Origin of the sequence: Amycolatopsis sp. NPDC058986, assembly GCF_042741125.1 — a bacterium.
Classification (GTDB): domain Bacteria; phylum Actinomycetota; class Actinomycetes; order Mycobacteriales; family Pseudonocardiaceae; genus Amycolatopsis.
The window spans coordinates 1-57,671 of sequence record NZ_JBHYJW010000036.1 but is presented as its reverse complement, the minus strand read 5'-3'; the positions used below and the strand labels follow the sequence as shown (position 1 = coordinate 57,671).

The window sequence follows — 57,671 nt, the reverse complement described above, 5'->3', positions numbered from 1 at the left end:
GATGGCCCTCCCCGCTGACCCGGTCACCCACGGTGATCTCGCTGACGTCGCGGCCGACCTCGACGACCTCGCCGACGAACTCGTGGCCGACCACGAGCGGCGCGCTGATCGCCTGCTGCGCCCAGCCGTCCCAGCTGCGGATGTGCAGGTCGGTGCCGCAGATCCCGGTCCGCAGGACCTGGACGAGGACGTCGCCGGGGCCGACGGCCGGTTCGGGCACGTCGCGGAGCCACAGCCCGGGCTCCGCCTTGTCCTTCACCAGTGCTTTCACCGTTGAGCCTCCTGTACACGTGCGGGCCAGGACCCGCACGGGAGGTCGGGCGCTGACCGGGACAAGCTCCCTGCGGCCATCCGGGTGAGGAGCACTCGGAAGTGGTGACGCTGGGTAGAGAACAATCTGCCCGGCGGCCCGGCCCGAGTCCATCGACGGTTTCTTAACGGGGCCGTTAGCCGTGCTTCACGCGCGAACTCGCGTGATTGGAGGGAGAACTCGCGTGATTGGAGGGTCAGCGGGCGAGGACGGCGATGAGGGCGGCGGCGAGCAGGCAGACGTAGGTGATGGCGTGCACGCGGTCGGGGAGGCGGCCGAGGACGCGCCGGGCGACGGCGATGGTGGGCAGGGAACCGGCCAGCAGGGCCGCGCCCGCGACGAGATCGACGTAGCCGATCTGCCCGGCGGGAGCGGGGCCGGACGCGGTGGCGGCGAAGGCGTAGACGGCGGTGCCGATCACGGCCACCGGGAGACTCAGCGGGTTGGCCATCGCCGCCGCGTCGGCCATCGGCAAACCCTTGCGCCGCAACAAAGGTACGGTCATCACGCTGCCGCCGACGCCGAGGAAGCTCGCCACCGCGCCGATGCCGACACCGCCCGCGGTGCTGGTCGCCTTCCCGAGCGTCCGCGGCTGCCCAGTGGTACCCGGCTGGAGAAATCCCTTCCGGAGCACGCTGTCCACAATGGTCAGTGCGAGGTAGATGACGAAGAGCACGCGCAGCACGGAGTCGCCCGCCACGGTCGCGGCGAGGGCGCCGAGCACCGCGCCGACGCCGATGAAAGCGACCAGCGGCCACACGTATTCCTTGCGCAGCCGCCCGGAACGGAGCTGGGTGGCGGTCGCCATCGCGGAGTTGACGACCATGACCGCGGTCGAGGTGGCGACGGCGACGTGCATCGCGTCGCCGCCCGAATGGGCCGCCGCGACGCCGTACACGACGGGAACGGTGACGAATCCGCCGCCGAATCCGAAGAGGACGGTGGTGAAGCCGCTCAGGCAGCCGAAGGCGAGCAACAGCAGGATCGAGGTGAGCACTTCCGCGACCGTACGAGCGTCCGGTGTCGGCGTGCAATCGAAAGATCGCCAACTTCTTTCTTGAATCAGACACAGCGCGAAATGGACACAGTACCGTCAGCGCCATGCACAACGTCCTGATCGACGAGGTGGACGACATCGACCGCGCCGTGCTGGCGATCAGGACGGACTACGCGCCGGACCACGTCGTGGCCTGGCATCGGCACCGGCGGGCCCAGTTCCTCTACAGCGCCAACGGCCTCATGCGTGCCGAGACGGCCGAGAGCGGCTGGGTCGTCCCGGCCCACCGGGCGGTCCTGATCCCGCCGGGCACCGAGCATCAGGTCACGATGATGAGCGGCGGCACGCGGAGCCTCTACATCGAGCCGGCCGCGGTGCCCTGGTTCCCGCGGCGCTGTCAGGTCGTGGACGTCTCGCCGCTGCTGCGGGAACTGGTGCTCGCCGCGGTCGACATCGCCCCGCGCTACCCGCGGCGTGGCCGGGACGCGACGCTCGTCTCCCTGCTCCTGCACGAGTTGAGCGGGCTAGCCCCGCTGCCGCTCGACCTCCCGCTTCCGCGCGACGAGGGCCTGCGGACGCTATGCGAGTCCTTCGCGAAGGCTCCGGACGTCCACGATCCGCCCGCGCGCTGGGCGGCCCGGCTGCACGTCAGCGAGCGCACGCTGAACCGGCTCTTCCACGCCGAGACCGGGATGAGCTTCACGCGCTGGCGTCAGCGCGCCTGCGTCCTGCACGCGCTGCCGTTGCTGGCCGACGGCCTGCCGGTGGCGGACATCGCGACGGCGATGGGCTACGAGAGCCCGGCGGCGTTCACCACGATGTTCGTCCGGCTGCTCGGCGCCTCGCCCCGGGAGTACCGCGCCGCCGCGGACCCCGGCTGAGACGGGAAGCACCCCCGGCTTGAATGGTCATGCATGGATGTGTATATACTTCCACTCGTGTCCAAAGTGCTCACCTCCCTGCCTGTCGGCGAACGAGTCGGGATCGCCTTCTCCGGTGGTCTCGACACCTCGGTAGCGGTCGCGTGGATGCGCGACAAAGGTGCGGTGCCCTGCACCTACACCGCCGACATCGGCCAGTACGACGACCCTGACATCGCCTCGGTGCCCGGGCGCGCCCAGGCCTACGGCGCGGAGGTCGCCCGCCTGGTCGACTGCCGCGCGGCGCTCGTGGAGGAGGGCCTCGCGGCCCTGGCCTGCGGCGCGTTCCACATCCGCTCCGGCGGCCGCGGCTACTTCAACACCACGCCGCTCGGGCGCGCGGTCACCGGCACGCTGCTGGTGCGCGCGATGCTCGAGGACGACGTCCAGATCTGGGGCGACGGCTCGACCTTCAAGGGCAACGACATCGAGCGGTTCTACCGCTACGGCCTGCTCGCCAACCCGTCCCTGCGGATCTACAAGCCGTGGCTGGACGCGGCGTTCGTGAGCGAGCTGGGCGGCCGCAAGGAGATGTCCGAGTGGCTGCTCGCGCACGACCTGCCGTACCGGGACAGCACGGAGAAGGCGTACTCCACCGACGCCAACATCTGGGGCGCGACGCACGAGGCCAAGTCCCTCGAACACCTCGACACCGGCATCGAGATCGTCAATCCGATCATGGGTGTCCGGTTCTGGGATCCCGAGGTCGAGATCGCCACCGAGGACGTCACGATCGGCTTCGCCCAGGGCAGGCCGGTGTCGATCAACGGCGAGGAGTTCGACACCGCCGTCGACCTGGTGCTGGCGGCCAACGCCGTGGGCGGCAGGCACGGGCTCGGCATGTCCGACCAGATCGAGAACCGCATCATCGAGGCCAAGAGCCGCGGCATCTACGAGGCGCCGGGCATGGCGCTGCTGCACATCGCCTACGAGCGGCTGGTCAACGCGATCCACAACGAGGACACGCTCGCCGGCTACCACAACGAGGGGCGGCGGCTGGGCAGGCTCATGTACGAGGGCCGCTGGCTGGACCCGCAGGCGATGATGCTGCGCGAGTCGCTGCAGCGCTGGGTCGGCACCGCGATCACCGGCGAGGTGACGCTGCGGCTGCGGCGCGGCGAGGACTACTCCATTTTGGACACCACGGGCCCCGCCTTCAGCTACCACCCGGACAAGCTGTCGATGGAGCGCACCGAGGACTCCGCCTTCGGCCCGGTCGACCGGATCGGCCAGCTGACCATGCGCAACCTCGACATCGCCGACTCCCGCGCCAAGCTCGAGCAGTACGCCGGGCTCGGCATGGTCGGCAGCACCCACCCGACGCTCATCGGTGCCGCGCAGGCGGCCTCGACCGGGCTGATCGGCGCGATGCCCGCGGGTGGCGCCCAGGTGATCGCCTCCCGCGGCCAGGGTGGCGACAACGAATCGCTCGACCGCGCCGCGATGGAGTCCGGTACCGACTGACACTTGTTCTTCCCGCTCGTCCTCCCGGTCACTCCGGGCGGACGAGCGGGAAGGCGAGGGTGTCGCGGATCGTGGTTCCGGTCAGCAGCATGACCAGCCGGTCGACGCCCATGCCGAGGCCGCCCGACGGCGGCATCGCGTATTCGAGCGCGGTCAGGAAGTCCTCGTCGACCTCCATCGCCTCGGCGTCGCCGCCCGCCGCGAGCAGGGACTGGGCGACCAGCCGCCGCCGTTGCTCGACGGGGTCGACGAGTTCGGAGTACGCGGTGGCGATCTCGGTGCCCCGGATGACCAGGTCCCAGCGCTCGGCCAGCGCCGGATCCTCGCGATGGGGCCGGGTCAGCGGCGAGACGTCGGCGGGGAAGTCGGTGTAGAAGACCGGCCCGGTCGTCTGCTCCTCGACGAGTCGTTCGTACAGTTCGAGCACCACCGCGCCGCGTGTCCACTGTGGATTGTGGGTGATCCCGGCGGCGTCGCACAGCTGTCGTAGCCGGGTTTCCGGGGTGGCCGTGGTGATTTCTTCGCCGAGTGCGCCGGAAATGGCGGTGTGGACCGGAATGACCGGCCAATCGCCGCTGAGATCCAGTTCTTCCTCACCCAGCGCGGCTTCGCGGCCGTGGGCGGCGTGTGCGGCGGCCTTGATCAGTTCCTGACAGCGCTCGCGCATGACGTGGTAGTCGGCGTACGCCTCGTAGGCCTCCAGCATCGTGAACTCGGGATTGTGCTTGTAGGACACGCCTTCGTTCCGGAACGTGCGGCCGAGTTCGAAGACCCGCTCGACTCCGCCGACACACAGCCGCTTCAGGTACAGCTCGGGCGCGATGCGCAGGTAGAGCCCCATGTCGTAGGCGTTGATGTGGGTCCGGAACGGACGCGCGTTGGCGCCGCCGTGCACCGGTTGCAGCATCGGGGTTTCGACTTCGAGGTAGTCGCGGCCGAGCAGCGTCGTCCGCAGCGCCTGCACCGCGGCCCCGCGTGCCCGGAGCAGTTCGCGGGCCTCGGGACGGACGACCAGGTCCACGTAGCGACGGCGGACCCTGGCCTCGGGATCGGTCAGCCCGGCGCGTTTGTCGGGCAGCGGGTGCAGGCATTTCGACGCCAGCTCCCAGTGTTCGACGAGCACGGACAACTCGCCGCGCCGGGTCGTGACGACCTCGCCCTGGACCGCGACGTGGTCGCCGATGTCGACGTCGGCCCGCCAGTCGCGGAGCGTTTCCGCGGCGGTGCCGGGTTCGGCGAGCATCACCTGAAGGTCGCCGGACCAGTCCCGCAGCGTCGCGAAGCACAGCTTGCCGTGGTCGCGCAGCAACATGACGCGGCCCGTGACGGCGACGCGTTTCCCGGTGCGGGTGTCGGGGGCGAGATCGGGGAAACGCCGGACGACCTCGGCCAGCGTGGTGTCCCGTGGCACGCCGACGGGGTACGGGTCGACGCCGCGGGTGCGTAGTTCGGTGAGTTTGTCCAGCCGGATCCGGGTTTGTTCCGGCACCGGGGCGACATGGTCGTTCACGACCTTCGCGGCGGCTTCGGCGGCCTCGATCGCGGAGAGCAGCGCCGTGTCGCCCGCGCGGGCCGGGATGTTGGTGCCGCGGCCGAGGAAGCCTTCCGCGATGGCCGAGGCGAGGCCGACCCTGGCCAGGTCGCGGCGGTCGCCGAAGATGAGGAACCGGGGTTCCCAGTGCGGCCGGTACTTGACGTTCGACCGGTACAGCGATTCGAGCTGCCACCAGCGGGAGAAGAACAGCAGGAGCCGCCGCCAGACCCGCAGGATCGGCCCGGCGCCGATCCGGGCGCCCTCCTCGAACACCGCGCGGAACACCGCGAAGTTGAGCGAGATCCGCCGCACCCCGATGGCAGGTGCGCCCGCGGCGAGCGCGGCGACCATGAACTCCATCAGGCCGTTGTCCGCGTTCCGGTCGCGGCGCATGAGGTCGAGCGACAGCCCGGCCTTTCCCCACGGCGCGAACGAAAGCAGGGCCCGGACGTGCCCGTCGGCGTCGACCGCCTCGACCAGCACGCAGCGTCCGTCGACGGGATCGTTCATCCGCCCGAGCGCCATGGAGAACCCGCGTTCGGTGTCGGTGTCGCGCCAGCGTTCGGCCAGTTCCGTCGCGGCGGTGAGCTGCTCGGCCGGGATGTCGGCGTGCCGCCGGATCCGCGCGGTGTACCCGGCGCGTTCGATCCGTGTGACGGCCTGGCGCACCGGGCGCATGTCCGGGCCGGTCAGGGTGAAGTCGGCGACGTCGAGGATCGCCTCGTCACCGAGTTCGATCGCCTTCAGTCCGGCCCGCACGTAGGCCTCGGCGGCCTCTTCGCCCGCGCCCATCACCGCCGGGCTCCAGGTGAACTCGGCACACATCGCCAGCCAGCGGGAGATGGCGCCGTCCCAGGCCTCGGGGTCACCGATCGGGTCGCCGCTGGCGAGGCAGACACCGGCCACGACCCGGTAGGTGACGGCCGCCTCGCCGGACGGCGCGAACACCGCCGCCTTGTCCCGGCGGGTGGCGAAGTAGCCCAGCGAGTCGCGTTCGCCGTGCGCGGCGAGCAGGCCGCGGATGGCGACCTCGTCGCCGGCGGTGAGCATCGACGCGGTGCGCTGCGAACGCAGTGTCCACAGCAGGGCGGCGAACATCGACACCGCTCCGAACAGCGACACGATCACGGCCACCCAGCCCGGCGCGTTGCCGACGCGGGTGATGTCCAGCCGGATCGCGCCGCCGATGACCTTCTCGACCGCCCAGCTCCACCGGTCGCTCGCCGAACGCAGCGAGCCGGGGAACACCTGGACCAGCAGGCCGCCGAGCAGGACCGAGATCCCGAGCAGTCCCGCGAAGAGCAGGATCGCCTTGCGCAGCGCGGCTTTCCGGGTCCGGCCGTAGAACTCGCGCCGCGCCGCTATCAGCACCGTGACGGCGAGGACGGCGATCACGAAGGACTGCCACAGCGACCAGGTGTCCCAGCCCGACAGCGTCAGCGGTTCCCCGTCGTCGTCGACCAGTTCCCCGTCCGGCGCCAGGGTGAACAGCAGGATCGTCAGCGCGGTGAGTGTCGCCTGGACCAGCAGCAGGCAGATCATGATGGTGCGGGCCGCGCGCTTGCGGCGGGAGATCGCGCCGGCCAGCACCGCGAGGAACAGGCCGTAGGCGATGTTCGCCGGCGCGGGGAAGACCGCCTCGTCGATGAACTCCCGCAGCGGCTGGACCCCGCGGCCGACGGCGGCGTTCAGCGCGGCGAGGACGCAGAGTGCCGCCAGCACGCCCAGCGCGACGGCGAACACCTTGGGCACGGCGCTCAGCCGTGATCTGTGCCGCGACGTGGCGGCCCGCTCGGAGATGTCAATCATGATGCCGTCAGGCTGGCCGACCCGGGTGCACAGCGCAACCGCGCGTCGCCCGCGGTTTCCACAGTGGACGCCTGCGGGCTCGGGGGCGGGCAGGTGCGGAAGGACGCTTTCAGTGCGTTGGGTGCGCTGATGGCGTCCTTCAGCACGGCCAGTGCACCGAAGGCGTCCTTCAGCACGTGCGGGCACCGCGCCGGGCGGCGGACGGGCGGGGGCTACGGTGGGGAACCGGAACCGGGGAGGGCGCGCATGAGCGAAGCTTGCGAGCGAATCATGGACATCATGCGCCAAAAAGAATTCAACACAGTCTCGCGAAGCGAGGCCATCGCATGAGCGAAGGCACGGTGTCCCCGCTCGGGCTCACCGCCGAGCTGACGAGCACGGTCGACGGCGCGGCGGGTGGCCACGACGGGGAGTTCGGCGTCATCGGCCCGGCGACGGGCAGGGTGTTCGCCATGGCGCCGGAGACGACGCCCGAGGCACTCGATGCCGCCGTCGCCGCCGCCGATCGGACGTTCCGCACGGAATGGCGCACCGACGACGACGTCCGGCGTGGTGCGCTCGGAGCGCTCGCGGAGACGCTCGCGGACTCGGCCGACGACTTGGCCGCCCTTCTCTCCGCGGAGCAAGGAAAGTCACTCCCCGACGCACTCGACGAGGTCGCCGTCGCGGCCCGATACGCGCAGTACTACGCGGAAAACCCGGCCGAGCGTGAAGCACTGGGGCCGATCGCGGTCATCACGCCGTGGAGCTTCCCGCTGAGTATCGCGTTCGCGAGTATCGCCCCCGCGCTGCGATCCGGGGGCACCGTGGTGTGGAAGCCTTCGCCGCACGCCCCGCTTTCCGCGCTGATGGCCGGTGAACTGCTGCGTCTCGTGCTCCCGCCGGGCGTCCTCAACGTCGTTTCCGGCAGCGATCCTCTCGGCGCGAGGCTCGTCGCGCATCCGCTCGTGCGCGAGGTCGGTTTCACCGGCTCGGTCGCCACCGGGAAGAAGGTCGTGGCCGCCGCGGACACGAAGCGGCTCACTCTCGACCTCAGCGGCAACGACCCCGTGCTGGTACTCGACGACGCGGACCCTGGGCGTGTCGCGGGCGAGGTGTTCGCGGCGGCGTTCCGCAACCTCGGGCAGGTGTGCGTGGGGCCCAAGCGGGTGTACGTCCCGGCGTCGCTCCAGCAGGCGTTCGTCGAGGCGCTCACCGAACTCGCCCGCACCGCGGAGCACGCCGAACTCGCGCCGGTCGGCACCCGCCAGCAGTTCGACCGCATCGTCGACCTCGTCGCGGACGCCCGCGCGCACCGCGCTGTCGTCACGGCGTGTGGAAGTCAACTGGACCGTCCAGGCTACTTCGCCGCGCCGGCGATCCTCGCCGACGTCACCGATGGCGTCCGGGTCGTGGACGAGGACCAGTTCGGGCCGGTACTGCCGGTGATCACCTACACCGACGTGGACGACGCGATCAAGGCCGCCAACGCGTCCCCGTACCGGCTGGGCGCGTCCGTGTTCGGCGCGGACCCCGGCCGCGCGGCCGCGGTGGCCGGACGGCTCGAGGCCGGGGCGGTCTGGATCGGTTCGCACGGGACGCATCCGCCGGAGGATCCCGGGCGATCGGCCGGATAACCTGCGCCGATCGGCCGCGACCATTCTCAAACGTGCGATGAGACACTTTTGGAAATGTCTTGCGTGGCCGTTCCTGCCCGCCGGGACGAAATCGGGAATGCCTGCCCGCGCCAGGGCATTGCACCAATGGGGCCGGTAGTGTGCCCCCGTGAACCATCGCCCCGGCATCGGCAAGGTTCGGCACGGCACCGTATTCCGGTACGACGGAGACAAGGATGGTTGACACGGAAACCGAGCTGCGGGTGCAGGTCCTCGGCTCGGTCCGTGCCTGGCGTGCCGGCACCGAAATCGACCTCGGCTCGGCGCACCGGCGCGCGGTGTTCGCCGTACTCGCCTTTTCCGCCGGTGACACGGTTTCCCGGCACGAACTCGTCGACGCGCTGTGGGGCGACGAGCCCCCGACCAGCGCGAGCGGCAGTATCTACACCTACGTTTCGGGCCTCCGCAGGGCCGTCGATCCCGACCAGGCTCCCCGGTCCGGCGGCGGCGTACTCGCTTCGACGGGGTCGGGCTACTCGCTGCGGATCGACCGGGACAGCGTCGACGTGCACCGGTTCGACGCGTTGCGGGCGGACGCGGTGCGGCAGCGCAACGCGGGCGAGCCCCTCGCCGCGGTGGCCGATCTCGACGCGGCGCTGGCCCTGTACGCCGGCGACGTGCTGTCCGGGGTTCCCGGGCCGTTCGCGCGGGCACAGCGGGCGAGGCTGGCGGAGCTGCGGCTGACCGTCGTGGAAAGCCGGGCGGAGATCCTGCTCGAACTCGGGCGGCACGCGGAACTCGTCGACGAACTCGGCGCGCTTTGCCGCGAATATCCGCTTCGGGAGAAACCGCCCGCTTTGCTGATGCGCGCGCTGGCCGACGCCGGCCGGACCGCCGAGGCACTCGACGTGTTCGAGGCGACCAGCGCGAACCTGGTGGAGGCGTCGGGGATCGAGCCGGGTCCGGAGCTGCGCAGGCTGCACGAGCACCTGCTCGGCGCGCACAAGGCCCCGGAGCACACGTTCCCGGTGTGGCGGCCCGAACGGCCGGACTTCCACGTCGGCCGGGACCGTGAGCTGGAACTGCTGCGCACCGCGGTCGCCGAGGTTCTCGACGGGCGCGGTGGCACGGTGTGGATCGAGGGCGAGCCGGGGATCGGGAAGTCGGCGCTGCTCGCCGAGGCGCTGGGCGGCCCGCTGCCCGGCGCACCGCGGCTGCGCTGGGCGACCGCCCACGAACTGGACAGCCACATCCCGTTGCGGCTGATCAACGACTGTCTCAGCGAGGAAGGCGGCTCGGCGGGGCTCGACGCCGAGCAGGTGCCCGAGGTCGTGACCCGGCTGTGCGGCGAAGGCCCGCTCATCCTCGTCGGCGACGACTTCCAGTGGGCGGACGAAGAGACCGTCCGGGTCTGGGAGGACCTCGCCGCGCTCACCGGGCGAATGCCGTTGCTGCTCGTCACCGCGAGCAGGCCGGTCCCGCGTTCCGAGGCACGCGAAGGACTTCGGCAGCGGACGGCCCAGGGCAGGACGCTGCGTCCCGGTCCGCTCCCCGGTGCCGACGGCTACCGGCTCGCGGCGCGGCTCGCGGGCGCCCCGCTGTCGGCGCGGCAGCGGAAGGAAGTCGACGCCGCTGCCGGAAACCCTTGCTACATCAGGGAGATCGTCGCCGGCTTCGCCGAGCCGGGAGACCATCCGGGGCGACGGCTCGTCGGCTGGGTCAACGACTACCTCACCTTCCTGTCCGCGCCCGCCCGCGCGGTCCTGCAGCGGGCGGCGGTACTCGGGAGCGGCTTCACCGTCGGGGAACTCGCCGTGACGACCGGGCAGCCGTCCGCGCAGCTGGCCGAACGGATCGGGGAGGCGCGCGACGCGGGTGTACTCGACGGGGCGGGCGACGCGCTGTGGTTCCGGCACCCACTGGTGCGGACCGCGTTGTACGAGAAGACGCCGGGAGCCATGCGAGTCGCGCTGCACCAGCAGATCGCGGAGACGCTGATCGCCTCCGGCGCGTCCGCGGTGCGGGTCGCCGAGCAGCTCGCCGCGGCGTCGCCCGCGACGATCCCCTGGGGCGAGACCTGGCTGACGGACTACGCCGGCGTGGTCGCGGAAGAGCGGCCCGAACTCGCCGTCGAGCTTTTGCGACCACTGCTCGGTCTCGGCTCGCTGACACCCGACGTCCACGAAACGCTCACCGCGATGCTCGCCCGGCTGCTGTTCTGGCTGGGCCGGGATCCCGGCCCGGAGGCCGGTTCGGTGCTGGCCAGGACGGCCGATCCCGAGCTGGCCGCCGAGATGCGCTGGATACTCGGCTATGTCGCGTACCGCCGGAACCAGATCGACGAGGCGTTGCGGCAGGTGACCGGCGCGCTCGCCGACGACCGGGGCCAGGAGCGGTGGCTCGTCCGGCACGAGCGGCTGCTCGCGAGGTTGTCCGACGAACCGCAGCCGCGGACGCCCGCACACGTCGTCAGCTGGGCGCATTCGCCCCCGGAAGCCGTGACCCCCGGGATCGCCGGGTTCCGGCTCCTCGACGACGAATCCGCCGCCGAGTTCGGTGCGCCCGGCGTCCTCGACGTGCCCGCGACCTGGCGGATGGCCCCGTACCGGGCCCTGCCCGCCGAGGTCCACCGCGTGAACGCGGGGCAGCTGTACTGGGCGGGGGACTGGACCAGGGCGGAGATCGAGGCGGAAGTACTCCTTGTCGAGGATCCGGCGAGGCCGTCCTACGTGCTGCAGTACAGCGCGGGGGTGGTGTACGCCTTCGTCGCGATCCTCGCCGCGCACCGGGACGACTGGGACGTCGCGGCGGAGTACGAGCGTCTCGCGTCCGAGGCGTACGTCAGGGACGACGACAGTTTCCTGCAGGCGCTCCTGATGGCGAGGTCGATGCTGGCCGAGCGGTCCGGGCGAGCGCGGGAGGCCACCGACGTGTTTTCGCCGGTCGCCCGCCGGTTGTTCCCGTGGTCGCGGTGGCTGCCGCGGCTGGCGGGGCTCGCCCTGCGCAGTGGTGACCGCGCGCGGCTGGACCGGGTGCGGCTGCTCGTCGGCTCCCGGCCGGGCGAACAGCTCTCCGCCGAGCAGGAGATGCTGCGCGAGTACTGCTTCGGGATCGTCGACGAGGTCCCCGAGCGGGTGCGGGACGCCGCGGCCCGGTGCGACGTGCTCGGCGGGCTCGACCTGCTGGCCGCCCACGCCACCGCGGACGCCGCCTGGCTGCTGGCCAGGCACGGCCGGTCGGAGGAGGCGGCCGCGGCCCACGACGAGGCCGTCGAGCGCTACCACGTCATCGGCGCGGAGTGGGACATCCGGCGGCTCGGTGAGACGCTACGCTCACTGAGCGGCTGTCCCGAGGCTCCCGCCGCGGCGGCCGCGCACGGCAGTGCCAGCACGGAACCAGGCCATGGGTGACAGGAACGACGATGCCGACCAGCGGTGACGGGCTGCGCGTCGGGGTGCTCGGGCCGGTGAGCGTGGCGCGCGGGGAGACCGCGCTGGCGCTCGGCCCCGCCCGGCAGCGTGCCGTGCTGGCCGTGCTCGCGCTGCGGGCGGGCCGGCTGGTGACCCGTGACGAGCTGGTGTCGGCGGTGTGGGGCGAACAACCACCCGCGAGCGTCAACGGCAGCGTGCACACGTACGTCTCCGGTCTGCGGCGTGCTCTCGAACCCGATCGTGACCGATGGGGGGCGAGCGATCTGCTGACCAGCGGGCCGAGCGGCTACACACTGCGCGTCGAGCCCGAGAGCGTCGACGCGCTGGAGTTCGAGCGGCTGATCGGAAGCATCCAGGCCGGGGCGGACGCGGGAGAAGCGGTCGCCGCGCTCGACAAGGCGCTCGGCCTGTGGCACGGCGATCCGCTGTCCGGCATCCCCGGCCCGTACGCCGAGCAGGAACGGGCCAGGCTGGGGGAACTCCGGCTCGTCGCCTACGAACTGCGTGCCGAGGCGTTGCTGGAACTCGGCGAAAGCGCCGGTCTCGGCGCGGAACTCGGCGCGCTCGTCCACGAGTACCCGCTGCGCGAGCGGCTCCGGGAACTGCAGATGCTCGCGCTCCACCACAACGGCCAGCACGCCGAGGCGCTGGAGGCGTTCCGGGCCGCGCGTGCCCGGCTGATCGAGGAGCTCGGCGCCGAACCCGGCCCCGATCTCCAGCGGCTGCACGCCAGGATTCTCGCCCAGGACCCCGAACTCACCGCCACCCCGCCGCCAGCCGCCACCCCGGCGGGTCCCGAGCGGCTGCTCGTCCTGCCCGCCCAGGTCGCGCGGCGGCTGGAGTCCGATGTGGACACCGTGTTCGTCGGCCGGGAAACGGAACTGGGCCGGCTGCGTGGCCTTGTCGACGACGTCTGCGACGGCAGGGGCGGCGCGGCGTGGATCGAGGGGCAGTTCGGGATCGGCAAGTCCGAGCTGCTGACGCGCGTGCTCGCGGACGTCCCCGCCCGGGGCTGCCAGATCGGCTGGGTGCTGGCCGACGAGCTGTCCGGGCGGATTCCGTTGCAGGTCATGCTGAGCTGTCTCGGCATCGACACCCCGTCGCCCGCGCTGTTCCAGGAGCGGCGGGGCGCGTGGGGTGAGCCCGATCCGGCGTCGGTCACGGTGGGCAGGCTGCTGTCGCTGGTCGACGAGCTGTGCGCGCGAGGCCCGCTCGTGCTGGTGGTCGACGACATGCAGTGGGCCGACGAGGCGAGTGTCCTGCTGTGGCACCGGTTGACGGCCGCGACGCGGCAGCTGCCGTTGCTGCTCGTCGCGGCGGCGCGCCCGGTGCCGCGCAGTGCCCAGATCGTGCGGCTGCGCCAGGCGATCGAAGCCAGGGGCGGGACCATCGTCGAACTCGTCCCGCTCACCGGCGAGCAGAGCATCGAACTCGAGAAACGCCTGCTGGGCGCGGAACCGGGCCCGCAGTTGCGGGATCTCGTGGAGCGCACCACCGGGAATCCGCTCTACATCACCGAACTCACCGGCACGTTGGTGCGCGAGGACGTGCTGCACACGGTGGCCGGGGTGGCGGATCTGGCGGACAGCGACAGCTACACCGCGCCGCGCGGCCTCGTCGACACGATCCGCCGGAACCTGGACGTGCTTTCCGACGAGACCAGGGAAATGCTGCGCTGGGCCGCGGTGCTGGGGACGGAGTTCACCGTCACCGACATCGCCGCGGTGGTGGGCAAACGGCCGTCGGAGCTGGTCACGGCGTTCGAGGAGTCGGTGGCCGCCAACGTCATCGTCGACTCCGACACCCATCTCGCGTTCCGGCATCCCTTGCTGCGTCAGGCTTTCTACGACGGGATCGCCGCCGGGGCCCGCGCCGCGCTGCACCGCCAGGCCGCGGAGGCACTGTCCACAGTGGGCGCTTCGGTGACGCGGGTGGCCGAGCAGGTCGTCGCCGCGCCGGTCCCGGACCCGTGGATGCTGCAGTGGCTGGTCGACCACGGCGCGGACGTCGCCACCCGGGCCCCGGTGCTGGCCGCCGAGCTGCTCTCCCGCGCGCTGGAAGCCTGCCCGCTGCGGGACCCGCGGCGCGAGATCCTGGCGACGACGCTGGTCCGGGTGTTGTTCCGGCTGGACCGGCATCCGGAGAACGAGGCGAGGGCCGCGCTGGCCATCACCACCGATCCCCACCGTGCCGCGGAAATGCACCACCTGCTCGCCGTGCTGCGCTACCGCGGCGGCGATCTCGGCAGCGCGACCGGGATCGTCGCGTCGGTGCTCGGCGATCCGGACGTCCCCGAACTCTGGCGCCGCCGCCATCGTCATCTGCTCGCGAACTTCCGGCGCGGCGGTCTCGACGATCTCGACGCCGCGGAGGAGGCCGGGCACAGGGCGCTGGCGGCAGCGGGTGGCGACCGGTACCTCACCGCGCACGCCCGGCAGACGCTGTGGCTGGTCGCGTCGGTCCGGCGCGACCACGGCGCCGCGCTGGCCCATATCGACCGGGCGATCGCGGTCGTCGAGGACGCGGATGACCTCGCCGAACTCGAACTGGATCTGCTGGACAACCGGTTGTTCACGCTGCAGAACATGGACCGGCTGGCCGAAGCGGACGAAACGCTGCGAGTGGCCCGGCGGGTCGCGCTCGGCCACGCGCTCGGCAACGAACTGCAGGTCCCGGCGGCGGTGCACAACTACTGGACGGGGCGGTGGAACGAGGCGCTCGCCGAGCTGGACTCGGTGACCGAGGACGGCCCGGCGATCACCTTCTACGGCCTGCGCGAGTCGCCGGCGGCCGCGTTGCTGATGCACGGCGTCGCGGCGTACATCGCGGGCAGGCGCGGTGACCGCATCCAGGCGTCGGGCCATCTCAACGCCGTCGAGGAGTACGCCCCGGCCACCAGCGCCGAGCGGGAGAACATCGATTTCCTGCTGGTCGCCCAGGCGGTGATGTTCGAGCAGCGCGGGGAGGGCGGACGGGCGCTGGAGACGCTGGAGCCGCTGCTGAATCCGCAGTTCTCCCCGATGATGCTGCGGCATCAGTGGCTGCCTCTCGTCGTGCGGCTCGCGCTCGACGCCGGTGCGGGCGCTCAGGTCCGCCGGGCGATGTGGATCTGCGAGGAAGAGGCGTCGAAGGAGCGTCCCGGTGCGCGGGCGGCGGCCGCGGCCCAGTGGTGCCGAGGCCTCATCGACGGCGAACCGGCGCCGGTGCTGGCCGCCGTCGGCCACTACCGCCGGGTCGGCAGGGTCGTCGAACTCGCCACCGCGCTGGAGGACGCCGCGGTGCTGCTCGCCCGGCACGGCGACCTCGACGCGGCGCGGGCCGCGTTCGACGAGAGCACCGGCCACTACGCGGACCTGTCCGCGGCCTGGGACCTCGAACGCGCCACCAAACGCCTGGCGGCCTTCGGCGTCCACCGGGATCTGACGGCGCCACAGCCCCGGTCCCGCCGCGGCTGGGAATCCCTTTCCCCGGTGGAAATCGACATCGCGCGGCTCGTCGCCGCCGGGCATTCGAACCCGGCCATCGCCATGCGGCTCGGGCTACCGCGCCGTACCGTGCAGGCCCACGTCGCCCGGCTCCTCGGCAAACTCGGCACCGCCTCGCGGGACCGGGTCGCCGAGGAGATCGGGCACCTCGGTCAGATCCCGGCGGGGACGGCGTTGCGCGCGATCACGTCGCGGTAGAAGAACGCGCTGTCCTTGAGCGTCCGCCGCTGCGTCTCGAAGTCGACGTGCACGATGCCGAACCGCTTCGAGTAGCCCATCGACCACTCGAAGTTGTCCAGCAGCGACCACACCAGATAGCCGCGCACGTCGGCGCCGCCGTCGATCGCGGCGTGCACCGCGCGGAGGTGTTCGGCGAGGTAGGTGACCCGGTCCGGATCGCGGACCCGGTCGTCCGCGTCGACGGAGTCGTCGAACGCGGCGCCGTTCTCCGCGACGATGAGCGGCAGGCCACCGGTGTGCCAGTTCAGCCAGCGCAGCAGCTCGGTCAGCGAGCTCGGCGTCTGTTCCCAGCCGAACGCGGTGAGCCGCCCGCGCGGGGGCAGCACGTCCATCCCGCGCAGCCCCGGCAGCGGGCAGTTGCTCGGCGCGTGCGGATCGTCCAGTGGCTCGACCCTGGTCGGCGCGTAGTAGTTCACCCCGAGCCAGTCGATCGGGGCGGAGATCGTCGCGAGATCTCCGTCCCGGATGGCCGATTCGAGGCCGCCGACGTGCGCGACGTCGGCGAGGACGTCCTCCGGGTATCCCTTGCCCAGCACCGGATCGAGGAAGAACCGGTTGTGGATCCCGTCGAACTTGCGCGCCGCATCGGCGTGTTCCGGTCCGTGCCCGTCCGCGAGCGCGGGTGAGAAGTTGAGCGCCAGTGAGAATTCCTGACCGGGCGCGGACTGCGCCCGCAGCGCACCCATCGCCTTGCCGTGCGCGAGCAGCAGATGGTGCGCGGCGGTGAGCGCCGCGGCCGGGTCGGTGTGCCCTGGCGCGTGAATGCCGCTGCCGTACCCGAGGAACGCGGCGCAGAACGGCTCGTTGATCGTGGTCCACTGGTTCACCCGGTCGCCGAGCGCCTGGTGCACCGTGGCCGCGTACGCCGCGAAGTGGTCGGCGGTCTCGCGGGATCGCCAGCCGCCTTCGTCCTCCAGCGCCTGGGGCAGATCCCAGTGGTACAGGGTGAGCACGGGCTCGATGTTCCGGCCGCGCAGTTCGTCCACCAGACGCCGATAGTGATCGAGCCCCTGCCGGGACACGGTTTTCCCGTCCGGCATGACGCGGGACCACGAGACCGAGAACCGGTACGCGGGCAGGCCGAGGTCCGCCATGATGGTGACGTCCTCCGGGTACCGGTGGAAGTGGTCGCAGGCGACCTCTCCGGTGGCCCCGTCCTGGATCTTCCCGGGAAGACCGGCGAACACGTCCCAGATGGACGGACCGCGCCCGCCCTCGGTGACCCCGCCCTCGACCTGGTAGGACGCCGTGGAGGCGCCCCACAGGAACCGTCGCGGGAAGTTCAGCACACCGGTCGCCTGCCCCCAGATGTCAGGCTTCCCGTCAAGCATGCAACCTTCCTCCGATCATGCCGTCGACCACCCTTCGAGATAGCAGCAAGAACAGTGTTATCACCGGAACGGCGCCCAGGGTTGCTCCGGTGAGCATGAGCGAGTAATTAGTGAAGCGACCGCTGGCTAATTGGGAAAGAACCACCTGGACGGTGGGGGTCTCGTTGGGGTTGAGCACGATCAGTGGCCAGAAGAAGTCGTTCCACGCCGTCATGAACGAGAGCATCCCGAGCACGGCGGCCTGCGGGCGCAGCGAGGGCAGCACGACGTGCCAGTAGACCCCCAGCAGCGAGCAGCCGTCGGCGCGCGCCGCGTCGACGAGTTCGGCGGGCACCGCCTCCTCGCAGGACTGCCGCATCCAGAACACGCTGAACGCGCTGACCAGGCCGGGCACGATGACCGCCTGCAGCTTGCCCGTCCAGCCGAGTTCGCCGACCAGGATGTACAGCGGGATCACCCCGAGCTGGGCCGGCACCATCATCGAGCCGATCACCACGAGGAACAGCGAGTTGCGGCCGGGGAACCGCAGGCGCGCGAAGGCGAACCCGGCGAGGCTGGCCAGCACCACGTTGGACACGGCCACGGTGCCCGCCACGATCAGCGAATTCCGGATGGCGCCCCAGAAGTCGACCGTGTCGAACACCGCGCTCAGGTTGTCCAGCAGATGACCGCCGGGCAGCAGCGCCGGGGTGCGGTCGCCGACCACCGAGTTGTCGCTTGTGGACATCACGAACGACCAGTACAGCGGGAAAACCGACGCGATCGTGACCAGGGTGAGCGCGAAGTAGGCGGGCAGGGTGCGCCAGTGGCGGGCGGTGGTGGAGTCCATGAGCCTCACGCCGCCCGGGCGAACTTGCGGACCAGCTGGACGTTGACCAGCGCGAAGACCACGCACAGCACGAACACGACCCAGGAGATCGCGGCCGAGTAGCCGGCGTCGAGATTGCCGATGCCCTTTTCGTACAGGTACATCACGATGGTCTGGAACTGGCGGTCGTCGCCGCCGGTCCCGGCCGTCCCGGAGGCGTCGAACAGCTGCGGTTCGGTGAACAGCTGGAGACCGCCGACGGTCGAGGTGAGCACGGTGAACAGGATCGTCGGCCGGATGCCGGGCACGGTGACCGACCAGAACATCCGCCAGCGGCCCGCGCCGTCCAGTGCCGCCGCCTCGTAGAGCTCCTTCGGCACCGCCTGCATCGCGGCGAGGTAGATCAGCGCGTTGTACCCCGCCCACCGCCAGATCACCATCGTCGCGATCGCCAGATGCGAGGACCAGGCCGAGGACTGCCACGAGATCGGGTCGATCCCGGCGAGGCCGAGCAGCCAGTTCACGATGCCGTAGTCGCGGCCGAACAGCTGGCCGAACACCAGCGCGACGGCGACGACCGAGACGACGTTGGGCAGCAGGATGCCGGTCCGCCAGAACCGCCCGCCACGCAGCGGGCGGTTGAGCAGCGCGGCGATGCCGAGTGCCAGCACCACCTGCGGGACGGAGGCCTCGAAGAAGATCCCGACCGTGTTGCCGAGCGCGTTGTAGAAGTTCGGATCGGACAGCAGGGTGACGTAGTTGCCGAGCCCGGCGAAGCCCTTGTCGCCGTTCACCAGATGCCAGTCGTGCAGCGAGATCCACGCCAGGAACAGCAGCGGCAGGATCCCGAAGACGACGAGGATCACCAGGAACGGCACCACGAACAACAGCGGCGCACCCCGGCGCAGCCGCACGCCCCGAGGTGCTCGGGGGCGTGCGGTCCGCGGCGCCGGGGTGCGCTGTTCGAGATCTTCGGAAGCCGGGGCCCGCATCACCGCGAGGCTACTTGAGCACGCCGCGCGCGCCCTGCACCGCTTGGCCCCAGGCCTCGTCGGCACCCTGCTTGCGGCTCTCCACCCTGCCGAGTGCCCTGCCGAACTCCGGGGCCACGTCGCGGTCGCGCAGGCCGCGGTAGTTGGGCCGGAGGTCGTCGGCCGAGCTGGCGAAGATCCGGCCGGTCGGTGCGTTGCTGAAGTACGCGTCGGTCTTGTTCAGCACTTCGGGATCGTGGTAGACGGACGGCTCGCTCGGCAGGATGCCCGCCGAGAGGAACAGCTGCTTCTGCTGCGCGGGGGCGGTGAGCCAGGCGGCGAGGTCGTACGCCTCCTTGGGGTGCTTGCCCTGCTTCGGCACGGTGAGGAACGAACCGCCGTTGTTGCCGCTGCCGCCGGGCACCGTGGCCACGTCCCATTTGCCCTTGTTCTGCTCGCCGCCCGCCTCGCTGATCTGCTTGAGCTGCCAGGCGGGGCAGGCGATCGTGGCGAACGAGCCCTGCTTGATCGCGACGTTCCACTCCTGGGTGTACGGCGTCACCCCGGCGGTCTCGCCCTTGGCGCCGATGGCGCCCGCGACGTCGAAGGCGTGCTTCAGGCTCGGGTTCTTGTCGGCGATGAACGAGTCGTCCGCGCGGGCGAAGTAGTTCTCCGGCGCCTGGTTGATCATCGCGGTGTAGATGGTGCCCGCAGAGTCGGCGAACTTGGCGCCGGTGTTCGCCGCGGTGAACCTGTCCGCGACCTCGGCGTACTTCTCCCACGTCGGCCAGAGCTTCGCGACCTGTTCGCGATCGGTCGGCAGCCCCGCCTTGGCGAGCAGATCGGGCCGGTAGCACATCGCGAGGCCGCCCATGTCGGTGCCGAGGCCGAGGACGAAACCGTTCTTGGCCACGCCCTGGTCCCATTTCCACGGGGCCCACTGCGCACTCAGCTGCTGCGCGCCGAAGCTCGCGAGGTCGACGAACTTGTCCGGGGACTGCCGGATGACCGGGATGTACTGCTCGTCGACCGCCTCGATGTCGGCCGCGCCGCGCCCGCTGGCCAGCGCGGTGACGAGCTGCTTGTTGTGCGCGTCGAAATCCGCGACCCGGCCCTGGACGTGGATGTTCGGGTGGTCCTTCTCGTACTGCTTGAACAGCGGCTCGTAGCCGAATTCGCCGAACGTGGCCACCGTGAGCGTGACCTTGTCCTCGGTGGTCGAGCTGCAGGAACTCGCGAGCACGGCCGTCGCGGCCGTGAGCGCGAGGACCGGGAAGAACACGCGTTTGCGGGTCATCGTGATCCTTACCTCGACGGGTTCAGCCGGATTATGTCGGATTATCGCCACCAACCGGTGACCGGCAGTCACCCTGCCCGAACGTCTTGGCGATCGTGCCCGAACGATCATCGCGGCACACCGCCCAGCGGTCACGCCGTGAAGTCGTGTGGAGACGCGTAGAGAGATCATGAAGCCGCGCCGCCGATGATGAAGTCCGCGGCAGGACCCCGGGACGTCATTCGGAGGGCATCATGGAGCTGATCAGGGTAAAGGTCTACGCGACGGACCCCATCACGCAGAGCGGGGTCAAGGCCGGGCTGCGGCCGAGGCCGCGGATGTCCGTGGTGGACGGCGGGGAAACCGGGCCTGTCGACGTTGTGGTCGTCGCGGTCGAGCGGCTCTCCGCCGAGGCGATGCGGCTGCTCCGGGCCGCGGCCACCGAGGACGGGGCGCCCATCGTGCTGGTCACGAACGAGATCAAGGAAGCCGATCTGCTGCCCGCCCTCGAATGCCGGGTGGTGGCGATCGTGTCCAGGGCCGCGGCCTGCGAGGAGAAGCTCGCCCGCGCCGTCGTTTCGGCCGCGAGCGGCGGTGCGGACCTCCCGGCGGACCTGCTCGGGCACCTGCTGGAGCAGACCGAACGGCTGCACCGGGAGGTGCTGGAGAGCCGGGGGATGACCGCGTCCGGCCTGTCCAGCCGCGAGATCCACGTGCTGCGGCTGATGGCCGACGGCCTCGACACCCACGAGATCGGCAAGGAGCTCGGCTATTCCGAGCGCACCGTCAAGAACATCATCTACGCGCTCACCACGCGGATCCAGCTGCGCAACCGCCCGCACGCGGTGGCGTACGCGATGCGGGCAGGCGTCATCTAGGCGGGCCCGCCCGGCCACGTCGCAGGGGACGCCTCGGCCCGTAGCGCGCCCGTCCGGATCGCGTAGGCGACCGCGTGGGTCCGGTTCTTCAGCTTGAGCCGCGTGACAAGTCCATAGAGGACGCTCTTCACCGTGCCCTCGGAGTACGCGAGTTTCGTGGCGATCTCGTCGGTGCGGAATCCTTCGGAGAGCAGGTTGAGCACGTCGAGTTCGCGGGCGTCGAAGCTGCTGAAGGTGAGGCCCTGCGGTGCCAGGTGCTCGTGGCGGAGGCGGTGCAGCTGCTCGAGGAACGCCGCCTGCAGGTGCTGGGGCAGATAGGCCCGGCCCGCGACGACCCCGGTGAGCACCGACACGAGACGGTGCGCCGAGACGTGGGCCGCCGGCAGCACACCGAGCACGCCGTACTGCACGGCGGCCAGGACGTCCCCCGGGTCGAAGTGGTGGGTGACGAGCACACCCCGCAGGACGGACCCGCCCTCCGCCTCCTGCCTGGCACGCCAGAGCGCGCCGAGCTGGGGCCTGCCGATCCTGTCCTCGGCCAGCACGATGACGTCCGCATCCGGCGAGGCGGTGAGCTCGATCTCCGGCGCGTCCCGCAGTAGATCACCCAGGCCGAGCCTGGTGATCGGGTCGGACGTCTGGACGAACACTCGGATCCGGTCCATGGCCACCTCGCAGCTGACGACGATGTTCACGCGTGTGGACAAGCTTGCGCCGCGAGGCTTCACGTCACCTTCATCAGGCTCAACCCGCCGAACGGAGAGGGCCGTGAGGGCCTCCTCACCGGCCGCCCGGTGCCGGTGAGGAGGCCCTCACGGCAGGCGCCGGGCGATGTCCGCGTTGCCAGGGAGCCGGTCCAGCTCGGGGAGGTCGGGGACGGGCGGACGTTCGCTAGCCGTGATCAGCCCCGCGATGACCGCGAAGGACCATTCCGCGAACTCGGCCGAGGCGTCGGTGTCGCAGCCGGGATTCGGTGCGAGCGGCAGTCCGCCCTCCCACGCGGACGCGGCGGCGATGCGGAGCTCTTGAAGCATCCAGACCCACTCCATGCGGTGCGTCGAATCGTGCAGTTCGACCACACCGCCGTGTTCGGGCAGATCGGTGAGGAAGAAGATGATGCGGGCCCGGGTCAGTTCGAGCTTGACCCGGAACCGGTCCGCTTCGGTCGCCAGCAGCGTCGCGATCACCGTGTCGTCGCCCAGGCTGTCGAGCGCGCGTTCCACCCGGGCCTGGTAGTCCGCGAGGCGCTCGCGCAGCATCTGGACCTGCCGTGGGCTGAAGATGCCGATGAGGCTTTCCCCGCACCGATCCCAGAGCACTTCCCGCCGAGCCGCGTAGTCGCCGTCCATGGCTTCCGATGATGCCGGTCCGGCCGCCGACCGGTGAGGATCTTGCCCGTTCGTGGTGCGGGCGTACCCGGAAAACCCACCCGAGCGGCGGATTCGCGACTTCTCCGTCGTCCGAAGTGGAATCCGAAGTGGACTGCGGAAAAGACGCGACCCGCCGCACGTGCTGGGGGTCACCGCGGCGGGTCGCTGCCCGGATGCCAGTAGGCCCCAGACAAGGGACACGGTACGGGAATCCGGCGTGATCGACCAGGCAGATCTTTGTGTCCGGACGGTCCTTGACAACCACGGCGAACCGCTCGTTTGAGCGCGTTTCGTGACCGGAACGAGTGCTGTGGAGGTTCGTTAGAGATGACGTGAAGTCTGCCACCCCATACTGACACTCATCGCGAGCCGGAGACGGAGGAACGCATGGAACGAGTTCGGGTGAGTGTCTGCGCCCTGGACCCCATCACGGCGGCCGGGATGGTCAACTGCCTCGAGTCGCATGCGGACGTGAGCGTGGTCGGGAACCAGCGCCGCGACGAAGCCGACGTTGTCGTAGCGGCGTTCGAACGGCTCTCGGCCGACGCGGTGGCCGCACTGCGCGACGTCGCGACCGGGGTGGGCAAGCCGGTGGTGCTGGTGGTCAACCAGATCAAGGAGGACGAGCTGCCGATCGCCGTGGAATGCCGTGTGGTCGCCGTGCTCCCGCGTGCCGCGGTGACCGACGAACGGCTGCCCGACAGCGTCCGCGCCGCGGCGGCCGGTGGCGCGAACCTGCCGTCGAATCTGCTCGGCAGGCTGGTCGAGCACACCGAGCGGCTCTACCGGGAAGTGCTCGCGCCGGGCGGGCTGACCGGTGCCAGCCTCTCCCCTCGGGAGATCGACGTGCTGCGTCTGATGGCGGATGGCTTGGACACCAACGAGATCGCGGCCGAACTGTCCTATTCGGAACGAACGGTGAAGAACATCATCTACGCCATCACCGATCGGCTGCGCTTGCGGAACCGGCCCCACGCGGTGGCCTACGCGATGCGTGCCGGGGTCATCTGACCCCGGCGGGACTGCTCAAATGAGCGTTCGACTGAGCTTTCAGATGAGGCCTTCGCGGAGTGCGTGGGCGACGATATGCGTGCGATTACGCAGGCCGAAGCGGGTGAGCAGGCCGTGCAGGATGTTCTTCACGGTCCGCTCGGAATAGGCGACCTGGCGCGCGATTTCGGTCGTGTCCAGCCCCTCGGCGAGCAACCGCAGCACATCGGTCTCGCGGGGCGAAAGCCCGCTGAGCGTGAGTTCGCGCGGCGCGAGGATCTCTTCGTGAAGCCGCGAGAGTCCGCGAAGCAGGCTGCCGAGCTGGTCGGCGGGGAGGTCGCCCCGGCCGGCGTGGGCGTCGGCGACCGCCCGCAGCAACCGCTCGGGCGTCGCTTCGGAACGGGGGACGAGGACCGCGAGCCCGCGTTCGACCGCGGTCCACAGCTCCGGTTGTTTCGGCTGGTCCGCGATGAGAACCAGCCGGGCCCGCGACGCCGGGAGCCGCCGCAGTTCCGTTCCGGCGACGGCGATCACGACGTCGGCCGCGGCCGGTTCGTCCCGCAGTTCGATGCCCGGCCTGCCGCCGAGCACGCTGTGCAGACCGGCCCGGACGAGGTGGTCCGCGGCGCACACGGCGACCCGGACGACCCGGCGCTCCTGCGCCGGGATGGCGGTCCGAGCCACCGGTGTCATCGTTGTCGGCATGGGCTCAGGTAACCCGTTCGGGTGACGGGCGGACAAGCGCGCGGAGGGGGCAGCTTTCCGGAACCGGAAGCCTGCCGGTTGAATGGACCACGGTGAACCCGGTGGACGAACCAGACGAAACGCGGTCGGTGTTCGGCAAGCTCCTGCTCGAACACCGCCGGGCCGCGGGCTGGACGCAGGAACGGCTGGCCGGTGCCTCCGGGCTCAGCGTCCGTGCCCTGCGCGAGCTGGAGCGGGGCCGCGCGCGGGCCGCTCAGCAGCGTTCCGCCGAGGTGCTCGCGGACGCGCTCGGCCTGGCGGGCGGCGATCGCGAGTTCTTCCTGACCGTCGCGAAGAAGGGGCGGCGCCGGAACGCGTCGCGGGCCGCGCAGGTCGCGGCGACCTGCGCGCTGCCCACGCCCATCGCGGATCTGTGCGGCCGGGAACACGAACTGGACCTGCTGTCCGCCGAGGTGGCGGGTGGTGGCGGCGTGGTCGCGGTCGTCGGCCAGGCCGGCGTCGGGAAGACCGCGCTCGCGGTGGCGGCCGCGGACCGGCTCCGCCCGGACTTCCCGGACGGCTGCTTCGCGGTGGACCTGCGCGGAATGGACGAGCGGCCGGTGAGCGCACGGGCCGCGCTGGACCGGCTGCTGCGCGCGCTCGACGTCAGCCCGGGGCAGGTGCCCAATTCCGAAGCCGAACAGTCCGCGTTGCTGCGCATGCTGCTCGACGGCCGGAAAGTGCTGCTGCTGCTCGACAACGCGTCCGACGAGGCGCAGGTGCGGCCCCTGCTGGCCACCGGGCCCGGCTGCCTCACCCTGATCACCTGCCGCCGCACGCTCGCCGGGCTCGAAGGGGCCCGCTGGGTGTCGCTGGAACCGCTTTCCGACGGCGCCGCGACCGGTCTGCTCGCCGCGATCCTCGGCGTGGAGCGGGTCCGCGCGGAGCCGGGAGCGGCACGGGAACTCGTCGAGCTGTGCGGAAACCTGCCACTCGCCGTCCGGATCGCGGGCAACCGGCTCGCCACCCGGCCGCGGTGGTCCCTGGCCCACCTGGTGGAGCAGCTGCGTGACGAACGCACCCGGCTGTACGCGCTCTCGGCGGGCGATCTGCAGCTGCGCTCGGCGTTCGACCTGTCCTACCGCGGGGTTTCGGCCGGGGCACGGCTGCTGTTCCGGCGGCTGGCGGCTGTGCCGGGCGCCGGTTTCGGTGCCGAACTCGCCGGCGTCGTGACCGGCGCGGCGGACGCCGACGTCCGCGAACACCTCGACGAACTCGTCGACGCGAGCCTGCTGCAGACCGCGATCGAACCCGGGCGCTACCAGTTCCACGACCTGATCCGGCTCTTCGCCGGGGAACGGTTCGACGCGGAGGAGGACCCCGCCGAGGCGGACACCGTGCTCGCCCACCTGCTCGCCAAGACGGCCGAGGCGGCGCGGCTGTTCTTCCCCGAGGTTCTGGAAACCGGGCGGTTCGGCTCGCGGGCCGAGGCCGCCAGGTGGCTCGAGGTGGAAGGCAGCAACTGGGTGGCCGCCCAGCGGGTGGCGGCGCGGAAGGGCTGGCACCGGGAGGTCAGCGATTTCGCCGCCGCACTGCACTGGTATTCCGACGGGCGGAGCCAGCAGCGGCCGTGGCGCGAGATCTTCACCCTCGGCGCGGACGCGGCGAAAGCCCTCGGCAACGCCGCCGACGAGGCGAAGCTGCTCAACTTCGTCGGCTGGGCCCATGAAGTCTGCTTCGGCGACCATGAAGCCTCGGTGTCGGCTCACCGCCGCGCGCTGGAGATCGCCGACCGGATCGGCGAACACACCGAGCGCACCTGGGCCCACACCTACCTCGCCGAAACCCTGCTGTACCTCGGCCGCGCCGCCGAGGCGTTCGAACACGCCGAGCGTGCTCGCGAATCGGCAGGCGAGCTGCCGTTCTGGTCCGTGCGATCCACGGTCCGGAACGTCTACGGACATGTGCTGCGCGCGGTCGGCCGGTACTCGGACGCGCTCGCCGTCCACCGTGCCGTACTCGCCGACAGTGAACGGTACGCGGAGCTGGCGAACCCCGAGATCCGCCGGATGCTGCGGGCGCAGACCCTGCGCGGGATCGGTGATGTGCTCGGCGAACTCCGCGAATGGCGCGAAGCCGCCGAGTCCTACCGCGTCGCCCGGTGGAATGCCTGGGAAGGCGGATTCGAATCGGTCGAGGCGATCTGCGCGCTGGGCGAGGGCCGCGCCTGGCGGGAGGCCGGTGCCGTCGAGGAGGCCAGGGAGTGCCTCATCCTGGCCGTCGAACTCTCCCAGGCACCGGCGACCCGCGACCGGCGGGAGCGGGCGCTGGCCGAACTGGCGCTCCTGCCGGACTGATTTCGCCTGCCAGCGTGTGTCCTTTCGGGTCAGATGCTCATTTGAGCGGTAAAGAAGAAGTGGCTCCTGCAGAACCTTCATGGCGTGGCGGGCGTCTATAGGAGGAATGAAGACCACTCCGTCAGGATGTGGTGCACACGAGGGATTCATCGAGTGTGAGGGACTGCCGTGAAGCCGATCCGAGTTCTGATCCAGGCGTCCGACCCCGTCGACCGCGCGGGCATTGTCGCGATGCTGCGCTCAACCGAGCAGATAGACATTCTGACCGACGGGGAATGGGCCGACGCCGACGTTCTCGTCCTCGCCGAACACACCGTCGGCGCCGCGCAGCTCGACGCCGTCCGCCGGATGCGCGCGGACTCGGCGGCCGCCCCCGGCCCGCGCTGCGTCGTCGTCGCCGACCGGTTCGACGAGCAGGACACCCTGTTCGCCGTGCAGTGCGGGGTGGTGAGCATCCTGCCCGGCGCGCACTGCACCGCGGCACGGCTCGTCGTCACGATCGCCGGTGCCATGAAAGGACATTCGATGCTCCCGCGCGGCCTGCAGTCGGCGTTGCTGCGGCAGCTGCACGAGCTTCGCCAGGACGTCCTCGAGCCGAACGGGCTGACGCTGTCCGGGCTCGCCATGCGCGAACTCGACACGATCCGCCTGGTGGCGGACGGTTTCCGGACCGACGAGATCGCGTCGAAGCTGTCCTGTTCGGAAGGGACGGTCAAGAACGTGCTGCGTGGTGCCATGCAACGCCTCGGGCTCGTCAACCGCACGCATGTCGTGGCCTACGCGATCCGCTCGGGCGCACTGGCCTGACCGAGGGACGCCCTGGGTGCCTCCGCCGCATCGAGAGGCGCCCCGGCCGCGGCGAGACCTTTGTGGACAGACGTCCACAAAGGATGGCCGCGGCCTCAGCCGGAGAGTACGTGCCGGCTGCTCCGCCCGATTCCGTTGAGCGCCCCGATTTCCTCGGCGATCCGGTCCCGTGACGTGGTGCCGAGCTTGCCGAGCAGCCGGGCGACGTGCGCCTGCACGGTGCGGCGCGGCAGGTCGAGATGCTCGGCGATGGCGGGGTTGGAGTGTCCGGCGGCGACGAGCCGCGCGATCTTGATTTCCACCGGGGAAAGGGATTCCCACCCGCTCCGTGTCCGGGGTCGCGGCACCGTGGCGTCCCGGCGGATGCCGAAGGCGGCCAACCGGGTGGTGGCGCGTTCGAGATCCCAGCTCGCGGAAAGGTCCGCGTAGCGCGTGGCGCTTTCCGTGAACGCCGTCCGCGCCGCTTCGGTTTCGCCTCGCCGGGCGAGCAGCACCGCGGCGTCCTCCAGCGCCGTGCCCAGTTCGACGACCCGGCCGACCCGGCGGTAGTGGTCGACGGCGGCCAGGATCGGTGCGGGGTCTTCGTCGACGAGTCCGCGGCACCACTGGGCCGCGGCGGCCGCTCGCGCGGCGGGCCGTTCCTTCGCCGCTTCCTCCGCGCAGATCCGCATGGCGCGGTGCGCCTGCTCGGTCGCGCCGACGCTCACCGCGAGCCGGACGATCATCGGCAGCCATTGGTGCCGGAGCATCATCGGCGAGAATTCCGGGGTGAGCAACGGTTCGAGGATCTCGAGCGCTTCCTCCGGCCTGCCGCGCTGTTCGAGCGTCAGCGACTGCGCGACGAGCAGGAAATCGATGCTCTCCCGTTCCGAACTGGTCGCCGGCGCGTATTCCTCGACGGCTTCGAGATGTGCCGACGCTTGGACCCGATCACCGCGTCGTGCCGCGATGTACGCCGCGACGCCGTGCAGCAGCAACGCGGCCGCCGGGGGTTCGCGCAGGCCGAGAAAGGTGATCGCGGGGCCGTCTTCGGTGACCGAGTCGAGTTCGACGAGGGCTTCGTTCCACTGCCCGGTCCAGTAGTTGTGCACCGCGGCGGGAACCTGCAGCTCGTTGCCGAAGGCGTGGCTGATCGCGATCCGCCGCGCGGTGCGCAGGGTTTCGTCGGCTTCGGCCAGCCGGTCCATGTTCTGCAGCGTGAACAGCCGGTTGTCCAGCAGATCGAGTTCGAGTTCGGCGAGGTCCCCGCCGCGCCCGGCGACTTCGAGCGCGCTGTCGATGTGGGCGAGTGCGGTGTCGTGGTGACGTCGCACCGAGGAGGTCAGCCACAGGGTCTGCAGCGCGTGCGCGGTGAGGTAGGCGTCGCCGTTCGCCGCGGCCAGTGCCTGACGCGCGGCGTCCTCGGCGGCGTCGAGATCGTCGAGGCCACCGCGCCGGAAGTTGGCGAGCAGATGACGGTGACGCTGACGCCAGATCTCGGGCACCTCGGGATCGTCGACGGCGTTCTCGACGGTGCGGACCGCGCCTTCGACGTCGCCACGCCGGTACCGCATCGCCGCGAGCAGCTGCCGCATTTCCGCGGCACGGTAGGGATCCGTGGCGATCGCGAGCGCGGCGCGCGCCTCGTCCTCCGGTTGCCGCTCCAGGCGGAACGACACCTTGACGAGAGCGGCGGCGAGTACCTCCCGCCGGGAATCGCGCAGCGGGCACGCTTCGAGCGCGCGGGCGAGGAGTTCCGCGGCGAGCAACGGCGCCCGGTTGGCCACCGTCTCGCCGTTGTCGACCAGCCACTGCAGGACCCACGGATCGGCGGCGGGCGTCGCGACGACCTGTTCGGCGATGCGGGTCACCGAGGACCCGACTCCGGCCAGTGCCTCCGCGGCCTGGCGGTGCAGCGCGGCGCGCGCACCGGCCGGGATCCCGTCGTAGAAAGCCTGACGCAGCAAGGGATGCCGGAACGCGAGGTGGGTGTCGATGTCGACGATCACGGTGGCGGCCACGGCTTCTTCGAACGCCGCGACCAGCTCCGACGGCCGTTTTCCCGCCACCGCGGCGATGTCCGTGACCGTGAACTCCGTGCCGAGCAGTGCGGCCCAGCGCAGGGTCTCGCGGGTTTCGGCGGAAAGCCCGTCCAGATTTCGCCGGATGGTGTCGATGAGACCGCGCGGTGCGGTGTAGGTGCTGCTGTCGGCGAGATCGGTGATACCGGACACCGTGCGCAGCGCCTGCTCGCGGATCAGGGTACCGGTGAGTTCGGTGATGTAGAGCGGATTCCCGGTGGTGCGCTCGACCAGATCCCGTAGCTCGGGCCCGGGTTCCGCGCCGAGCAGGCGTTTCTCGAGTTCGAGGGTCTGCTCGTCGGTGAGCGGGGTCAGATCGACGATTTCGCCGCCGCGGCTTTCGACCGCCTGGCGCAGCCGGACGAGCTGGGCCGTGCGTGGCACCGGGCGTGCGGCCGTGATGAGCAGCAACGGCAACTGGCGTGTCGCGGCGGTCAACCGGTGCCACAACAGGACGCTGGCCTCGTCGGCCCACTGCATGTCGTCGACCACCAGGACCAGCGGACCCCGCGCGCAGAGTTCGTCGATCAGCGCCAGCAAGCGACCCACGGTGGCGAGGGCCGGGTCGCGATCCTGCCCGGTGTCGCGCTGTTCGAAGAGATCGAACGTGAGCGCGGACCGGGTGGGATCGCCGGTCGCTTTGTCGATACCGAGACACGCCAGCATGACCTGCAGGGGGATTCGCCCGGAGAGTTCGTCGGCGATCGCCCAGCCGAGCTGACAGCCCTGATCCGGGGCGGTGGAAAGGGCGGTGGCGAGCAGTTCGGACTTGCCGATGCCGAACTCGCCCTCGACCCACGCCATCCCGCCGCGGCCGTCGCGGACGTCCTCGACGAGCCCGCGCAGCAGGGCGAGTTCGTTCTCCCGGCCGACGAACGTCGTGTTCTCGCCGGTTTGCCGCCGTCGCGCGATCTGGGCAGGCACGGTGAGCAAGGGCTCGTGTTTCGGGGCGCGGACGGGGGTCGCCGCGACGCGGTGTGGTTCGAGATCGGGATCCTGGGCCAGGATCCGGGCGTGCAGCCGTCGCAGCTCGGCACCGGGCTCGACGTCGAGGTCCTCACGCAGCCGTGCACGGGTTTCCCGGAACACCTCGAGGGCCTTGGCGTGTTGGCCGTCGCGGTAGAGCGCGAGCATCAGCAGTTCGCTGAGCCGTTCGCGCAGCGGGTTTTCGTGGACGAGGGCGAGCAGTCCGGCGGTGAGTTCGCCGTGCCCGCCGAGTTCCAGCAGCGCCTCGGCACGCAGCTCGTGCGCGGTGACGTGCAGTTCGACGAGCCGGGCGCGTTCCTGCTCGGCGAAGGGGCCCGGCAGTCCGGACAGCGGCTCGCCGCGCCACAGGGCCAGCGCTTCGTCGAGCAGTCCGGCCGTGGCCGCCGCGGTGGTTTCGCCGCGTGCCTGCCCGATCAGCCGCTCGAAGCGGATCGCGTCCACGTTCTCCGGGGCGATCCGCAGGGTGTACCCGGCCGAAGTACTGGTCAGCAGCTCGCCGGCGGCCCACCGGCCGCGCTGCGGTTCGAGGGCGCGCCGCAGACCGGAGACATAGGTGTGGATGTTCCCGTTCACGCTGGCGGGCGGCCGCTCGCCCCAGACCGAGGACACCAGGTCGGCGCGCGGCACCGCTTTGCCTGCCCGCTGGGCGAGCACGGCGAACACGGCGCGCTGGCGGGTCGGGCCGAGCGGGAGCTCGGTACCCGCCCGGTGGGCGGTCACCGGGCCGAGGAGGTCGACCCGGAGTTCGTCATCCTCGTCGGGCATCGCCGGTCCCCGGTGTCAGCGTTGGGCTCAAGGTGTCTCCGTTCTGCAGGCCGGCCGCCGGGACGCGGGCTGCGCGGTGTCTCCGGAGAGAGGTGCGACGCAGTCTATCTCGACAAGAAGCCACACAACCGGACAAGATCACACAGAGTGGTCGGGGCAAGGGTTGCCGCTCACCGAAACCGCTGGTCACGGGTCGAATCGCGGAAGGTTGCTGCCCGTTCGGCTCCGGATCGGGAATCGAAGGGGCAAGGAAGCGCGGCACGGACGCAGGTTAGCGAGGACGCCGTTGGCGGGACATGCGCGGGATTGCGGTCCGCCGGTCGGAAATTGCGGTAAGCGGAGGGCCGGACACCGACGTGGTTCGGAAACGCCGTCGGCAGTGCGCCCGGACTGCCGAAGCCGGTGCTGAGGTAGACCTCGCTGATGTCGGCGCGGTCCGGGCGCTGGCGGCCGAGGGAATGCGCACCGGGATGGTGGACAGGGCGGGCGTCGTCCGCCATAGCGTGTCCGCATGGTCGTGTCTCCGGCCATGTGGAGCACGAGGTGCGGATCGGCGACGCTGGGGGAGCGGAAAGTCTTCCCTCCCGCGTCGGCTCGCATTTCGTGGCGATGGGGAGCCGGTGTCGCAGACTGGCTCTTGCGACGGCCGCACCGCTGACGCAGACTAGCTCTTGCGACGGCAACAAGGCAGGAACGGAGAAACACTCCTGGTCTGCCCTTTCGGTGCCCGCGCGGAGTCGCTCGTGGATCGTGGTGACTCCTTTGTGGACTGTCGAAATCGCGTCGTCGTGCCGCGCCACGGAGGCGGTTACCCAGAATTGGCCCGCGAGGATTCCGTCCGGTTTTCGGACGGTGCTCAGCGCTACGGTAAAGGACAGCGGATGGGGACTGCGAGGAGGAATACCCGGCAGCTCCCGGCCAGTTCCGCCGACACCGGGATCGTAGCGGTCGCCGTATGCGCGCGGGATCCGGTGGCAGGGCTCGGCGCGGTGAGCATCCTGCGCGCCGATGGACGGCTCAAGGTACTCGACGAGTCCGAACTCGCGGCGGCAGACGTGCTCGTGGTGGTCGAGGATCTCCTCACTGAAGAAGTTTTCACATTTCTGCGTGCGGCTCGTGCCGCGTCGAGTCTCGATTCACCGCCGCCCTGTGTGATCGTCACCGATCATTTCCGGCGCGAGATAGTGACGACTGCGATCGAATGCGGCATGGCCGCGCTGGTGCGGCGGTATGCGCTCGGGGCCGAGGAGCTGGTGCGGACGATTCTTTCGGTCAGCCAGGGCCCGGCCGTCCCGGCATCGGACGTGCTGGGCGATCTGCGGGTCCGGCTCGGGCAGACGCGGCGGGCGGAACCTCACGGACTCGCCCTGTGCGGTCTGTCCACACGCGAACGCGAGGTTCTCCGGCTGCTGGCCGAGGGGCGCGACACGGAGGAAATCGCCGCCGTGCTCGCGTATTCGGAGAGTGCGGTGAAGTACGTCCTCTACGGCATATTGTCTCGCTACAACCTCAACAGCCGCGCGCACGCGGTCGCGTTCGCACTGCGAGCCGGACTGATTTAGGGCGCGCTCGCGTAGGGCACTCCTGTAACAGTGACCACGCCAGCCGCTCTCACCTCACAAGTCGCACGTCGCGAGGAATATCGAGGACTCCGAAGGGGACCTTCATAGCGTCCAGCGCGCTGAAGGGCACCTTCATGGCGCGTTCGTCCACAAAGGACATAACCATGCGAGTCATGATCCTTTCACGTAAGAGATCTTGCCGTGAACCGGCCGTGTACGCGAGTTGATGGTAAGAGCGAACGACGCGTTTGAGAACCTCGTTCTTCGGCTCATGTCGCGACGTGCCTCTTTGGGCAGGCATGGTTTCTGAAATCTCTAGACGCTCGCCGGGGCACTCCCGCCCGAGGTGTGTCGCGGGTCATACTCGCCGGGCCAAGACGAGGGCACAGCACGTCAATCGCCCGAGCGAAAAATGGAGACAAGCGCATGTCGGGTCTCTCACGCATCATCGGAGCATTCCTGATCGCCGTGGCGATGACCTGTGGCGGTGCCGCGACCGCGGACGCGAAGACTTCGCTCGTGCCGGTACATCTCGCGCCGCTGGATCCCCGTGACGTGGGTTTCCTGGTGGCGCTGGACCAAGCGGGACTGTGGGAAGGGCCGACGAGCGGGGCGATCGCGGAGCGGAGCAGGACGCCGGTGGTGCGTTCCGTTGCGGCGCAACTGATGCGGGAACACCACAAGCTCGCCGAGTACGCGGACGCGGCGGCCGCCCGCCTGCACGTCGCCCTGCCGGACGCGCCCTCACCGATGCAGCGTTCCTGGCAAGTCCGGATACTCGCGGCCAAGGACGCGGAACAGGACCGGCTGTACGTCAATCTGACCAGGGCGGCGCACGGAACCGTCCTCATGACCATCGCGTCAGTGCGGTCGACCACGGCGAACGACGTGATTCGTTCCCTCGCGCAGGTCGCGGAGGAATACGTCAAACGGCACATGACACTGCTGGAAAGCACCGGGCTGGTCGAATCGGACTCGCTCGCGGTGCGTACGGGAGCGGCCGCGCCGTATCAGCCTCTGCCGACGTTGCCGGAGGCGCTGTTCGGCGTCGCACTCGCGCTTCTCGCCGGTGCCACGACATTGGTGATCGTGCGCCGCGGCGCACGACCGGAGAGCGTGGCGGCGGAAGGGCTGGGTGTCGAATGAGCGGTGCCTTCCCGGCCGTATCGGCCATGGTGCTCGCCGCGGGATACACCTCGCACGACGAGGGCGTCCGCCAGGCGGCGGCGCTGTCCGGCCGGTTGGCGTACCTTTTCATGTGCCTGACGCTCTGCTGGGGTGTTCTCACCGCTACGGGCTGGATCCGGCGGGTGACCGGCCACCAGGCCCTTCGCGGCGGTCACATGCTTCTGGGCGCGTTCACGGTGGCGACAGCGGGAACGCACGCACTTTCCCTCCTGTTCCTCGACGAGCAGATCGTGGTCGGCACCCAGGTCCTCGTCCCGTTCCTCAACGGCACCGTGCGCCACGCCCTCGGCATCATCGCGTTCGATCTCATGGTCGCGATCGCCGTGACAGCGGGGATGCAACGATTCTTCCGGTACCGCAACTGGTTGCGCTTCCATCAGACCGCGTATGCCGCGATCGCGCTCGGCGTCGCGCATTCCTGGTGGGGAGCGTGGACCGCAGCCGACCTCGAACTGGTGTGGCTGGGTGGTATCACCGCCATCGCCCCGGCGATCACGCTGACCGTCGCGCGGTTCGCCCCCGCGTCGCTGCTCGTGAAGATCGGCCTTGTCGACGATGTTTCCGCGCCCCAGAAACGGATCGACAAAGCCAAGCCGCTACGCATCAGCGTCGACAACCAGCGCTGCCACCGCTACGGCTTCTGCCAGACGGAAGCTCCGAACGTCTTCCAGCTCCGCGAGGACGGCAGGCTCGCCTACCGGCAGAGCCCGGACGTCGCGGGAAACCTGGACGTCCTGTCGGCGGCCCGGTCCTGCCCGATGCGGGCGATACACCTGGAGGGAACGAATCATGAGTGAGTTACCGCGAATCGTGATCGTCGGCGCCGGTCCGGCCGGGATGTGCTCGGCGGAGCGGTTGCGCGAACTCGGCTTCGACGGCGAGCTCGTCATCGTCGGCGCGGAACCCACCATGCCCGTCTACCGCCCCGCGCTTTCGAAACAGTTCGTCACCGGTGCCCTCGGGTCGCACGATCTCGCCCTCCACCCCGCCGACGACCTCGACGCGACGTGGAGACTGAACACCCCGGTCTCGCAGCTGGATTCGCGCCGGCGCGTGGTGCACCTGCCGGGCGGCGAGGAACTCGGGTACGACGGGCTCGTCATCGCGACCGGTGCCGAGGCACGCCGGATGCCGGGGCGGATCAACGCGCACCGGCGGGTCACCGTCCTGCGCACGGTTGCCGACACCAAACGCCTTCACCGCACGATGTCCGGAACCCGGGCACCGGTCGTGGTGCTCGGCTGCGGCTTCCTCGGTTGTGAGGTGGCGGCGAGCCTGAGAGCGGTCGGCCGGGAGGTGACGATCGTCGGCCGGTCCTCGCTGTTGATGAGCAACCTGCTCGACGAGGACCTGGCAAGGCGGTTGACGGATCTGCACCGGCGCAACGAGGTGGGGCTCGAACTCGGGGTGAAGGTCGACGGATGGGACCCGGGGCCGGACGGTATCGGAGTGCTGCTGTCCACCGGAAAACGCCTCGAGGCCGCCGGAATAGTCGTGGCCGTCGGCTCGGTGCCCGCGGTTTCCTGGCTCCGTGACTCCGGGGCACAGGTGGAGGACGGCCTGCTCTGCGAGCCGACCTGTCACGTCGCCGGGCTCGACGACGTGGTGGCCGCGGGAGACGTCGCGAAATGGCCGAACCTGCGGTTCGGTACCGAGCCGCATCGCGTCGAGCACTGGGTGAACGCGATCGAAATGGGCAGGGCCGCCGCCGAGAACCTGTTGAGCGGGCGGGAGACGGCCACGCCGTTCATGCCGGTGCCCCGGTTCTGGTCCGAGCAACACGGCTTGCGCATCCAGGCGGCCGGGATGCCGGTGCTCGCGACGGAGCGCGTGCGGATGGACTCCGACTCGGCGCGGGGACGTTCGCTGACCGGGTTCGTGCGGGACGGCAAGCTTGTCGGGGTGATCGGGTTCGACCGGTCGGCCGCGGTGCTCGCCTACGCGAACCACCTTCCGGACGAGCACCCGATCCTCGCTCGCTCGAACAGCACCACGATGCCCGATCAGGCGCCCCGAAGACAGGCGCCTGCCACCGGGCATTCGAAACGCGTCTCGTTCGTCCGGGCACTGAGGGGGCGATAGCGAATGCGCAAGGAAGGGTTCATGAGAACGATCTTCTGGGGTATCGCGTTCGTCGCGGCCACGCTCTTCGCTGTCGAACAATCGCCGAATTTTTCCTCGTATTCGGCGGAGGTCCCCGTACTGACTACGGATTCGTACGGTTACCAGTACATCGACGTCGTCGTGCCGTACCAAGACGACACCCACGTTGTACGTCCGCCGCTGCGCGAAGACGAGATTCGCACGGCGTGGCCGGATTCCGTTGGTTCCTCAGCACACGAATGACAGACGGGAGCTGGCGTGACCTCTTCCATGAAGCAACCAGACGCGCCCCGGCGTTTCGGTGGCTGGTCCGACTACCGGGAATGGGCGGAGCACGACTTCCGGCAGCGGACCTCCGCCGAGGAGCCGATGGCAGGCGGCAGGCGGACCTTCGTAGTGGAGGCGTTGAGCGAGTTGCTTCCCATCACCTTGCCCGCGGAAGCAGAAGCGGACTCCGAACACCGGACGGCGTGCAGTGTCCACGGCGGTCACGACGATCATTACGAGGCCGACGCCGTCCTGACACTTGACGAAGAATCGGCGCTGGTCCGACCCTACGTCCGTGCGGACGGCCGGTCCGAGGTGGTGTACGAACTGGGATTCGAAACAATGGTTTCCGCGGCACGCCCGTATGCGAGCCTGCCGCTGCGTGAACTGAGCGAAGACCAGCGATGGATCTGCCGTCTCTGCGAGGTACCGCAGTCGGTCGCCGAAGTCGCCGTCGCGATCGCCGCGCCGATCGGTGTCACGCGCACACTCATCAGCCACAGCATCGATCAGGGGTACTTGCAGGTGCACGAAACGGTGTCGATGGTGAACGGCCTGCCCTCGATGGAACTGCTGAAACGTGTCCGTGAAGGGCTTCTGCAGCACGTGTAGCGAGCGGCGGAAAGGACGATATTCGCATGGCGAACACAGCGAAATCCCAGGATCCGGAAGAACGGGGTGGTGACACTCCGAGGCTTTCGCCGTGCCTTTTCGTCCTGATCGCGGCCCAGCTGGCCACGCTCGTCCTGGTGGCGGCAGTCGTGCTGTGGCCGAGCACCTGGCTGCGTGTTCTCACGGTCACCAGCGGGATCGGGGCCGTGGTCGCCGCCGCCGTGGTGTTCGCCTCGGCGTGGCGGCAACGGGTGTCGGCGGACGGGCTGCGCCAGGAGATCGTGGACCTGGCCTACCGCCGGCTGCCGGAAGCCCTGCGAGGGGTGCGTGACGGCCACGAGGCCGCCGCGCTGGCCCGGCAGCTGCGGGTGCCCTCGGACGAGCAGGTGAAGCCCCTCGCGGACGCCTTCGAGTCCATCAGCGGACAGGTCCTGCGGCTGGCGGCGGAGCAGGAACAGATCCGTTCGGGATACTCCGAGGTCTTCGTCAACATGTTCCGCAGGAGCCAGTCGCTGATGCAGCGCCAGTTGCAGATCATCGAACAGCTCGAGCAAGGTGACCGCTCGCCGGAAGACCTGAACCGGCTTTTCCAGCTCGACCACCTCGTGACGCGGATGCGGCGCAACAACGAGAACATCCTGGTGCTCTCGGGAACCGAGCTCATCCGCAAGTCCAGGAAGCCGGTGTCGATCTCCGACGTGATCCGGGCCGCGATCTCGGAAATCGACAGCTACCAGCGGGTCAAGGTGCTCGAGACGCCAGCGGTCAAGATCTCGAACTCCGCGGCGGGTGATCTCATCCGGATCGTCGCGGAACTGCTCGACAACGCGACCTCTTTTTCCGCCCCCGGCGAGCTGGTGACCGTACAGGCCGAACTCGGCAGGCACCGGGGGCTGAGCATCAGCGTCGTCGACAACGGCATCGGCATGTCCGACGACGACATCCGCAAGGTGAACGAGCAGCTGACCCGGCTGGGGTCGGCCGAAATCGCCAGGTCCCGGCGGGTGGGGTTGCTCGTCGCAGGCAGGCTCGCGGGCAGGCACGGGTTCAAGATCGAGCTGTTCGGCGGGGGCGCGGTGGACGGAGTGTCGGCGCTGATCTCCGTGCCGAGCGAGGCGCTCGTCGAGGAGCATCAGGTCCGCAGCGCGCTGCACCGGGATCCGACGCGGGGGGCCAGCGCCGGACCGGCGCAGCAGCTGGTCGCCGTCCCGGAACCGGCACCCGCCTCGTCGAGACCGCGTACCGACACCATGACCGTGCGACGGCCGGACTTCGCCGCCGAACTGCCCGATCTGCGGAAACCGCGGCAGATCTCCTCCTGGCACACCAGGCCGAAAACGAACAGGCCGGCTACGCGAAATCCGGCACGGAACCGTGCGGATCTGGTGAAACAGGCACATGCCGACGTCCCCGCGGAGTTGCCGATCCGCGTACCGAATCGGCCCGCCCGGACGCGGGATCCGGCGCAGCGGTCTTCCTCGCAGTGGTTCACGGCACGGCAGACGGCGAGTGAGCCACGGGAGGCTTCGCCACCCCCTGGTGCGAGCGGGGAACGACGGGAAACCCCGGCGGAGAACTGGCAGTCCACAGCGGATCCCGGGTGGCACATCGTGGCGACGGTGACCAGTTCGGACGGGTACACCTACACCGAGGACGGGCTGCCGTTGCGAAAGCAGGGCGCCCATCTCCTCCCCGGCAGTGCCGGAAGGCCCGCCGATCCCGCCTCGACGGACGTGGCGAACCCGAGCGAACGCGATCCGGTACGCACACGCAGCCGGCTTTCCAGCTACCAGCAGGGTGTGCAGAAGGCGAAGCAGCAGGAAGCGACCATGCGGGGTACCAAGCACTCGGGCGGCTGGACGGTACTGGAACGGCACGCCGAGTGAACAGCGAAACGAAACCGGTCCATTTCGGTGCTCAACAAGGAGGAACTGTGGATTCCCAAGACGACAGCCATAACGATTACGGTTGGCTCATCAACGATTTCGTCGAGCGGGTCCCCGGAGTCGCGCACGGGGTCGCGGTGTCCGCGGACGGGCTGCTGCTCGCCGCCTCGGACACGCTTCCGGACGACCGGGCCGACCAGCTGGCCGCGGTGTCGTGCGGTCTCGTGAGCCTGACCGACGGCGCCGCACGGTGCTTCGAGGCAGGCAATGTCAACGAGACCATCGTCGAAATGGACGCGGGCACGATGTTGCTGATGGCGATCAGCGATGGCTCCTGCCTGTGCGTCCTCGCCGATCCCCGGCACGACATCGGGCAGATCGCTTACGAGATGGCCCTCCTCGTCGACCGTGTCGGTCAGATGCTGACACCCGAAGCGCGGGCCGACGACGAGAACCCGGCGACCATGGCAGCCAGTGGCCAGGCGAACTGAGGATCGGCTCGGGAAGGGAGTTCGGATGAGCACGCCTCGCAGCGGTTCCTTCACCAAGGTGCCGAACAGGTCCGTCACGTCGGCGAAGATCGTCGTGGCCGGCGGGTTCGGGGTGGGGAAGACGACGTTCGTCGGAGCGGTTTCCGACATCCAGCCACTCACCACGGAAGCGGTGATGACCGTGATGAGCGACAAGTTCGACGACACCGGACGGATTCCGTACAAGGGATCGACAACGGTGGCCATGGATTTCGGCCGCGTCGCGCTGGGTGACGATCTGCTGCTCTACCTTTTCGGCACACCCGGCCAGGAGCGGTTCTGGTTCATGTGGGACAACCTGGTGCGCGGGACCATCGGTGCGGTGGTGCTCGCGGACACCAGGCGGCTCGCGGATTCGTTCACTTCGGTCGATTTCTTCGAGAACCGGAACATTCCGTACGTCATCGGGGTGAACACCTTCGACGGGATTCTCCACCATCCTCTCGAACACGTCCGCCGTGCTATGGCCATCGACCCGGCGATCCCGATCTTCCGTTGTGACGCCAGAACACGTGACGAAGTCAAGGACACGCTGCTCGGACTGATCGAATACGTGATGGCCAAGGTCGATCACGCCGCCGAACCGTCGATAGCGTGATGGCCGGCGGTGCTCGCGCCGGCGGAGAGGAGCAGGGCAGATGAAGGGCACTGATCGCGAGGTTTTCATTGTCGACCCGGAATCGTTCGACAAGCTGCTGGAGTCGAACGACACGGTGGTCCTCGACCTCCGGACAGGCTGGTGCGGGCCGTGTCGCAATTTCGACCCCATTTTCGCCGAGACGGCGGCGAAGAACGCGGACGCGGCGTTCGCCGCCGTGGACATCGACGTCCATCCGGAACTCGGCGCCGCCTTCGATGTGCAGTCGGTGCCGAAGATCGCCGTGCTGCGGGCGGGGGCGCTGGTGTTCGCCTACGAGGGAGCATTGAGCGCGGCGGCGCTCGATGACGTGATCCAGCAGGTGAGGGCGCTCGATGTCGAAGAGATCCGCAGGGTGATCGCCGCCGGGTCGGATCAGGAATGACCGTTCCGGCGACCGCTGGAAAATCGTGTTTGGACACCATCATGACTCAAGCAACACGGAACATTCCGGTCTTTCGATCAGGGGTCGCCGTCAAGAGCGCGTTGCTCACCTCGCCGACGAACTGCGCTCCGCCCGCACCTGATCCTCAGGCTCCGGTGCGCCGGTTCCCGCTCGCGATCGCCGGCGGGATCGGATTGGCGGGAACCGGTTTCGTCTGGCTGGAATACGGTACGAAGTTCGGCGTCTACCTCCTCATCGGGATACTCCTGGGGGTAGCTCTGTTCCACTCCCGATTCGGGTTCGCGGCGGGTTTTCAGCAACTGATGGCGGTGGGGAACGGCCAGGGCGTCCGCGCGCAAGCGCTCCTCTTGGGAACGGCGGCCTCGGCGGTCATGCTGATCGCCGCTTCGGGTGCCGGGCTGTTCGGGGCGAAACCCACGCCGGCCACCTACCCGCTCGGCGTTTCGCTGGTACTCGGCGCCATGCTGTTCGGGGTCGGCATGCAGCTCGCCGGCTCGTGTGCGTCAGGAACATTGTTCGCGGTGGGCTCCGGACAGGCGACGGTCGCGCTGACGCTCGCGGGATTCCTCACCGGTGCCACCGCGGGATCCTGGTTGGATCCGTTCGCGCGGCGGTTGCCGAGTTTTCCCGGAGTACTGCTGGCCGAACACACCGGGTGGCTCGGGGCCTGGCTGATCACGATGGCGATCCTGCTGGCCGGGGTGCTCGTCACCCGGATCGTGCAGCGACGTCGCAACCCGCCGCCGGTCCAACCGGTCGCCACCGCACACGGCCTCGCGCGGATCTACCGAGGGGCGTGGCCGATGCAGGCTGGCGCGATCGTCCTCGGCCTGCTCGCGGGCGCCGTCTTCCTGGTGTCGGGCGGAACCTGGGGGCTGACGGGCGCTTTTCCGTTGTGGGGAGCCAAAATACTGCAGACGTTCGGGAACCACCCCGAGCAGTGGGAGTACTGGTCACCGGCGAACAAAGGACGATCGCTGGCAGCGCCGTTGCTGACGGACAAGACCAGCCTGACGAACTTCGGCATCATGATCGGCGCCGCGCTCGCGTCGGCGATGGCAGGCGCCTGGAAGCTCTACACGGCAGTCCCGTGGCGGCTGGTGGCGGCCTCGTTGCTGGGCGGACTGTTGATGGGAGTGGGCGCGCAGCTCGCGGGCGGGTGCAACATCGGCGCCTACCTCGCCGGGATCTCCGTCGGCAGCCTGCACGGCTGGGTGTGGGCTGTCTGCGCTCTCGCCGGTACCTGGTTCGGCGTGCGGCTGCGCCCGCTGTTCGGGCTGCACACCCCCCGATCGAGCGACGGCATCTGCTGAAGCAACGACCCACGCCCGCCCTTCCGCGTAACTCGCGTGATTGGAGAGCGCACTCGCGTGATTGGAGAGCGCACTCGTGAGTTGCGCCGCTGATCACGGGAGATCGGGGACGGGACGGCGGTCTGGGCTGGGTCAGGAGGCCACGCGGTAGCGGTGGTTGGCCCACTGGCCGACGGTCTTCGCGATGTCCGCGACGTCGGGCTCGGGCCAGGCGCGGGCGACGTAGCCGTCGGGCCGGATCAGTGCGGCGGCCACCCCGGGGCGGCGCTCGGCCCGCGCCACCGTGACTCGTGGCGACGCCAAGGCGGCGAGCTGGCCGTCCGGGGTGAAATCGGCGAGCAGGTACCGGCCGATCTCCAGGCGGTGCAGCAGGTTTTCCCCGTCCACCAGCAGAGCCGGCGCGGGCAGGCCGTCGAGGGGATGCGCGTCCCCGGCGACGGCGTACCGCACCTTGAGGCCGCTTACCCAGCCCGCCAGTTCGGCCGACAGGCCGGGCGCCTTCGCGATCAGTTCGGTGGTCATCGCCCGCAGCGCGGCCCCGGCGGGGGTGAACGTCGTCATGATCGCCGACTGCGCCAGCGTGTTCTCGCCCAGTTTCTCCGCGATGGGCAGGCGTTCGGCCGGATAGCTCGCCGGGCCGTCGACGATCAGCGACGGCGCCCAGCCGTCGATTTCGGCGGCGAGCTTCCAGCTCAGATTGGCCGCGTCCTGGAATCCCACGTTCAGGCCCTGCCCGCCCGCGGGCAGATGCACGTGTGCGGCGTCACCCGCCAGGAACACCCGGCCGGCGCGGAAGCGGTCGGCGTGCCGGGTCGAGTCCGTGCTCCGCGACAGCCAGGACGACGAGCGCAGCCCGAAATCGGTTCCGGCGATGCGGATGAGCGTCGCCCGGAGTTCTTCTGTCCCGAGTGGACGGTCTCGTCGTGCGCGCACCTCCTGCCCGGTGAGCCCGGCGTCGCCCGGTTCCATGCCGAAGAGGCGATGTCCGGACGGCGTGCGGATGATGCTGACCGAGCCGGTTTCGTGGCTCCACAGATGGAAATCGTGCTCCGGGGGTGCCGCCAGTTCGACGTCGCCGACGAATCCCGCCGACGTCGGCTCGGTGCCGGGAAAGCCGATGCCTGCCACTTTCCGGACGGTGCTGTGCGCCCCGTCCGCGCCGACGAGGTATCGCGTTTCGACGGTTTCCCCGCCGACGGTCACCAGCACGCGCTCGGCGTCCTGGGTGAACGAGGTGACCTCGCGGCCGTATTCCACCGGAACGCCTTGCGCGGCGAGGTGCCGGGCGAGCACGCGTTCGGTGTCGGCCTGGGGAATGAACAGCACGAAGGGGTAAGCGGTTTCGAAAGCCCCGAGTTCAAGGAGATTCGGCAGCGTGGCGAAATGCGTCCGCGGCACCTGCCTGCCCAGTGGCAGCACGAGATCCACGAGCCGTTTCCCGCCATCGGACCGCACCGAGGCGAACGTCTCCAGCGTGCGCGGCTGCATGGTGATGGCCTTCGAGTACTCGCTCGGCCCGGCATCGCGCTCTAACACGCGCACCGGGATCCCGGCGGAGTGCAGGAGTGCCGCGGTGAGCAGGCCGACCGGCCCGCCGCCCACCACGACGACGTCGGCCTTCACGAGTTCTCCTTGCGCGGGCGGAGAAGCCACGTGCCGAGTGCGAGGCCGGTGGTGGAACCGACGTGGATGAGCAGTGCCTTGCGGTTCGGTGCCCAGACGCCGGTGACCGGGCCGCCGGACCACATCGCGGTGGTGAAGCCCGCGGTGGACAACGCCAGGCAGCGCCACAGCGCTCGCCCTCGCCGGGCGCCCGCCGCCGTCGCGACGACGACGGTCCCGAGGGCTCCGGCGGTGATCAGCGCTTCGCGCGCCATGTGGTACTGGACGTGGCCTTCGCCGTGCCGTGCTTCGGGTGCCCGGTAGGTCTCGTCGGTGACGTGGGTGACGGTCTGCCAGACCGACGGAAGTGCGGCCGTCAGGCCGGCGAAGATCGCGGCCTTCCCCCAGCGCTCCCGGCGCGCCTTCGGCTGCGAGGATCCGGAATGCATGAACGTTAAGATAATGAACGTTCATGGGTCACGTCAAGACGGCGGGACGTGTCGTCAAGGCCACCTTATGGGCGTCTGACGCCCGCAAGGTGGCCTTGACGGCATCGCGGTCGCGGTCAGGGCTGGGGGCGCCGGGTGGTTTTACTGGTGCCGTCGGGGTCTTCGAGGGAGATGAGCAGGGTGCGCAGATCGTCGTTGAGCCTGCGCCGCCGGGCGGGGGAGAGCGCCGCGAGCAACGCGCCCTCGGCCTCGGTCTTGGTGCCGAACACGTGAGCCGCCCGTTTCGCGCCGTCGGCGGTCAGCGTCACGACCACCGAGCGGCGATCGCCGGGATCGGGCTCCCTGGTCACCCAGCCCTTGCGCTCCAGGCGGTTCACCCGGTTCGTCACCGCGCCCGACGTCAGCTGCAGCTGGGTCATCAGCTGCCCCGCGGACAGCCGCTGGGCTGGCCGCGCCCTGCTGAGGCAGGCGAGCAGCTCCAGCTCCCACAGCTCGATGTCGTGGGGTGACAGCTCGCGCTTGATCTCGATCTCCAGCCGGTGGGCCACCCGGCGCAGCCGGTAGGCCAGTGCCTTGGACTCCAGTGTGGACGGAGCGTGGAAACCGGTCAGCGCGGCGACCATCTCGTCGACGTAGTCGTGGCCGGGGGCGGGGGAAGTCACGTCCGGATGCTAGCAGCGCGGTGGTGCCGGGACCGGATTCCGAGGCTTTCGCCGGGCGAGGCGGAGGTGCGGGTGGCTACTGTCCTTTGTGGATCATCCGTCAGGACAGCAGGTGTGTCAGGAGCGCCCTGGCGGCCGGGTTGGTGAGTTCCGGCCCCCGGCCGGTCAGGTGGATGGCCCTGTCGAGAACCGGATCGAAGCGGGCGAACGGCAGGCCGGACCTTTCGGCGACCGGTTCGGGCACGATGGTGCTGCCGAGGCCCGCCGCCACGAGGTCGACCAGCAGCGGCATATGGGTGGCCTCGCAGACCCGGTTGTGCCGGACGCCCGCTTCGGTGAGCTTGCGGGCGATCATGGTCTGCAGCCCACTGCCGCTGAAATCGACGAACGGCTCGCCGTCCAGCTCGGTGAGCCGGACGCGGCGACGGCGCGCCAGCCGGTGTCCCGGGTGACACAGCAGGACCAGGTTCTGGTTCCACCGCGCGAATCCGTGCAGTCCGTCCGGCAGCGGTCCGTCACCGGCCACATAGGACAGATCGAGTTCGCCGCTGGCGACCGCGGTGGCCAGTTCGGGGACGAGGCTTTCCCGGACGTGGATGCGGACGCCGGGATAGCGCGACCGGAACTCGCCGAGTTTGGCGGGCAGGTCCACGACGGTCAGCGTCTGGATGGTGCCGATCGACACCCGGCCCTGGGACAGCCCGGTGACGGCAGCGACCTCGCCCCGCGCCGCGACGACGTCGGCGATGATCCGGTGCGCGACCGGCAGCAGTGCCCTGCCCGCTTCGGTCAGTGTCACCCGGCGCGTGGTGCGTTCGAACAGCGGTGTGCCCAGTTCCGCTTCGAGCTTGCGGATCGACGCGCTCAGTGCCGACTGGACGACGTGGACCTCCTGCGCGGCGGCGGTGAAGCTTCCGTTCCGCACGACGGCGAGGAAGTGCTCGACCTGCCTCAGCTCCATCGAGCGATGCTATCGCTCGATGGGCGCGTCCTGGCGAACCACACAGCTCGCCGAAGGCCCGCCAGGCGCGGCGATCATAGCGGTAAGTCGTTTGGGCATTACTCACCCTCCGAAAGTCCCCGATCCCGGTCAGCGAGCACTCCGGCCGTCGCCGGCACCGCATGATACGGGCGTGGACGCCGTACTCACCGCTCTCGCCGCGGGCCGGCCGTTCGTCCCGATCACGGGACCGACCGGCATCGGCCGGACGACGGTGCTGGGTGAGCTCGGCGAGGAGCTGTCCCGGCGAGGGACACGGGTGTCGGCGATCCGCTTCACCCGCGACGGCGACGCGGTGCCGGTACGCCTGCCCGGCTCCGACGCGGGCTTCATGCCGCTCGGGCCCGTCGCGGGCGCACACCGGTCCCCGGAGATCGCGCGCCGGGCCGCCGCCGCGGCCGCCACCGTGTTGCTGCGCGGTGGTGGCGAGGCCGCGTTGCTGATCGACGACGCGCAATGGATCGACCGGGATTCCCGCGCCGTCCTCGGCGCGCTGGTGCGCAGGCTGGCCGGGTCCGCCGTGACCTGCGTGGGCGCGATCCGCACGCCGATGCCCGCCGAGCATCGGGACTGGCTGCGGGAGCTGCGCGGCGACGCACTCGCGTGCCCGGTCCGTCTCCGGCCGATGACGCCGGAGGAGATCGCCAGGAAACTCGCGGTGGCCACGCGGGCGAAGCCGGACGACGAGCTGGTCGCGAGGATCGGTGAGCTTTCCCGGGGGATCCCGGCGGCGGTCCGCGACGCGATCGAGATGCTGCGGCGTAGCGGTGCCGTTCGCCTGATCGGCGACACGGCCTACCTCGCACCGGCTTCCCGGCCGGTGGAATGCCCGCCGGACAACGAATTCCTCCGGCTGCTGCGCGGTCTGCACCCGAAGGCCGTGGCCACCGCGACCGCGGTGTCCGTGCTCGCGCCGCTCGGCGAGGCCGTCCCGCGACTGGTCGCCGAGGTTCTCGAGACGGACGAGGCCGAGGTCGTGGCACTGCTGGACGACCTGCGGCGCGAGGGCGTCCTGCACCGAGGCCGGAACGGACGTTCGTGGCGGATTCCGGTGCCGGTCCTCGCCACCGCGCTCACCGCCGCCATGGGCCCTTTCGAACGCCGCCGCCTCTCGGCCAAGGCCGTCACCGCGGTGTGGACGGGGGCGGCGCGGTGCGATGATCCGGACTACCTCGCCGACCTGGTCGCGGACGCCGGACGGCTGATCGACCCCGGCCTCGCCTTCGACGCGCTGCTGGAGCGGTCGGCCGAGGTCGGCGACCGCCTGCCGTCGCGGGCGTCGCGCTGGCTCGGCGCGGCGATCGAACTCGCGGAGAACCCGGCGCAACGGGTGACGGCCCTGCTCGCGCACACCGAGATCTGCCATTCCCGCGGCCGGCACGAGCGCAGCCTCCGTGGCGCGCAGCTCCTGCTGACCAATTTCGCCGATCAGCTCGCGCCGGACGTGGCACAGGCGGTCCAGGTGATGGCGGTGCGCGCGCTGAAGAGCGTCGGGGACGACGAAACGCTGCGCAAGATCGCCGAATCCTGGCGCGGCTGGCAGGACGATCCCTCCCAGCGCCCGGTGACCAGGGCGCTGGCGCTGGGCATGCTGGACCGCTGGGGCGAAGTGCGCGACGTGCTCGCGGAAGCCGGGGAACGCTGGCGCGGCGGAAGCGCCACGACCGTTCTCCACGGGTCGCTGCTCGAGGCGTTCGCGGCGCTGTGGACCGGCCACAGTGACCTGTTCGAGAAACTGTCCGAACGCGACCTCCCCGCTCCCGAAGGCGTTGCGCCGCGCGCCGTGCGCCGCCACCGGGCCGAGCGGGTGACGGCACAGGCGTCGGCCCTGCTGGTCATCGGTGACTCCGCCGGCGCCGAGAAGCTGCTCGCCGGCGAGGATCTCGAAAACCTGCCGCTGGGCGATCGCGCCGCGCTCGCCGCGATGCGTGGCGAGGTCGAGCGGGCCGTCGACCTGGCCCGCCGGGATCGGACGCGCAGCGCCGGCCGCGGCTACCACATCGGGTACTCCGCGACGCAGCTGACGATCATCACCGTGCTGGTGGCACAGGGAAAGCTGACCGCGGCGCGGGAAACGCTGACGGCCGCGCGGGAGTCGGGTCCGCGGCTGGGACATCTGCTCGACATCGCCGAGGCGCGGATCCAGTGGGCGCTCGGCGAGAGCGAGGGCGCCATGGCCAAGCTCCACGAGTGCGAGCGGACCGCCGCCGGGCGGGGGCTTGCCGTCGGCCTCGATCTCTGCTGGTCCGAACTGGCCGACCTCGCGCTCCAGGCCGGCGACCCGGACGAGGCCAAGCGGTGCCTTGCCGCGATCGAAGAACTCGCCGGGACCATGCCGACGTCCCGCGTGCTGACGCACGCCGCGCTCATTCGCTCCCTTGTGGACGGTGACGGCGCGAACGCGGAGGAATGTCTCGCCATGGTGCGCCGTCGCGACCAGCCGTTCGAAACGGCCACGGTGTACGAAAAGCTGGTCCGGCACGGTGCCGGTGATCCGGCGCTGCTGAGCTCGGCCTACGAGATCTTCGGCGGGTTCGGCGCCCTGCTGCACCGGTCGTGGTCGCGCAACCTCATGCGGGAGCACGGGATCGTCGTGCCGGGGCGCACGCGCACGGCGGCCGAGAGCGAGCACCTGCTGGCCGTCCTCGTCGCCGACGGGCTGACCAACAGGCAACTTTCGATGGCGCTGCGCGTCAGTGAGAAGAGCGTGGAGAACCGGCTCAGCCGCTTGTTCGCGCGTACCGGGTACCGGTCCCGGATCGAGTTGTCGGCGGCGATGCGCGACGGCGGTTCCCCGCTGGTCGTGAGAGGTGGCGCCGGATAGAGACCGGATAGAGAAGTCGTGAAGTGAGCGTCGGGATGCTCGGTTCCCGGCACCGGCCGGTCCACGCCGGTGCGGAACCACTGGCCTTGGGGTACCGGGGAGGAACATCGGGATGGGACGGCAGCGCACGGGACTCGTGGGCAGGCGGGACGAGCTGGCCGCGCTCCGGTCGGCGGCAGACGGCCGGGCGCTGGCCGTGCTGCGCGGTGAGCCGGGCAGCGGGCGGAGTGCCGTGCTGGCGCAGGCGTCCATCGAGCTGATCCACCGCGGGATCTTCGTCCTCGAGATGTCCGGCGCGGCGCATCACCCGGCATGGGACCGCTACGGCGTCCGCGTCGTCCTCGACGCGATCCGCGAGCGCTTCGAGGACCTCGGTGGTCGTTCGCGGCTCGCCGACGCGATCGAGGCGCTGAGCCGCCTGTGCACCGAACAGGCCTACGAGTCCGCCTGGGAGAGGTCGCGGCTGGCCACCACGCTCGGCACGGTGTTCCGCAGGCTGGGCGCGGTCGCCGTGGTCGTCGACGACGCGGACCGCCTCGCCCAGCCCGCCATCGCCCTGGCCGCGGCCCGCCACGCGGGAAGCCTGGTGATCGCGGCGTGTGCCGACGACACCGAGCTCGGCGAGGCGGCCGACCTGGTGCTCGAACTGGGCGCACTGTCCGAAGAGGACTCCGACGCCGTGCTCCGGCAGGCGGCCGGACTGCCGGTCGACGACACCCTCCGCCAAGCCGTTCGCGACGGTCTCGGTGCGCTGTATGGCAATCCCGGCACCATCGTGTCCACAGTGGCCGATCTGCGGCTGCGCGATCGGCTGGCCACGGTGCACGGTCACGTGTGCCTGCGTGATCCGGAGGAGCCCGTCGCGTTGCCGCCGGGGCACCGGCTGCTCGTCGAGCTGGCGGACTGCGGCCCCCTCGGTCGCGAGCTGGTGCGCCTCGCCGGGGACACCGACTTCGGCGTCGACGAGATCCCGTTGCTGGCAGCTGCGACGGGACGTTCGACACTGGACTACGGGCGTGCGGCCGACCGGCTGGTCCGGGCCGGGGTGCTCGGCGCCGACGCCGAGGGGCGGCTGAGCGTCCGCTGCCCGGCGCTGCGCGCCGCCGTGCCGGGCCCGGCGAGCGAAACACTGCACCAGGCGATCGTCGGCCACCTGCTCGAAGCCGACGGCGAGCGCCCGTTCGTCCTCGCCCGGCATCTCGCCGCGGCGGGCACGACGTTCCCGCGGCGGCCGGATCTGGCCGGGAACCTCCGCGACGGGACATCGGACACCGGACGGCGGTACGCGGCCTGGTGGCACGCCGAGGATGGTGAACACCGCTCCCGCGCGGCGGTCGAACTCATCCGCCACTTCGTCCGCACGGCGGACTACGCGGGGCTGGCGCGTTTCGTCGGCCAGGTGCCCGCGGGCGAACTGGACTCGGCGGACCTCGCGGCGGCGGCCGCGCTGGCGGCGCTCCATTCCGGACGCCCGATCCCCGCGTCCGTCCGGGCCGCGGTGACCGCCGACGGGGAGGTCCCCGCCGCGATCGGGTTCTGCGACCGGTGGTTCGCGGGCGCGCAGGCGGAGTTGACCATCGGCGACGTCGAGACCGCCTTCGCACCGTTGCGGCATTCGCCGGTCCTGCCGACGATCGAACGCCGGACCCGCGGTCTCGAACACGCCTTCGCCCTGCGCGATCTGGTCCCGGTGCTCGCTTCGGTGCTCGGCGCGGACTTCGGTACCCCGGCCGACGGCCCGCTCGCCGCGTACCACCGGGTGCTCACCGGGTACGCCGACGGCGACTGGACGGCGGCACTGAGCGCGGCGCGGGAACTCGAACTCGATCCGCATGCCGACGCGCTCGCCCGTCAGAGCGCCCGCCTGCACGCCGCGGAGATGTGCGCGTGGCGTGGCGAGGACCAGCGCGCGGCGGCCTGGCTGGAGTCCGTGCCCGCCGGAGAGTGTGCCTTCCCGGTGCTGCGTTCCTGGGTGGACGCGGGGGCCCGGCACAACGCGGGCGACAGCGCGGGGGCACTGCGGGCAGGCCTGCGCGCTCGCCGGGGCGGCCCCGGTACCGGACTGCTCCTGCGCAGGATGGCGACGATCGCGGTGGAGGCGGGCAAACCGTTGCAGGCCCGCCGGGTCCTCACCGAGGTCGAGCGGACGTACTCGCGCGATACCGGCCCCGAAGCGCTGGAAACCGTGTCCTACGTGCGAGGACTGGTCGACGGCGACGGCGCCAGGGCGCGGGCGGCCGAACGTTTCGCGCGCGGCGGCGGCAACCGGTTCGAGCTGGCGCTGGCCTGCCAGCTGGTCGGCAGCACGGCCGCCGAACCGGCGCCGTGGCTGACCGAGGCCTTCGAGATCGCGCAGTCGATCGGCGCGGCGAGGCTGACCGCGCGGGCCAAGCGATCGCTCCAGGGCAGCGGGGGCGTGGTGGCCGAACAGCGTGACCGCCGCGAGGACCTGTCGGAGACGGAACTGCGGATCATCGAGCTGATCCGCCTCGGCCGGACGAACCGCCAGATCGCGATCGCGGTGCGGATGAGTGAGAAAACCGTGGCGAAACACCTCACCAGGCTGTTCGCCAAGGCGGGTTGCCGGACGCGGCACGGGCTGGCCACGTCCGATCTCGGCGGGCGGCCGCAACCGCTCGGCGCGTGAAGCTCGGGACGATGGAGGAGTTGTGAGCAGTAACGTCATCGCGGTCACCCAGACGCCGGGGCAGGGGTACCGCACGATCGCCGAGGCGATCGACCACGCGCACGACGGCGCGGTGATCGTGGTGGGTCCCGGCCGCTACACCGAGAACCTCGTGCTGACCAAACCCGTCACCATCACCGCGGAGAACGGGCCGGGCACGGTCTGGATCGTCGCGGCCACCGGCGTCACCGTGTCGCTCCAGGCGGATTCGGCGGCGCTGTCCGGTGTCACCGTGGTCGCCGCCGACGCGGACAGCCCGGCGGTGCTCGTGATGAGCGGTCAGCTCAGCGTCACCGAGTGCACGGTCGAGGCGTCGAGCTGGGCGTCGATTTTCGTACGGGACCAGGGAACCCTGCTCATGCGGTCCAGCGAGGTACGCAACGCCGCCGGCGCCGGGGTCGTGGTCACCTCGCCCGAAGGCGGGGTCCTCGACGACTGCCGGCTGACCGATCTCGGCACCTCCGCGGTCGTGGTGGCCGAACAGGGCGGGCTGCACGTCCGGTCCTGCGTGGTGGGGCCGGCGGCGGCCAACGGGATCTGCCTCAACGGCCAGGGCAGGCTCACCGTGGAGGACACCACGGTGTCGGGGGCAGGCAAGCCCGCGATCGCGGTGGAGCAGCAGGCCGGGCTGACCGCGACCCGGCTGAACGTGCGCGACACCACCGCGATCGGCTTCTACCTCGCCACGTCGGAGCAGGTGGTGCTGGAGGACTGCGCGGTTGACGGCGCGGGTGCCGAAGGGATCTTCGTCGCCGAGGGCTGCGCCCCGGCACTGCGCGGCTGCCGGGTGCGCGGGACCCGGGGGCGCGGGCTGCACTTCATGGGCAGGGCGTCCGGCTCCGTCACCGGCTGCGAAGTGTCCGATGTGGACGGTATCGGGATCGGCGTGACGGAACGGAGCCTGCCCGAGTTCGCCCAGGTCTCCGTCGCCGGATGCACCGCGGCCGGGGTGCGGATCGACGACGGCTCCGATCCGTTCTTCCGCAGGCTGCACGTGCGGGGCTGCGACGGCGCGGCCATCGAGGTGGACGGCGGTGCGCGCGGCAGGCTGGAGAACATCGAGGTCGAAGGCGGCGGGGCGGGGCTGTCCGTGTCGGGCGCGGCGCGGCCCTCGGTCAGCGGGCTGAACACGCGCGACGTCGCCGACGCCGCTGTCCGGGTGGCGGACGCGGCGCTGTCGCTGTCCGACAGCCAGCTCTTCCGGTCGGGCAAGGAGGGGGTGCACGCGGGCTCGGGCGCGGACCTGTCGATGACGCGCTGCCGGGTCCAGGAAAGCAAAGGGGCGGGCTGCACGTTCGCCGAGGGCGCGTCCGGCAGCGTGCTCGATTCCGAGTTCTCCGGCGGCTCCGCCGACGGGATCCTGCTGGAGACCGGGGAAGCCGTCACGGTGAAGGGATGCACGGTCCGGGACAACCACGGCAGCGGTATCCGGCAGCTCCGGCCGAGCAAGGCGATCGAGGTGCTGGACCTGATCAGCGGCGGCAACCTCGCCAACGACGCGTACGGCACCGCGGCCTCCGCCGGTGCCACGCCGCGGGCCGCCCCCGCCGACGACACGCAAAAGCGGCCGGCACTCGGATCCGACCCGCTGGAAGAGCTTCAGGGGCTGGTCGGGCTGGCCGGGGTGAAGAGCGAAGTGACTTCGCTGGTCAACCTGAACAAGATGGCGAAGCGGCGGATGGACGCCGGGCTGTCCGCCCCGCCGATGGCGCGGCACCTCGTGTTCGCCGGGGCGCCCGGTACCGGCAAGACCACCATCGCCCGGCTCTACGGCCAGATCCTCGCGCAGCTCGGCGTGCTGCGCGTGGGGCATCTCGTGGAGGTGGCGCGGGCCGATCTGGTCGCCCAGATCATCGGCGGCACCGCGATCAAGACCACCGAGGCGTTCAACACCGCCCTCGGCGGGGTGTTCTTCATCGACGAGGCGTACGCGCTCAGCTCCGGTGGCGGCGGTACCGGCCCCGACTTCGGCCGCGAGGCGATCGACACGCTCGTGAAGCTGATGGAGGACCACCGCGACGACGTCGTCGTGATCGCTGCGGGCTACTCCAAGGAAATGACCGAGTTCCTCTCCGCCAACCCCGGGATGGAATCGCGCTTCAGCCGCACCATCGAGTTCGCCAACTACACCCCGGATGAGCTGGTGACGATCGTGCGCGCGCAGTGCGGCAAGCACGACTACCGGCTCACCGAGGGGGCGAGCGCGGCGCTGCTGAAGTACTTCGACGAGATCCCGAAGGACGGCACGTTCGGCAATGGGCGTACCGCGCGGCGGGTGTTCGAGCGGATGACCGACCGGCAGGCCTCCCGCCTGGCCGCCACGAACGCCGACGCCGCGGACCTCACCCTGCTGACCGAGGACGACCTGTTGTCGATGAGGTGAGCCGTGCCGACTGGAGAGACGATGCATCAGCAACACCCCGGCCTCTTGGTCGTCGAAGAGCACGAGGCGCACCAGCGCCACGTGCTCGTCCGGCGTCGTGACGAAGCGGGCCTGGATCGGCTGCGGATCGGCGCGGCACCGCTGTCCGAGGGTGAGTTGCTCGTACTGGCGACGCCCGGTGCGCTCCAGGTGCCGTCGCTGGCGTCCGCCCTGCCCGAGCTGTTGCGCGAGCACCTCGCCGGGATCGAGCTGCTCTGGCTCGGTGTCGGCGGTCTCGCGGCCGACACCGAGGCGGCCCAGCGCCTCGCCGAGGATCTCGGCGTCGAGATCGCCGCGCCCGACGGCGGGCTCGTGGCGATGCCGGGCGCGGCCCTGTACGCGGGACACGGTGCGGGCGGCACCGGCTGGCACCGGTTCAGTCCCGATCAGCTGGTGCGCTTCCACGGGGCCCGTTTTCCCTTGCCGGAGTGGGAATCCTGGCTGCCGGCCGGGCCGGTCCCGCTGGGCGCCGTCGTGGCCGCGCCGGTGCCGTGCGGCCTGCTGGTCCGCTCGGTGTCCGACGCCTCGACCGCCGTCGACACCGCCTTCGACGTCGCGGTGAACCAGCGGTTCCCCAAGATCGTCGTGATGACGCCGTCGGCGGCCGAGGTCGCCGAGCTGCTCGGCGGTTTTCCGCCGCAGCCGGTCATGGTCGTCCCCGCGACGCCGGAGGCCGCGGCGCACACCTGGCAGATCGAACTGGCCCTGCGCCTTTCCCGGGACGTCGTGTTCAGCGCCGGGCCGCAGCTCGACGGGACGACCGTCGTGCCGGGCGGCGCGTTCCGGCCCTTCCCGATCGTGCTGCGGCAGGCCGCCGACGGCGGGGACCAGGAGGTGCTCGCCGTCGCACCGCCCCCGCCCGGCTGGGAGCGGGAGGGGCAGCGGTCCTATCGGCTGGCCGGGAGCGACGGCGATCCGGTGCTCGCCGACGTCGTGCCGTCCGGGCTGGTGCTTCGCGCTGCGGACGGGGACGCCGATCCGGACGCTGCCGCCGCGCCGTTCGATCCCGCGCGCTGGACGCTGACGGTGGGGGCGGCAGGGCAGCCGGTCGGCCTGCCGGTGCTGGCCGCGGCGGAGCGTCTGCTCGAGGCCCTCCCGGACGGGGAACGCGCGGCGGTCCGGGTGCGGATCGCGGGTGCCCCCGATCGCGAGGCCGCGCACGCGCTCGACCATCGTGCGGCGAACCGGAAACCGACACCGCCGCCTGCGCCGTCGAGGCCAGGTCCTCCGTCGTCCCGTCCGCTCGTCCCGAGCCGTCCCGCGCCGCGACCGTCCACAGCGGACAGTGCGGTGCCGCGGCGTGCTTTCCGGTCCGAGCCCGCGGATTCCGTGCCCGCGCGGCCTGCCGGGAGTTGGGCGCCGAGTGGTGCTCAGCCGATGACGCCCGCGGTTCCGGCTGTTCCCGCCGGGCCGGTGCCTCCGCGTGTTCCGCCGGGGCCGGATGGCGCGGTGCCGCGGCGTGGTTCCGGGGCCGAACCGCCGGACTCCGGGTCCGGCCGCCCGGCCGGGGGGTGGGCACCGGCGGGTTCTCGGTCGGCGTTGCCCGCCGATCCGGCGGCCCCGGCCGCGCCGTCCGGACCGGGCGGCGTGGCGTCCCAGCGTGCTTTTGGCTCCGGACTGCCGGATTCCGTGCCTGCCCGGCCTGCCGAGGGGCGGGCGCCGGGAGGCGCTCGGCCGGTGCCGCCCACCGGGCCGGGCCCCGTTCCGCCGGTTGTTCCGTCCGAATTGGACGGTGTGGCGCCGCGGCGTGCTTCCCGGCCCGAGCCTGCGGATTCCGTGCCCGCGCGGCCTGTCGGGGGGTGGGCGCCGAGTGCTGCTCGGCCGATGACGCCCGCGGTTCCGGCCGTTCCCGCCGGACCGGGTCCCGGTCCCGTGCCGCCGGTCGCGCCGTCCGGACCGGGCAGCGTGAGCCCACCGCCCGCGGGGTCGCAGACGGCACCGCCTGTGGTGCCACCCGCCGCGGCCGCGCCACCCTCGATCATGACGACCTCGGGCGCGCCGGTGTCCACTGTGTCCAGTGGCATAACACCGTCCACTGTGTCCGGTCCGTCGAAAGGCTCGCCACCGCGCGAGGAACCGGCCGCCGAGACGGTCCGCATGGAAACGGTCGAGGTCGAGCCCGAGGCGGAAGTGGAGGCCGAGACGGCACCAGCTGCCGGGCCGTCACCACAGCCCGCCCCGCCCGCGGAGACGGAGCCACCCGCACCGTCGGCCGATGCCGAGCCCGCCCCACCGGCGTCTCCCGCGCTCCAGCCGGTCGCGGTGCCGGTGCGGGCCAGCACCACCGCCGAGCAGAACCGGTTCGTCACGGCGGCGGGGGAGGACTTCGGCATCGCGCTCGCGACGGTGAACGCGGCGCTGGCCACCTGGCCGTCGATGCGGGTGGACGAATCGCCCGCGGGCAAGGCGGACTACGTCGCGGTCTGTCTCTACCTCAGCCGGGGCGAGGGTGCCGCGAACCTGGTCAACGGCGCGCTGCGTACCGGCGAGGGCGCGGTGCTGGACGGTCAGATCCCGTGCCTGATGTCGGGCCTGCGGCGGCTCCCCACGCATCGGCGGGCGGTGTTGCGGCAGGGCAAGGTCGCCGAGTCGCTCGAACACCGCGGCACCCCCGGCACGGTGCTCACCGAACCGGGTTTTCTCGCCGCCAGCATGGATCTCGACGTGACCGTCCCCGGCGCCGACCTCGACGTGCTGATCTGGCCCGCGTCCGCGCGCCGGACGTCGGAGCTGATGCTGAGCCGCCCGGTCGGCGAGGCGGTGTTCACCGCGGGCGCCCGGTTCAAGACGCTGGCCGTCCGCTCCGTGTCGGATGAGGAGCGGGAGGAGCCCGAGGACGACCCGGACGCACTGAGCGCGCCGAAGATCGCGGTCCTGTTCCGCGAGCTGGCGCCGGGCGAGACGCTGGAGTCGACCGACCTCGACGACCGCGACCGCGCGGCGCTGGCGAAACTCGACAACGTGCTGGCTGGACGCCGCAGCGCCGCGCTCCGGCTCGTCGAGGATCCGGACACGATCGCCCGGCTCACCACGTCGATGGTGCTCTGGCGGGACGAGGCGGCGGGCGAAGGCAAACCTGTCGCGGTGGCCTCGTGAACAACACCGTGAAGTCCGCCGTGCTGCTCGCCGTCGGCGTGCTCGCCATGGGGGTTCCCGCGTACGCGGCACCGTCGCCGCCCCCGGCGCCGCCGTCCTCGTCGCTGCCGCCTGCTTCGTCTTCGGCGCCGCCCCCTTCGGGGAAGCAGGACAAGCAGGTGCAGTGCCTGCCGCCGCCGCGGACCGTCGATCCGTCCGTGCCATGGGCGCAAAAGCAGCTCGCGCCGGAACGGGTGTGGCCGTTGACCAACGGCGCGGGCGTCACGGTGGGTGTGGTCGACACCGGCGTCGACGGCGCGGTGCCGCAGTTGCGGGGCGGCACCGTGCTGAAGGGCGTCGACACGACCAAACCGGGAAGGGGGCCGGCCGACAGCGACTGCTACGGGCACGGCACCTTCGTGGCGGGCATCATCGCCGCGTCCCCGGCGAGCGGAACGGGGTACGCCGGGGTGGCGCCCGGGGTGCAGATCCTGCCGATCCGGTGTGCGAACACGGACGACCCGAAGAAGGACGGCGCGCTGACGCCGGAGGGGATGGCGCTCGGGATCAGGGCCGCGGTCGACGGCGGTGCGCGGGTGATCAACGTTTCGGCCAGTACGACCGAGCAGAACTCCCAGCTCGCCGACGCGGTCGAGTACGCCGCGAGCCATGACGTCGTGCTCGTCGCCTCCGCCGCCAACACCGCGAAACAGGGCGATCCGGTGACCTATCCGGCGTCCTACCCGTCGGTGATCGCGGTCGGCGCGGTGGACGAAGCGGGCCAGCACGCCGAGTTCTCCCAGACCGGGCCGTTCCTGTCGCTGGTGGCGCCCGGCGTGAACGTGCTCGGCCTCGGCCCCGGCGGGCCAGGACATTGGCAGGGGAACGGCACGAGCTATTCCGCCCCGTTCGTCGCCGGGACCGCCGCGCTCGTGCGCGCCTACCGCCCCACGCTGAGCGCCGCCCAGGTCAAGCACCGGCTGCTGGCCACCGCGACACATCCGGCCGCGAAGCTGCCGGATCCCGCGCTGGGCTGGGGAACGGTGAACCCGATGGCCGCGGTGACCGCCGTGCTCCCCGAGGAAGGCGCCGCCGGGATCGCCGCCGTCGTCCCGCCGGGCGCCCGGGGCGTCGGCGTCGTCCCGCACGACGAACTCGGCCCGGTCCTGGCCGTGGCGGGGGTGTTCGGCGCGCTGTGCCTCGTGCTGACGGTGCTGCTGCTGACCCGGGTGTACCGCTCCGGCCGCAAACGCCGCTGGCGCCCCGCCCGCGTCCTGGAAGTCTCCCCGCCGTCCCCGTCCCCGTCGCGCGGTCCGTGAATGCCACATTGAGGGACTCAGAGTCCCTCAATGTGGGATTAAACGACCATTGGTACATT

The 57,671-nt window shown here is 70.7% G+C and carries 41 protein-coding genes (1 of these 41 running past the window's edge); 25 read left to right on the top strand and 16 right to left on the bottom strand.

The features are described 5' to 3' along the window. Positions 1-271, bottom strand: partial view of an L-threonine 3-dehydrogenase gene (gene tdh, locus ACFW0G_RS28265; protein WP_378328446.1) — the start only. The gene continues 758 nt to the left of window position 1, outside the view; 271 of the gene's 1,029 nt are visible here — the first part of the coding sequence; the start codon lies at positions 269-271; its stop codon lies off the left edge, out of view. A gap of 235 nt (positions 272-506) precedes the next feature. Further along, entirely contained in the window at positions 507-1,307 is an 801-nt protein-coding gene (locus ACFW0G_RS28260; RefSeq protein ID WP_378328445.1) for a sulfite exporter TauE/SafE family protein, read from the bottom strand. A gap of 104 nt (positions 1,308-1,411) precedes the next feature. On the opposite strand from ACFW0G_RS28260, the gene ACFW0G_RS28255 reads away from it, so the two are divergent. Together ACFW0G_RS28255 and argG are read left to right on the top strand one after the other, a co-directional pair. Further along, positions 1,412-2,188 carry an AraC family transcriptional regulator gene (locus ACFW0G_RS28255; RefSeq protein ID WP_378328444.1) on the top strand — a complete coding sequence of 259 codons (777 nt, stop codon included), beginning with the start codon at positions 1,412-1,414 and terminating at the stop codon, positions 2,186-2,188. 57 nt (positions 2,189-2,245) lie between these two features. Beyond that, a complete protein-coding gene (gene argG / locus ACFW0G_RS28250; protein WP_378328443.1) occupies positions 2,246-3,691 on the top strand; it encodes an argininosuccinate synthase in 1,446 nt (481 codons plus the stop codon). A 28-nt stretch (positions 3,692-3,719) separates the two neighbouring features. Here the strand turns inward: argG and lysX are convergent, their stop codons facing one another. Beyond that, complete coding sequence (lysX, locus tag ACFW0G_RS28245) at positions 3,720-7,034, bottom strand: bifunctional lysylphosphatidylglycerol synthetase/lysine--tRNA ligase LysX (RefSeq protein WP_378328442.1); 3,315 nt, start codon at positions 7,032-7,034, stop codon at positions 3,720-3,722. Next, positions 7,031-7,210, bottom strand: coding sequence for a hypothetical protein (locus ACFW0G_RS28240; protein WP_378328441.1), 180 nt, complete (start codon positions 7,208-7,210; stop codon positions 7,031-7,033). Before ACFW0G_RS28240 ends, lysX begins: the two co-directional genes overlap by 4 nt. A gap of 150 nt (positions 7,211-7,360) precedes the next feature. On the opposite strand from ACFW0G_RS28240, the gene ACFW0G_RS28235 reads away from it, so the two are divergent. The 3 genes from ACFW0G_RS28235 to ACFW0G_RS28225 all read left to right on the top strand — a co-directional run bounded on the left by ACFW0G_RS28235 (position 7,361) and on the right by ACFW0G_RS28225 (position 15,743). Next, entirely contained in the window at positions 7,361-8,650 is a 1,290-nt protein-coding gene (locus tag ACFW0G_RS28235; protein WP_378328440.1) for an aldehyde dehydrogenase family protein, read from the top strand. 215 nt (positions 8,651-8,865) lie between these two features. Beyond that, positions 8,866-12,039 carry a BTAD domain-containing putative transcriptional regulator gene (locus tag ACFW0G_RS28230; RefSeq protein WP_378328439.1) on the top strand — a complete coding sequence of 1,058 codons (3,174 nt, stop codon included), beginning with the start codon at positions 8,866-8,868 and terminating at the stop codon, positions 12,037-12,039. 11 nt (positions 12,040-12,050) lie between these two features. After that, positions 12,051-15,743, top strand: coding sequence for a BTAD domain-containing putative transcriptional regulator (locus ACFW0G_RS28225; protein ID WP_378328438.1), 3,693 nt, complete (start codon positions 12,051-12,053; stop codon positions 15,741-15,743). On the opposite strand, the gene ACFW0G_RS28220 is transcribed toward ACFW0G_RS28225, so the two are convergent. Genes ACFW0G_RS28220 through ACFW0G_RS28205 form a run of 4 tightly spaced genes read right to left on the bottom strand, consistent with a single transcriptional unit; the run spans position 15,698 to position 20,192 of the window. Further along, positions 15,698-17,116, bottom strand: a complete 1,419-nt coding sequence (locus tag ACFW0G_RS28220) for a GH1 family beta-glucosidase (protein ID WP_378328437.1) — start codon at positions 17,114-17,116, stop codon at positions 15,698-15,700. The genes ACFW0G_RS28225 and ACFW0G_RS28220 overlap by 46 nt on opposite strands. Further along, on the bottom strand, positions 17,109-17,945 hold the full coding sequence (locus ACFW0G_RS28215) for a carbohydrate ABC transporter permease (protein ID WP_378328436.1): 837 nt from the start codon (positions 17,943-17,945) through the stop codon (positions 17,109-17,111). The genes ACFW0G_RS28220 and ACFW0G_RS28215 overlap by 8 nt, the downstream gene beginning before the upstream one ends. 5 nt (positions 17,946-17,950) lie before the next feature. Then, positions 17,951-18,916: a carbohydrate ABC transporter permease gene (locus tag ACFW0G_RS28210; RefSeq protein WP_378328435.1), complete on the bottom strand. Its 966-nt coding sequence runs from the start codon at positions 18,914-18,916 to the stop codon at positions 17,951-17,953. A gap of 10 nt (positions 18,917-18,926) precedes the next feature. After that, complete coding sequence (locus ACFW0G_RS28205) at positions 18,927-20,192, bottom strand: ABC transporter substrate-binding protein (protein WP_378328434.1); 1,266 nt, start codon at positions 20,190-20,192, stop codon at positions 18,927-18,929. A gap of 233 nt (positions 20,193-20,425) precedes the next feature. Between ACFW0G_RS28205 and ACFW0G_RS28200 the strand changes: the two genes are divergently transcribed. Continuing rightward, positions 20,426-21,049 (top strand): LuxR C-terminal-related transcriptional regulator, encoded by a 624-nt coding sequence (locus tag ACFW0G_RS28200; RefSeq protein ID WP_378328433.1) that lies wholly within the window; start codon positions 20,426-20,428, stop codon positions 21,047-21,049. Here the strand turns inward: ACFW0G_RS28200 and ACFW0G_RS28195 are convergent. Both ACFW0G_RS28195 and ACFW0G_RS28190 read right to left on the bottom strand, forming a co-directional pair. Continuing rightward, the gene (locus ACFW0G_RS28195; RefSeq protein ID WP_378328432.1) at positions 21,046-21,756 is read right to left on the bottom strand and encodes a LuxR C-terminal-related transcriptional regulator; all 711 of its coding nucleotides are present in this window, start codon (positions 21,754-21,756) and stop codon (positions 21,046-21,048) included. The genes ACFW0G_RS28200 and ACFW0G_RS28195 overlap by 4 nt on opposite strands. Before the next feature lie 105 nt (positions 21,757-21,861). Further along, entirely contained in the window at positions 21,862-22,398 is a 537-nt protein-coding gene (locus ACFW0G_RS28190; protein WP_378328431.1) for a hypothetical protein, read from the bottom strand. Positions 22,399-22,806: 408 nt separating this feature from the next. Between ACFW0G_RS28190 and ACFW0G_RS28185 the strand changes: the two genes are divergently transcribed. Continuing rightward, on the top strand, positions 22,807-23,430 hold the full coding sequence (locus tag ACFW0G_RS28185) for a response regulator transcription factor (RefSeq protein WP_378328430.1): 624 nt from the start codon (positions 22,807-22,809) through the stop codon (positions 23,428-23,430). A 39-nt stretch (positions 23,431-23,469) separates the two neighbouring features. Here ACFW0G_RS28185 and ACFW0G_RS28180 read toward each other — a convergent pair whose 3' ends face one another. Next, positions 23,470-24,102 (bottom strand): response regulator transcription factor, encoded by a 633-nt coding sequence (locus ACFW0G_RS28180; RefSeq protein WP_378328479.1) that lies wholly within the window; start codon positions 24,100-24,102, stop codon positions 23,470-23,472. A 113-nt stretch (positions 24,103-24,215) separates the two neighbouring features. Between ACFW0G_RS28180 and ACFW0G_RS28175 the strand changes: the two genes are divergently transcribed. Both ACFW0G_RS28175 and ACFW0G_RS28170 read left to right on the top strand, forming a co-directional pair. Further along, entirely contained in the window at positions 24,216-26,450 is a 2,235-nt protein-coding gene (locus ACFW0G_RS28175; protein WP_378328429.1) for an ATP-binding protein, read from the top strand. A 168-nt stretch (positions 26,451-26,618) separates the two neighbouring features. Continuing rightward, on the top strand, positions 26,619-27,257 hold the full coding sequence (locus ACFW0G_RS28170) for a LuxR C-terminal-related transcriptional regulator (RefSeq protein ID WP_378328428.1): 639 nt from the start codon (positions 26,619-26,621) through the stop codon (positions 27,255-27,257). 95 nt (positions 27,258-27,352) lie between these two features. Here ACFW0G_RS28170 and ACFW0G_RS28165 read toward each other — a convergent pair whose 3' ends face one another. Then, entirely contained in the window at positions 27,353-31,069 is a 3,717-nt protein-coding gene (locus ACFW0G_RS28165; protein WP_378328427.1) for a BTAD domain-containing putative transcriptional regulator, read from the bottom strand. 881 nt (positions 31,070-31,950) lie between these two features. On the opposite strand from ACFW0G_RS28165, the gene ACFW0G_RS28160 reads away from it, so the two are divergent. From ACFW0G_RS28160 to ACFW0G_RS28110, 11 genes are all read left to right on the top strand, one after another. Continuing rightward, the gene (locus tag ACFW0G_RS28160) at positions 31,951-32,631 is read left to right on the top strand and encodes a response regulator transcription factor (protein ID WP_378328426.1); all 681 of its coding nucleotides are present in this window, start codon (positions 31,951-31,953) and stop codon (positions 32,629-32,631) included. Between the two features lie 426 nt (positions 32,632-33,057). After that, the gene (locus ACFW0G_RS28155) at positions 33,058-33,777 is read left to right on the top strand and encodes a DUF4142 domain-containing protein (protein WP_378328425.1); all 720 of its coding nucleotides are present in this window, start codon (positions 33,058-33,060) and stop codon (positions 33,775-33,777) included. Then, positions 33,774-34,616 (top strand): ferric reductase-like transmembrane domain-containing protein, encoded by an 843-nt coding sequence (locus ACFW0G_RS28150; protein WP_378328424.1) that lies wholly within the window; start codon positions 33,774-33,776, stop codon positions 34,614-34,616. Before ACFW0G_RS28155 ends, ACFW0G_RS28150 begins: the two co-directional genes overlap by 4 nt. Beyond that, positions 34,609-35,901, top strand: coding sequence for an NAD(P)/FAD-dependent oxidoreductase (locus ACFW0G_RS28145; protein WP_378328423.1), 1,293 nt, complete (start codon positions 34,609-34,611; stop codon positions 35,899-35,901). Before ACFW0G_RS28150 ends, ACFW0G_RS28145 begins: the two co-directional genes overlap by 8 nt. A 21-nt stretch (positions 35,902-35,922) precedes the next feature. After that, positions 35,923-36,165 carry a hypothetical protein gene (locus ACFW0G_RS28140; RefSeq protein WP_378328422.1) on the top strand — a complete coding sequence of 81 codons (243 nt, stop codon included), beginning with the start codon at positions 35,923-35,925 and terminating at the stop codon, positions 36,163-36,165. Positions 36,166-36,180: 15 nt separating this feature from the next. Then, positions 36,181-36,801 carry a DUF742 domain-containing protein gene (locus ACFW0G_RS28135; RefSeq protein WP_378328421.1) on the top strand — a complete coding sequence of 207 codons (621 nt, stop codon included), beginning with the start codon at positions 36,181-36,183 and terminating at the stop codon, positions 36,799-36,801. A 26-nt stretch (positions 36,802-36,827) separates the two neighbouring features. Beyond that, positions 36,828-38,687 carry an ATP-binding protein gene (locus ACFW0G_RS28130; RefSeq protein WP_378328420.1) on the top strand — a complete coding sequence of 620 codons (1,860 nt, stop codon included), beginning with the start codon at positions 36,828-36,830 and terminating at the stop codon, positions 38,685-38,687. 47 nt (positions 38,688-38,734) lie between these two features. Beyond that, positions 38,735-39,178, top strand: coding sequence for a roadblock/LC7 domain-containing protein (locus tag ACFW0G_RS28125; protein WP_378328419.1), 444 nt, complete (start codon positions 38,735-38,737; stop codon positions 39,176-39,178). Positions 39,179-39,203: 25 nt separating this feature from the next. Continuing rightward, positions 39,204-39,815, top strand: a complete 612-nt coding sequence (locus ACFW0G_RS28120) for an ATP/GTP-binding protein (protein WP_378328418.1) — start codon at positions 39,204-39,206, stop codon at positions 39,813-39,815. Positions 39,816-39,855: 40 nt separating this feature from the next. Continuing rightward, positions 39,856-40,239, top strand: coding sequence for a thioredoxin family protein (locus ACFW0G_RS28115; protein WP_378328417.1), 384 nt, complete (start codon positions 39,856-39,858; stop codon positions 40,237-40,239). Between the two features lie 41 nt (positions 40,240-40,280). After that, positions 40,281-41,573 carry a YeeE/YedE family protein gene (locus ACFW0G_RS28110; protein WP_378328416.1) on the top strand — a complete coding sequence of 431 codons (1,293 nt, stop codon included), beginning with the start codon at positions 40,281-40,283 and terminating at the stop codon, positions 41,571-41,573. A gap of 132 nt (positions 41,574-41,705) precedes the next feature. Here ACFW0G_RS28110 and ACFW0G_RS28105 read toward each other — a convergent pair whose 3' ends face one another. The 4 genes from ACFW0G_RS28105 to ACFW0G_RS28090 form a co-directional block, all read right to left on the bottom strand. Further along, a complete protein-coding gene (locus ACFW0G_RS28105; protein ID WP_378328415.1) occupies positions 41,706-43,196 on the bottom strand; it encodes an FAD-dependent monooxygenase in 1,491 nt (496 codons plus the stop codon). Beyond that, positions 43,193-43,624: a hypothetical protein gene (locus ACFW0G_RS28100; protein ID WP_378328414.1), complete on the bottom strand. Its 432-nt coding sequence runs from the start codon at positions 43,622-43,624 to the stop codon at positions 43,193-43,195. The genes ACFW0G_RS28105 and ACFW0G_RS28100 overlap by 4 nt, the downstream gene beginning before the upstream one ends. A 116-nt stretch (positions 43,625-43,740) precedes the next feature. Continuing rightward, the gene (locus ACFW0G_RS28095) at positions 43,741-44,286 is read right to left on the bottom strand and encodes a MarR family winged helix-turn-helix transcriptional regulator (RefSeq protein WP_378328413.1); all 546 of its coding nucleotides are present in this window, start codon (positions 44,284-44,286) and stop codon (positions 43,741-43,743) included. A gap of 100 nt (positions 44,287-44,386) precedes the next feature. Beyond that, positions 44,387-45,247, bottom strand: a complete 861-nt coding sequence (locus tag ACFW0G_RS28090) for a LysR family transcriptional regulator (RefSeq protein WP_378328412.1) — start codon at positions 45,245-45,247, stop codon at positions 44,387-44,389. A gap of 172 nt (positions 45,248-45,419) precedes the next feature. Between ACFW0G_RS28090 and ACFW0G_RS28085 the strand changes: the two genes are divergently transcribed. The 5 genes from ACFW0G_RS28085 (at position 45,420) to mycP (ending at position 57,612) form a co-directional block, all read left to right on the top strand. Continuing rightward, positions 45,420-48,110 carry an AAA family ATPase gene (locus ACFW0G_RS28085; protein ID WP_378328411.1) on the top strand — a complete coding sequence of 897 codons (2,691 nt, stop codon included), beginning with the start codon at positions 45,420-45,422 and terminating at the stop codon, positions 48,108-48,110. Between the two features lie 112 nt (positions 48,111-48,222). Beyond that, positions 48,223-50,757, top strand: a complete 2,535-nt coding sequence (locus ACFW0G_RS28080) for an AAA family ATPase (RefSeq protein ID WP_378328410.1) — start codon at positions 48,223-48,225, stop codon at positions 50,755-50,757. A 22-nt stretch (positions 50,758-50,779) separates the two neighbouring features. Beyond that, positions 50,780-53,179, top strand: a complete 2,400-nt coding sequence (locus ACFW0G_RS28075) for a right-handed parallel beta-helix repeat-containing protein (RefSeq protein WP_378328409.1) — start codon at positions 50,780-50,782, stop codon at positions 53,177-53,179. Positions 53,180-53,200: 21 nt separating this feature from the next. Continuing rightward, a complete protein-coding gene (locus tag ACFW0G_RS28070) occupies positions 53,201-56,314 on the top strand; it encodes a hypothetical protein (protein WP_378328408.1) in 3,114 nt (1,037 codons plus the stop codon). After that, positions 56,311-57,612, top strand: coding sequence for a type VII secretion-associated serine protease mycosin (gene mycP, locus ACFW0G_RS28065; protein ID WP_378328407.1), 1,302 nt, complete (start codon positions 56,311-56,313; stop codon positions 57,610-57,612). Before ACFW0G_RS28070 ends, mycP begins: the two co-directional genes overlap by 4 nt. The last annotated feature ends 59 nt before the right edge of the window (positions 57,613-57,671 follow it).

Coding starts and splice junctions, on each gene's coding strand:
- ACFW0G_RS28255 (WP_378328444.1), top strand. CDS start 1,412: ATGCACAACGTCCTGATCGACGAGGTGGACGACATCGACCGCGCCGTG.
- lysX (WP_378328442.1), bottom strand. CDS start 7,034: ATGATTGACATCTCCGAGCGGGCCGCCACGTCGCGGCACAGATCACGG.
- ACFW0G_RS28235 (WP_378328440.1), top strand. CDS start 7,361: ATGAGCGAAGGCACGGTGTCCCCGCTCGGGCTCACCGCCGAGCTGACG.
- ACFW0G_RS28230 (WP_378328439.1), top strand. CDS start 8,866: ATGGTTGACACGGAAACCGAGCTGCGGGTGCAGGTCCTCGGCTCGGTC.
- ACFW0G_RS28225 (WP_378328438.1), top strand. CDS start 12,051: ATGCCGACCAGCGGTGACGGGCTGCGCGTCGGGGTGCTCGGGCCGGTG.
- ACFW0G_RS28220 (WP_378328437.1), bottom strand. CDS start 17,116: ATGCTTGACGGGAAGCCTGACATCTGGGGGCAGGCGACCGGTGTGCTG.
- ACFW0G_RS28215 (WP_378328436.1), bottom strand. CDS start 17,945: ATGGACTCCACCACCGCCCGCCACTGGCGCACCCTGCCCGCCTACTTC.
- ACFW0G_RS28210 (WP_378328435.1), bottom strand. CDS start 18,916: ATGCGGGCCCCGGCTTCCGAAGATCTCGAACAGCGCACCCCGGCGCCG.
- ACFW0G_RS28205 (WP_378328434.1), bottom strand. CDS start 20,192: ATGACCCGCAAACGCGTGTTCTTCCCGGTCCTCGCGCTCACGGCCGCG.
- ACFW0G_RS28200 (WP_378328433.1), top strand. CDS start 20,426: ATGGAGCTGATCAGGGTAAAGGTCTACGCGACGGACCCCATCACGCAG.
- ACFW0G_RS28190 (WP_378328431.1), bottom strand. CDS start 22,398: ATGGACGGCGACTACGCGGCTCGGCGGGAAGTGCTCTGGGATCGGTGC.
- ACFW0G_RS28185 (WP_378328430.1), top strand. CDS start 22,807: ATGGAACGAGTTCGGGTGAGTGTCTGCGCCCTGGACCCCATCACGGCG.
- ACFW0G_RS28180 (WP_378328479.1), bottom strand. CDS start 24,102: ATGACACCGGTGGCTCGGACCGCCATCCCGGCGCAGGAGCGCCGGGTC.
- ACFW0G_RS28165 (WP_378328427.1), bottom strand. CDS start 31,069: ATGCCCGACGAGGATGACGAACTCCGGGTCGACCTCCTCGGCCCGGTG.
- ACFW0G_RS28160 (WP_378328426.1), top strand. CDS start 31,951: ATGGGGACTGCGAGGAGGAATACCCGGCAGCTCCCGGCCAGTTCCGCC.
- ACFW0G_RS28155 (WP_378328425.1), top strand. CDS start 33,058: ATGTCGGGTCTCTCACGCATCATCGGAGCATTCCTGATCGCCGTGGCG.
- ACFW0G_RS28150 (WP_378328424.1), top strand. CDS start 33,774: ATGAGCGGTGCCTTCCCGGCCGTATCGGCCATGGTGCTCGCCGCGGGA.
- ACFW0G_RS28145 (WP_378328423.1), top strand. CDS start 34,609: ATGAGTGAGTTACCGCGAATCGTGATCGTCGGCGCCGGTCCGGCCGGG.
- ACFW0G_RS28140 (WP_378328422.1), top strand. CDS start 35,923: ATGAGAACGATCTTCTGGGGTATCGCGTTCGTCGCGGCCACGCTCTTC.
- ACFW0G_RS28130 (WP_378328420.1), top strand. CDS start 36,828: ATGGCGAACACAGCGAAATCCCAGGATCCGGAAGAACGGGGTGGTGAC.
- ACFW0G_RS28120 (WP_378328418.1), top strand. CDS start 39,204: ATGAGCACGCCTCGCAGCGGTTCCTTCACCAAGGTGCCGAACAGGTCC.
- ACFW0G_RS28115 (WP_378328417.1), top strand. CDS start 39,856: ATGAAGGGCACTGATCGCGAGGTTTTCATTGTCGACCCGGAATCGTTC.
- ACFW0G_RS28110 (WP_378328416.1), top strand. CDS start 40,281: ATGACTCAAGCAACACGGAACATTCCGGTCTTTCGATCAGGGGTCGCC.
- ACFW0G_RS28100 (WP_378328414.1), bottom strand. CDS start 43,624: ATGCATTCCGGATCCTCGCAGCCGAAGGCGCGCCGGGAGCGCTGGGGG.
- ACFW0G_RS28090 (WP_378328412.1), bottom strand. CDS start 45,247: ATGGAGCTGAGGCAGGTCGAGCACTTCCTCGCCGTCGTGCGGAACGGA.
- ACFW0G_RS28080 (WP_378328410.1), top strand. CDS start 48,223: ATGGGACGGCAGCGCACGGGACTCGTGGGCAGGCGGGACGAGCTGGCC.
- ACFW0G_RS28070 (WP_378328408.1), top strand. CDS start 53,201: ATGCATCAGCAACACCCCGGCCTCTTGGTCGTCGAAGAGCACGAGGCG.